The organism is Sphingomonas rosea (assembly GCF_039538065.1).
Classification (GTDB): Bacteria; Pseudomonadota; Alphaproteobacteria; order Sphingomonadales; family Sphingomonadaceae; genus Sphingomicrobium; species Sphingomicrobium rosea.
Genome location: NZ_BAABBR010000001.1, coordinates 1,389,356 through 1,443,378, shown reverse-complemented (window position 1 = coordinate 1,443,378; position 54,023 = coordinate 1,389,356). Strand labels below are relative to the sequence as shown.

General features: G+C 67.6%; 63 protein-coding genes and 1 tRNA gene (2 of these 64 running past the window's edge). 29 read left to right on the top strand and 35 right to left on the bottom strand.

The features are described 5' to 3' along the window. A protein-coding gene (locus tag ABD693_RS07260; protein ID WP_344696354.1) for a DUF5691 domain-containing protein crosses the window boundary here: on the top strand, positions 1–640 show its 3' portion. 644 nt of this gene lie to the left of the window's left edge; only the last 640 of its 1,284 coding nucleotides appear in the window; its start codon lies off the left edge, out of view; it ends in the stop codon at positions 638–640. Between the two features lie 68 nt (positions 641–708). Here ABD693_RS07260 and ABD693_RS07255 read toward each other — a convergent pair whose 3' ends face one another. After that, the gene (locus tag ABD693_RS07255; RefSeq protein WP_344696353.1) at positions 709–846 is read right to left on the bottom strand and encodes a hypothetical protein; all 138 of its coding nucleotides are present in this window, start codon (positions 844–846) and stop codon (positions 709–711) included. A gap of 42 nt (positions 847–888) precedes the next feature. Then, complete coding sequence (locus ABD693_RS07250) at positions 889–1,014, bottom strand: entericidin EcnA/B family protein (RefSeq protein WP_344696352.1); 126 nt, start codon at positions 1,012–1,014, stop codon at positions 889–891. A gap of 143 nt (positions 1,015–1,157) precedes the next feature. Here ABD693_RS07250 and ABD693_RS07245 point away from each other — a divergent pair. From ABD693_RS07245 to ABD693_RS07235, 3 genes are all read left to right on the top strand, one after another. Continuing rightward, positions 1,158–1,243 (top strand) — tRNA-Leu (locus ABD693_RS07245). Between the two features lie 107 nt (positions 1,244–1,350). Continuing rightward, positions 1,351–2,928: a putative bifunctional diguanylate cyclase/phosphodiesterase gene (locus tag ABD693_RS07240; RefSeq protein WP_344696351.1), complete on the top strand. Its 1,578-nt coding sequence runs from the start codon at positions 1,351–1,353 to the stop codon at positions 2,926–2,928. Between the two features lie 112 nt (positions 2,929–3,040). Then, positions 3,041–3,238: a hypothetical protein gene (locus tag ABD693_RS07235; RefSeq protein WP_344696350.1), complete on the top strand. Its 198-nt coding sequence runs from the start codon at positions 3,041–3,043 to the stop codon at positions 3,236–3,238. A 4-nt stretch (positions 3,239–3,242) separates the two neighbouring features. Here ABD693_RS07235 and ABD693_RS07230 read toward each other — a convergent pair whose 3' ends face one another. After that, positions 3,243–4,580 (bottom strand): MFS transporter, encoded by a 1,338-nt coding sequence (locus ABD693_RS07230; RefSeq protein ID WP_344697591.1) that lies wholly within the window; start codon positions 4,578–4,580, stop codon positions 3,243–3,245. Positions 4,581–4,698: 118 nt separating this feature from the next. Between ABD693_RS07230 and pgsA the strand changes: the two genes are divergently transcribed. The 8 genes from pgsA (at position 4,699) to ABD693_RS07190 (ending at position 10,555) form a co-directional block, all read left to right on the top strand. Continuing rightward, positions 4,699–5,265 carry a CDP-diacylglycerol--glycerol-3-phosphate 3-phosphatidyltransferase gene (pgsA, locus tag ABD693_RS07225; RefSeq protein ID WP_344696348.1) on the top strand — a complete coding sequence of 189 codons (567 nt, stop codon included), beginning with the start codon at positions 4,699–4,701 and terminating at the stop codon, positions 5,263–5,265. 61 nt (positions 5,266–5,326) lie between these two features. Beyond that, positions 5,327–5,623 (top strand): SCP2 sterol-binding domain-containing protein, encoded by a 297-nt coding sequence (locus ABD693_RS07220; protein WP_344696347.1) that lies wholly within the window; start codon positions 5,327–5,329, stop codon positions 5,621–5,623. A 235-nt stretch (positions 5,624–5,858) separates the two neighbouring features. After that, positions 5,859–6,569, top strand: coding sequence for a CoA transferase subunit A (locus ABD693_RS07215; RefSeq protein WP_344696346.1), 711 nt, complete (start codon positions 5,859–5,861; stop codon positions 6,567–6,569). Further along, positions 6,566–7,090, top strand: a complete 525-nt coding sequence (locus ABD693_RS07210) for a Cif family virulence factor (protein WP_344696345.1) — start codon at positions 6,566–6,568, stop codon at positions 7,088–7,090. The genes ABD693_RS07215 and ABD693_RS07210 overlap by 4 nt, the downstream gene beginning before the upstream one ends. Then, a complete protein-coding gene (locus tag ABD693_RS07205) occupies positions 7,090–7,725 on the top strand; it encodes a 3-oxoacid CoA-transferase subunit B (protein WP_344696344.1) in 636 nt (211 codons plus the stop codon). Before ABD693_RS07210 ends, ABD693_RS07205 begins: the two co-directional genes overlap by 1 nt. A 20-nt stretch (positions 7,726–7,745) precedes the next feature. Further along, positions 7,746–9,257, top strand: a complete 1,512-nt coding sequence (locus tag ABD693_RS07200) for a S41 family peptidase (RefSeq protein ID WP_344696343.1) — start codon at positions 7,746–7,748, stop codon at positions 9,255–9,257. Then, positions 9,235–9,522, top strand: coding sequence for a hypothetical protein (locus ABD693_RS07195; RefSeq protein ID WP_344696342.1), 288 nt, complete (start codon positions 9,235–9,237; stop codon positions 9,520–9,522). The genes ABD693_RS07200 and ABD693_RS07195 overlap by 23 nt, the downstream gene beginning before the upstream one ends. A gap of 37 nt (positions 9,523–9,559) precedes the next feature. Then, a complete protein-coding gene (locus tag ABD693_RS07190) occupies positions 9,560–10,555 on the top strand; it encodes an NADPH:quinone oxidoreductase family protein (RefSeq protein ID WP_344696341.1) in 996 nt (331 codons plus the stop codon). 40 nt (positions 10,556–10,595) lie between these two features. Here ABD693_RS07190 and ABD693_RS07185 read toward each other — a convergent pair whose 3' ends face one another. Then, positions 10,596–10,934 (bottom strand): hypothetical protein, encoded by a 339-nt coding sequence (locus tag ABD693_RS07185; RefSeq protein ID WP_344696340.1) that lies wholly within the window; start codon positions 10,932–10,934, stop codon positions 10,596–10,598. A gap of 134 nt (positions 10,935–11,068) precedes the next feature. Here ABD693_RS07185 and ABD693_RS07180 point away from each other — a divergent pair, with 134 nt between their 5' ends. The 9 genes from ABD693_RS07180 (at position 11,069) to nadA (ending at position 17,487) form a co-directional block, all read left to right on the top strand. Further along, on the top strand, positions 11,069–11,395 hold the full coding sequence (locus ABD693_RS07180; protein ID WP_344696339.1) for a DUF1476 domain-containing protein: 327 nt from the start codon (positions 11,069–11,071) through the stop codon (positions 11,393–11,395). Between the two features lie 4 nt (positions 11,396–11,399). Next, positions 11,400–11,636 carry a BolA family protein gene (locus ABD693_RS07175; RefSeq protein ID WP_344696338.1) on the top strand — a complete coding sequence of 79 codons (237 nt, stop codon included), beginning with the start codon at positions 11,400–11,402 and terminating at the stop codon, positions 11,634–11,636. Positions 11,637–11,640: 4 nt separating this feature from the next. After that, a complete protein-coding gene (grxD, locus tag ABD693_RS07170; protein WP_344696337.1) occupies positions 11,641–11,955 on the top strand; it encodes a Grx4 family monothiol glutaredoxin in 315 nt (104 codons plus the stop codon). A 244-nt stretch (positions 11,956–12,199) separates the two neighbouring features. Next, positions 12,200–13,483 (top strand): glycosyltransferase, encoded by a 1,284-nt coding sequence (locus ABD693_RS07165; RefSeq protein ID WP_344696336.1) that lies wholly within the window; start codon positions 12,200–12,202, stop codon positions 13,481–13,483. A 73-nt stretch (positions 13,484–13,556) separates the two neighbouring features. Further along, positions 13,557–14,060 carry a hypothetical protein gene (locus ABD693_RS07160; RefSeq protein WP_344696335.1) on the top strand — a complete coding sequence of 168 codons (504 nt, stop codon included), beginning with the start codon at positions 13,557–13,559 and terminating at the stop codon, positions 14,058–14,060. Between the two features lie 54 nt (positions 14,061–14,114). Beyond that, the gene (locus tag ABD693_RS07155; protein ID WP_344696334.1) at positions 14,115–14,948 is read left to right on the top strand and encodes an MBL fold metallo-hydrolase; all 834 of its coding nucleotides are present in this window, start codon (positions 14,115–14,117) and stop codon (positions 14,946–14,948) included. Then, positions 14,936–15,643 (top strand): DUF4230 domain-containing protein, encoded by a 708-nt coding sequence (locus ABD693_RS07150; protein ID WP_344696333.1) that lies wholly within the window; start codon positions 14,936–14,938, stop codon positions 15,641–15,643. Before ABD693_RS07155 ends, ABD693_RS07150 begins: the two co-directional genes overlap by 13 nt. A gap of 65 nt (positions 15,644–15,708) precedes the next feature. After that, positions 15,709–16,446, top strand: a complete 738-nt coding sequence (locus ABD693_RS07145) for an adenylate cyclase (RefSeq protein ID WP_344696332.1) — start codon at positions 15,709–15,711, stop codon at positions 16,444–16,446. A gap of 21 nt (positions 16,447–16,467) precedes the next feature. Continuing rightward, complete coding sequence (nadA, locus tag ABD693_RS07140; RefSeq protein WP_344696331.1) at positions 16,468–17,487, top strand: quinolinate synthase NadA; 1,020 nt, start codon at positions 16,468–16,470, stop codon at positions 17,485–17,487. A gap of 10 nt (positions 17,488–17,497) precedes the next feature. Here nadA and ABD693_RS07135 read toward each other — a convergent pair whose 3' ends face one another. Genes ABD693_RS07135 through ABD693_RS07120 form a run of 4 tightly spaced genes read right to left on the bottom strand, consistent with a single transcriptional unit; the run spans position 17,498 to position 19,550 of the window. Next, positions 17,498–18,007 (bottom strand): hypothetical protein, encoded by a 510-nt coding sequence (locus tag ABD693_RS07135; RefSeq protein ID WP_344696330.1) that lies wholly within the window; start codon positions 18,005–18,007, stop codon positions 17,498–17,500. Between the two features lie 56 nt (positions 18,008–18,063). Then, entirely contained in the window at positions 18,064–18,330 is a 267-nt protein-coding gene (locus ABD693_RS07130) for a YdeI/OmpD-associated family protein (RefSeq protein WP_344696329.1), read from the bottom strand. Positions 18,331–18,388: 58 nt separating this feature from the next. Next, positions 18,389–18,799, bottom strand: coding sequence for an alternative ribosome rescue aminoacyl-tRNA hydrolase ArfB (gene arfB / locus ABD693_RS07125; RefSeq protein ID WP_344696328.1), 411 nt, complete (start codon positions 18,797–18,799; stop codon positions 18,389–18,391). Further along, positions 18,789–19,550 carry an RluA family pseudouridine synthase gene (locus ABD693_RS07120; RefSeq protein ID WP_344696327.1) on the bottom strand — a complete coding sequence of 254 codons (762 nt, stop codon included), beginning with the start codon at positions 19,548–19,550 and terminating at the stop codon, positions 18,789–18,791. The genes arfB and ABD693_RS07120 overlap by 11 nt, the downstream gene beginning before the upstream one ends. A gap of 328 nt (positions 19,551–19,878) precedes the next feature. On the opposite strand from ABD693_RS07120, the gene ctrA reads away from it, so the two are divergent. The 3 genes from ctrA to ABD693_RS07105 are packed head-to-tail and all read left to right on the top strand — an operon-like array spanning position 19,879 to position 21,975. Then, entirely contained in the window at positions 19,879–20,592 is a 714-nt protein-coding gene (gene ctrA, locus ABD693_RS07115) for a response regulator transcription factor CtrA (protein WP_344696326.1), read from the top strand. Then, positions 20,589–21,269 carry a hypothetical protein gene (locus tag ABD693_RS07110; RefSeq protein WP_344696325.1) on the top strand — a complete coding sequence of 227 codons (681 nt, stop codon included), beginning with the start codon at positions 20,589–20,591 and terminating at the stop codon, positions 21,267–21,269. Before ctrA ends, ABD693_RS07110 begins: the two co-directional genes overlap by 4 nt. Position 21,270: 1 nt before the next feature. Further along, on the top strand, positions 21,271–21,975 hold the full coding sequence (locus ABD693_RS07105; protein ID WP_344696324.1) for a VIT1/CCC1 transporter family protein: 705 nt from the start codon (positions 21,271–21,273) through the stop codon (positions 21,973–21,975). A gap of 3 nt (positions 21,976–21,978) precedes the next feature. On the opposite strand, the gene ABD693_RS07100 is transcribed toward ABD693_RS07105, so the two are convergent. From ABD693_RS07100 to mdh, 12 genes are all read right to left on the bottom strand, one after another. Next, on the bottom strand, positions 21,979–22,764 hold the full coding sequence (locus tag ABD693_RS07100) for an arginyltransferase (RefSeq protein ID WP_344696323.1): 786 nt from the start codon (positions 22,762–22,764) through the stop codon (positions 21,979–21,981). 122 nt (positions 22,765–22,886) lie between these two features. Beyond that, complete coding sequence (locus ABD693_RS07095; RefSeq protein WP_344696322.1) at positions 22,887–23,921, bottom strand: LLM class flavin-dependent oxidoreductase; 1,035 nt, start codon at positions 23,919–23,921, stop codon at positions 22,887–22,889. Beyond that, positions 23,918–24,832: an ATP-grasp domain-containing protein gene (locus ABD693_RS07090; protein WP_344696321.1), complete on the bottom strand. Its 915-nt coding sequence runs from the start codon at positions 24,830–24,832 to the stop codon at positions 23,918–23,920. The genes ABD693_RS07095 and ABD693_RS07090 overlap by 4 nt, the downstream gene beginning before the upstream one ends. Positions 24,833–24,894: 62 nt before the next feature. Further along, positions 24,895–25,254, bottom strand: a complete 360-nt coding sequence (locus tag ABD693_RS07085) for a DUF423 domain-containing protein (protein WP_344696320.1) — start codon at positions 25,252–25,254, stop codon at positions 24,895–24,897. Further along, the gene (locus tag ABD693_RS07080; RefSeq protein WP_344696319.1) at positions 25,251–26,675 is read right to left on the bottom strand and encodes an NAD-dependent succinate-semialdehyde dehydrogenase; all 1,425 of its coding nucleotides are present in this window, start codon (positions 26,673–26,675) and stop codon (positions 25,251–25,253) included. The genes ABD693_RS07085 and ABD693_RS07080 overlap by 4 nt, the downstream gene beginning before the upstream one ends. Before the next feature lie 9 nt (positions 26,676–26,684). Then, the gene (locus tag ABD693_RS07075) at positions 26,685–27,395 is read right to left on the bottom strand and encodes a PepSY domain-containing protein (protein WP_344696318.1); all 711 of its coding nucleotides are present in this window, start codon (positions 27,393–27,395) and stop codon (positions 26,685–26,687) included. A gap of 48 nt (positions 27,396–27,443) precedes the next feature. Continuing rightward, positions 27,444–28,835, bottom strand: a complete 1,392-nt coding sequence (lpdA, locus tag ABD693_RS07070) for a dihydrolipoyl dehydrogenase (protein ID WP_344696317.1) — start codon at positions 28,833–28,835, stop codon at positions 27,444–27,446. A gap of 9 nt (positions 28,836–28,844) precedes the next feature. Beyond that, positions 28,845–30,086 (bottom strand): 2-oxoglutarate dehydrogenase complex dihydrolipoyllysine-residue succinyltransferase, encoded by a 1,242-nt coding sequence (gene odhB, locus ABD693_RS07065; protein ID WP_344696316.1) that lies wholly within the window; start codon positions 30,084–30,086, stop codon positions 28,845–28,847. Between the two features lie 9 nt (positions 30,087–30,095). Continuing rightward, positions 30,096–32,921 carry a 2-oxoglutarate dehydrogenase E1 component gene (locus tag ABD693_RS07060; RefSeq protein ID WP_344696315.1) on the bottom strand — a complete coding sequence of 942 codons (2,826 nt, stop codon included), beginning with the start codon at positions 32,919–32,921 and terminating at the stop codon, positions 30,096–30,098. A gap of 89 nt (positions 32,922–33,010) precedes the next feature. Continuing rightward, positions 33,011–33,895, bottom strand: a complete 885-nt coding sequence (gene sucD / locus ABD693_RS07055) for a succinate--CoA ligase subunit alpha (protein WP_344696314.1) — start codon at positions 33,893–33,895, stop codon at positions 33,011–33,013. Next, a complete protein-coding gene (locus ABD693_RS07050) occupies positions 33,895–34,407 on the bottom strand; it encodes a hypothetical protein (RefSeq protein ID WP_344696313.1) in 513 nt (170 codons plus the stop codon). Before ABD693_RS07050 ends, sucD begins: the two co-directional genes overlap by 1 nt. Further along, a complete protein-coding gene (gene mdh, locus ABD693_RS07045; RefSeq protein WP_344696312.1) occupies positions 34,400–35,362 on the bottom strand; it encodes a malate dehydrogenase in 963 nt (320 codons plus the stop codon). Before mdh ends, ABD693_RS07050 begins: the two co-directional genes overlap by 8 nt. 166 nt (positions 35,363–35,528) lie before the next feature. On the opposite strand from mdh, the gene ABD693_RS07040 reads away from it, so the two are divergent. Further along, complete coding sequence (locus tag ABD693_RS07040) at positions 35,529–35,939, top strand: hypothetical protein (RefSeq protein ID WP_344696311.1); 411 nt, start codon at positions 35,529–35,531, stop codon at positions 35,937–35,939. Positions 35,940–36,074: 135 nt separating this feature from the next. Continuing rightward, positions 36,075–36,614, top strand: coding sequence for a phosphatase PAP2 family protein (locus ABD693_RS07035; RefSeq protein WP_344696310.1), 540 nt, complete (start codon positions 36,075–36,077; stop codon positions 36,612–36,614). A gap of 3 nt (positions 36,615–36,617) precedes the next feature. Here ABD693_RS07035 and ABD693_RS07030 read toward each other — a convergent pair whose 3' ends face one another. The 4 genes from ABD693_RS07030 to ABD693_RS07015 all read right to left on the bottom strand — a co-directional run bounded on the left by ABD693_RS07030 (position 36,618) and on the right by ABD693_RS07015 (position 40,887). Next, a complete protein-coding gene (locus tag ABD693_RS07030) occupies positions 36,618–38,402 on the bottom strand; it encodes a methyl-accepting chemotaxis protein (protein ID WP_344696309.1) in 1,785 nt (594 codons plus the stop codon). 74 nt (positions 38,403–38,476) lie between these two features. Then, a complete protein-coding gene (gene zapE, locus ABD693_RS07025; RefSeq protein WP_344696308.1) occupies positions 38,477–39,580 on the bottom strand; it encodes a cell division protein ZapE in 1,104 nt (367 codons plus the stop codon). Continuing rightward, complete coding sequence (locus tag ABD693_RS07020) at positions 39,577–40,044, bottom strand: PaaI family thioesterase (protein WP_344696307.1); 468 nt, start codon at positions 40,042–40,044, stop codon at positions 39,577–39,579. The genes zapE and ABD693_RS07020 overlap by 4 nt, the downstream gene beginning before the upstream one ends. Before the next feature lie 57 nt (positions 40,045–40,101). Next, entirely contained in the window at positions 40,102–40,887 is a 786-nt protein-coding gene (locus ABD693_RS07015) for a succinate dehydrogenase iron-sulfur subunit (protein ID WP_344696306.1), read from the bottom strand. Between the two features lie 120 nt (positions 40,888–41,007). On the opposite strand from ABD693_RS07015, the gene ABD693_RS07010 reads away from it, so the two are divergent. Then, positions 41,008–41,544, top strand: coding sequence for a biliverdin-producing heme oxygenase (locus tag ABD693_RS07010; RefSeq protein WP_344696305.1), 537 nt, complete (start codon positions 41,008–41,010; stop codon positions 41,542–41,544). Positions 41,545–41,553: 9 nt separating this feature from the next. Here the strand turns inward: ABD693_RS07010 and ABD693_RS07005 are convergent, their stop codons facing one another. The 6 genes from ABD693_RS07005 to ABD693_RS06980 form a co-directional block, all read right to left on the bottom strand. Beyond that, the gene (locus tag ABD693_RS07005; protein WP_344696304.1) at positions 41,554–44,136 is read right to left on the bottom strand and encodes an HWE histidine kinase domain-containing protein; all 2,583 of its coding nucleotides are present in this window, start codon (positions 44,134–44,136) and stop codon (positions 41,554–41,556) included. 139 nt (positions 44,137–44,275) lie between these two features. Then, complete coding sequence (locus tag ABD693_RS07000) at positions 44,276–44,731, bottom strand: peroxiredoxin (RefSeq protein ID WP_344696302.1); 456 nt, start codon at positions 44,729–44,731, stop codon at positions 44,276–44,278. Next, positions 44,728–47,409, bottom strand: coding sequence for a bifunctional [glutamate--ammonia ligase]-adenylyl-L-tyrosine phosphorylase/[glutamate--ammonia-ligase] adenylyltransferase (glnE, locus tag ABD693_RS06995; protein ID WP_344696300.1), 2,682 nt, complete (start codon positions 47,407–47,409; stop codon positions 44,728–44,730). The genes ABD693_RS07000 and glnE overlap by 4 nt, the downstream gene beginning before the upstream one ends. Positions 47,410–47,739: 330 nt before the next feature. Beyond that, entirely contained in the window at positions 47,740–48,378 is a 639-nt protein-coding gene (locus ABD693_RS06990; protein WP_344696299.1) for a sigma-70 family RNA polymerase sigma factor, read from the bottom strand. 66 nt (positions 48,379–48,444) lie between these two features. After that, positions 48,445–48,585, bottom strand: a complete 141-nt coding sequence (locus tag ABD693_RS06985) for a hypothetical protein (protein WP_344696298.1) — start codon at positions 48,583–48,585, stop codon at positions 48,445–48,447. Positions 48,586–48,658: 73 nt separating this feature from the next. Then, a complete protein-coding gene (locus ABD693_RS06980) occupies positions 48,659–49,462 on the bottom strand; it encodes a response regulator (protein ID WP_344696297.1) in 804 nt (267 codons plus the stop codon). Between the two features lie 232 nt (positions 49,463–49,694). Here ABD693_RS06980 and ABD693_RS06975 point away from each other — a divergent pair, with 232 nt between their 5' ends. Both ABD693_RS06975 and ABD693_RS06970 read left to right on the top strand, forming a co-directional pair. After that, on the top strand, positions 49,695–49,919 hold the full coding sequence (locus tag ABD693_RS06975) for a NepR family anti-sigma factor (protein ID WP_344696296.1): 225 nt from the start codon (positions 49,695–49,697) through the stop codon (positions 49,917–49,919). Between the two features lie 29 nt (positions 49,920–49,948). Then, complete coding sequence (locus tag ABD693_RS06970) at positions 49,949–51,502, top strand: sensor histidine kinase (protein ID WP_344696295.1); 1,554 nt, start codon at positions 49,949–49,951, stop codon at positions 51,500–51,502. Between the two features lie 111 nt (positions 51,503–51,613). On the opposite strand, the gene tatC is transcribed toward ABD693_RS06970, so the two are convergent. The 5 genes in view from tatC to ABD693_RS06945 are tightly spaced (at most 29 nt apart) and all read right to left on the bottom strand, a layout consistent with a single transcriptional unit that may run on beyond the window. Continuing rightward, positions 51,614–52,417, bottom strand: a complete 804-nt coding sequence (tatC, locus tag ABD693_RS06965; RefSeq protein ID WP_344696294.1) for a twin-arginine translocase subunit TatC — start codon at positions 52,415–52,417, stop codon at positions 51,614–51,616. Then, complete coding sequence (locus tag ABD693_RS06960; RefSeq protein WP_344696293.1) at positions 52,414–52,863, bottom strand: Sec-independent protein translocase subunit TatA/TatB; 450 nt, start codon at positions 52,861–52,863, stop codon at positions 52,414–52,416. Before ABD693_RS06960 ends, tatC begins: the two co-directional genes overlap by 4 nt. A gap of 15 nt (positions 52,864–52,878) precedes the next feature. Beyond that, positions 52,879–53,148 carry a twin-arginine translocase TatA/TatE family subunit gene (locus ABD693_RS06955; protein ID WP_344696292.1) on the bottom strand — a complete coding sequence of 90 codons (270 nt, stop codon included), beginning with the start codon at positions 53,146–53,148 and terminating at the stop codon, positions 52,879–52,881. A gap of 29 nt (positions 53,149–53,177) precedes the next feature. Further along, entirely contained in the window at positions 53,178–53,747 is a 570-nt protein-coding gene (scpB, locus tag ABD693_RS06950; RefSeq protein ID WP_344696291.1) for an SMC-Scp complex subunit ScpB, read from the bottom strand. Beyond that, positions 53,744–54,023: the final stretch of a segregation and condensation protein A gene (locus ABD693_RS06945; RefSeq protein ID WP_344696290.1), read on the bottom strand. The gene runs 464 nt beyond the window's last position; 280 of the gene's 744 nt are visible here — the last part of the coding sequence; the start codon falls outside the window, past its right edge — the gene reads right to left on this strand; it ends in the stop codon at positions 53,744–53,746. The genes scpB and ABD693_RS06945 overlap by 4 nt, the downstream gene beginning before the upstream one ends.

The following is a 54,023-nucleotide window of genomic DNA, read 5'->3' as shown; positions in this document are numbered from 1 at the left end:
GGCCGACCACGCCGCGATCCTCGCCCGGCACCTCGCGGTGGAACATGGTCGCGTCCGCTACGCCGAGCGTCCCGAGGCGAACACCTTCCCCTTCTGGGAGCACTGGAAGAGCACCAGTTTTGCGGCGTTGGCGGCGGCGCTCAGACTGACTCCGATCCAGCTCGCGCATGGTGCCGAACTCGACCTCCTCGACCAGAATTTTGTGATGCTCGCGATCCAGAGCGGCGATCGCGAGGTGCGCCACATCCTCGCGAAGCGCGAACTCGCCGGGGAGCGACCGGACGAGGTGCACCTCGCCTTGCTGCATGATGCCGAGCCAGGCCTCAGGCGCCGCGTCCTCGAGACGCTGTTCCAGGCGGCCTACTGGAACAGCATGCAGGATTTTCTCGCCCCCGACCTCGGCAGCTTGCCCCCCGCCGACATGCGCAGGATGTCGGCCTTTGCGGCGTTGGAGCCGTCGGTCGTCCTTGAGCGCAAACAGCGCAAGCTGCCCGTCAACACCAGCTACGATCCGCTCTGTGCGCTAGCCTGGTCGGTGAATAAGGAGGCCGCGCAGGAGGCAGTAGACCTTGCGCTCGCAGCGGGCATGAAGCCCGACAACTGGCGCCTCGCGCCGCTCCGCTTCAACCTCGCGCTCTGAAGCAAAAGAAAAACCCCGCCGGCGCTGAGCCGACGGGGTTTTTCTTTGTAACGATGAAAACGGAAGCCTTAGCAGCGCCCGCCCTTCATCGTGTTCTCGGTGCAGTTGGCGGCCGAGTTGACGTCAGTCGCAACGCCGCGAACGGTGTTGCAGGCTGTCATCGCGAGCGAGCCGCCGATCAGAACCAAGGTCACGAACTTCCGCATGGGTACACTCCGTTAAAGAACCGGAATGACCCATGCCTCAGATCAGATCGCGTTGTCGACCGTGTTGGCTGCCGAGTTCACGTCCTTTGCCGCACCGCGAACGGTGTTGCAGGCCGCGATCGTCAGCGAGCTGCCGATCAAAGCGAGGGTCATTACCTTGCGAAGCATGGTGTTCTCTCCTGTCTTGCGGCTGAACGAACGCCGAAACGACCGGCAGGGTCCATGACGGGAGCGTTATTTCTTCAGCGGTGTGGCCGCAGGCCCCAGATCGCTTGACCCCGCCCTTGCCGAGCGGGCAAGCCGCCGCATGCGCGGACGTGGCGGAATGGTAGACGCTGCCGACTTAAAATCGGCTTTCGGGAACGAAGTGCGGGTTCAAGTCCCGCCGTCCGCACCAGCCGCAATGGCAGTTCGGTTGCGAACTCAGACCGAAACGGAGCAAATTGTTAAAGGCTTTCGGTCTAATCGAGATCAATGCTTGGTTTTTCTCCGGCCGCATCGACCATGCTCCGGCGCTCCGTCCTCGGGCGCGCCGAGGCGGTCATCATCCTGTTCCTGCTCGCGGCGGTCGGGGCGTTCATCTGGAACGGCAGCAGCCTTCTCCACCTCATCGCGAGCCAGAAGGTCAGCGGCCTCGACGCCGGCGTCCAGGTCGCCGCCGCGGCGCTCGTCCTCAACGTCGCGCTGATCCTGTTCGGCTGGCGCCGCTACGTCGACCTCCAGCACGAGGCCGAACTGCGCGCCGACGGCGAGCGCCGCGCTGCCCGCCAGGCCGCGACCGACAGCATCACCGGCCTCGCCAACCGCAAGGGGTTCGCCGAGGGCGTCGAGCAACTCTGCCAGACCGCGATCGACGCCGATCATTGCCTCGTCATCATCTCGCTCCAGATGCAGCGCTTCAAGCGGATCAACGACCGCTTTGGCTACGACATGGGCGACGCGCTGCTGCGCGAGATTACCGCCGCGATGAGCGCCGACGTGCCGGAGAATTCGGTCGTCGCCCGCCTGTCGGGCGATGAATTCGCAATCGCCGCCTGTGTCCGCACCGCCGACCTCGCCAGCGCTGAGACCCTTGCCGAAACCCTGCTGCGCGACGTCAGCCGGACCTACGACATTGCCGGGACCTTCGCGCAGGTCGGCGCCATCGCCGGCATCGCCAGCGCCGCGCCCGGCGCCCATTGCCGCGCCGCCGAGCTGCTGCGCCGCGCCGACATCGCGCTTGACCACGCCCGCAGCGCCCGCGCCGCGCGTCCGACATGGTTCGACAGCGGCATGGAGCGTGCCCTCATCGAGCGCAGCGAACTCGAGCAGGCGATCCGCGTCGGCATCGACAACGGCCAGTTCATCCCCCTGTTCGAGCCGCAGGTTGATCTCGCGACCGGGCGGCTGACTGGCTTCGAGGCGCTCGCCCGCTGGCAGCACCCCAATCGCGGCCTCCTCAGCCCCGAGATCTTCATTCCCGTCGCCGAGGAGATGGGGCTGATCGGACCATTGTCCGAAAGCGTCATCGCCTGCGCGCTCGACGATGCCCGCGACTGGGATCCCGAGCTCAGTCTCTCGATCAACATCTCGCCGGCGCAATTGTCGGACCTGTGGCTCGCCCAGCGCCTCATCCGCCTGCTGACCGAGCGCAATTTCCCCGCCGAGCGGCTGGTCGTCGAGCTGACCGAAAGCTCGCTGTTCGCCGACATCGACCTTGCCCGCAATCTCATCGTCAGCCTTAAGAACCAGGGCATCCGCATCGCGCTCGACGATTTCGGCACGGGCTTCTCGAGCCTGTCGCACTTGCGCCTTCTTCCCCTCGACATGATCAAGATCGACCGCAGCTTCATGGCCTCGGTCCATGTCGACCGCGAGAGCGCGGCGATCGTGAAGGCCGTCACCACCCTCGCCCAGGCGCTCGACATTCCCGTGACCGCCGAAGGCCTCGAGGACGCCCAGACCTTCGACATGGCCCTCACGCTCGGCGCGCAGACCGGGCAGGGCTGGTTCATCGGCAAGCCGATGGATGCCGAAGCCGTGACCGATCTCCTCGCCCGTCGCCGCAGCCAGACCGAGCCCGCCGCCCGCCGCATCGGCTGAGAAGACTTCCAAAAAAGTATCGAAAGACCACGGAATCCCGCTCTGGGACGCCCGCAACCGCCGTCGCCGATCTGCCGTTTGAGCATGGTAAAAACCGCGTTAAGGTTCGCCCATGCATCGCCCGCAGGCAGCAATGCTGCCCTTCTCGGTCCGCTTCGGCGGCAAGCATCCCCTGAGGTTCGGCACCGGCCGTCGCTGGCTGCTGGACTGGGCGCAAAAGCAGGTGAGTTCGGGCCTCAGCCCCGACGTCCGGTTGTTCGCCGGCGCCTATGCCGCGGGCTTCCTCGTCGTCAGCCTGTTCATCGCCTGAGCGATCAGGGGCAACCCGCCTCGAGGCAGGCACGGTGGAGCTTCTTCCCGAGCCACGCCGACACCAATGTCCCCGCCGCGACCAGTAGCAGGGTCTGCTCAACCGATACGCCCGCCTGCACCATCACGAACAGCAGGACGGTCGCCCCGACCATCGCGCCGGCGTTGACGATGTTGTTCGCCGCCACCGTGCGCGCGGTCTCGGACTTGGGCACCGTGGTCGTGAGGAAGGCATAGAGCGGCACGACGAACATGCCGCCGAAGGTTGCCACCCCGAACAGCGCGAGCACCACCGGCCAGCCGGCCGGCTCTTCAAGGAACACCTTCATCCCGACCAGCTCGGGATAGGGCGTCCAGCCAAGGCTCAGCACGTAGAGCGCGATGACGCAGGCCCCCATCAGCAGTGCCGACATGGGCGCGAAGCGGGCCGACACCTCGCCCTTCAGCAGCCGGTTGATGATCACCGATCCGACCGCCACCCCGATCGAGAAGATCGCGAGGAACAGGGTCGCGACGCTCTGGTCGCCGCCGAAGACGTTCTTCACCAGCGGCGGGAATTGCGCCGCCAGCACCGCGCCGATCGCCCAGAAGAAGCTGATCGCCATGATGGCTACGAACAGCCGCGGCACGTGCATCGTCGCCTTGACGAGGTTGATCGAGGCCCGAACGACGTGCCAGTCGAGCTCCGCCTTGGGCAGGTCGGGATCGTTCACCGTCCCGCTGTCCTCGGTCGACGGCGGCGCGGCAGGAATGAACTGCCCCGCGACCCGCCCGGCAAGCGCCACCAGCAGCACGCAGAGCGCTGCATATTCGGCATGATAGGTGCCATCCGCGTCCTGCACGACGAGCAGCCCGCCGAGGATCGTGCCGCCGAGGATCGCGATATAGGTGCCCGCCTCGACGAGCCCCGTCCCGCCGAGCACTTCGTCGCGCTCGAGGTGCTGCGGCAGGATCGCATATTTGATCGGCCCGAAGAAAGTCGAATGGATCCCCATGGCGGTCAGCGCGACCAGCAGCGAGGGGATGTTCTGGTAATAGAGCCCGGCCGCACCGAAGATCATGATCAGGATCTCGGCGGTCTTCACCGCGCGTGCGATCCGCGCCTTGTCATAGGCGTCGGCCAGTTGCCCCGACAGCGCCGAAAGAAGGAAGAAGGGCAGGATGAACAGCCCGCCCGCCAGCGCCGAAAAGGCCGCCTCCTGCGCCGCCGACCGGTAGATGCCGTAGATGACCAGCAGCACCATCGCGGTGCGGAACAGATTGTCGTTGAAGGCGCCCAGGAACTGCGTGACGAACAGGGGCACGAAGCGCCGGGTCTTCAGCAGGTGCGTGACATTCTGGATCAAGTGGAAACCTGCCGAGACGCGAACGAAGGGACGAGCCTTAGCCCTCCTTTCGGGACACGCCAACACAAGCGGCTTTTGCAAACGCCGCCGGCCTCGCTAGACACTCTCTCCTGCAATGCTGTCGCTGCCCAACATCCTCACGCTGTCGCGCATCTTCGCGGTGCCGATCCTGGTTTTCCTGCTGTGGACTCCGGCGCCGCTCGACTATGCGATCACCTTCGTCCTCTACTGCATCGTCGGGATCACCGATTATTTCGACGGCTATCTCGCCCGCGCGCAGGGTCAGATCAGCCGCCTCGGCCAGTTCCTCGATCCGATCGCCGACAAGATCATGGTCGCCGCGGTCATCATCATGCTGGTCTCGACCCGCAAGGCGGTCGACGACCCGATCATCCACGGCCTCCACATCATCCCCGCGCTCGTCATCCTGCTGCGCGAGATCATCGTCTCGGGCCTGCGCGAATTCCTCGCGCCCCTGCATATCTCGATGCCGGTCTCGCAGCTCGCCAAGTGGAAGACCACGCTCCAGCTCGTGGCATTGGGCGCATTGATCCTCGCCGGCTCGGTGCCTCAGGCCCAGTGGGTGCACTGGACCGGCCTCGCCAGCCTGTGGGCCGCCGCGACCCTCACCGTCGTCACCGGCTGGGATTATCTTCGGATCGGCCTCCGCCACATGGATTGACGGCGCTTGGAGGCTGCCGCTACCCGTCACTGACAATGATGTTCACAAGGGAGCTCAAGGGATGACCAAGCAGGAACTGGTGCAGAAGATGCAGGAGGCGCAGGCCTTCATTCCGGGCAAGAAGGTCAAGCTCCACTTCGGCGATCAGGGCGCGATCATGCTCGATGGCCAGAGCAACCAGGTGACCGAGGACGATGGCGACGCCGACACCACGATCAAGGTCGCCTGGGACGACTGGCAGTCGATGGCGGCGGGTCAGCTCGACGGCATGACCGCCTTCATGACCGGCAAGCTCAAGGTCGAAGGCGACATGTCGAACGCGATGCAGCTCCAGGGCGTGCTCGCCAAGCTGCGCTAAGCGACGACATTCGAACGCGAACGGGCCGCGTCGCCTCTCCGGAAGGAGGGCGGCGCGGCCTTTTTCATGACAAACGCGACCCTCGCCATGCCGATAAGCTCCGCACGTGCGGCACCCATCCCCTTGCCCTCCTCGCCCCCGCGGACCATCAATCGACCCAAGAAGCTTGCCGCCGTCCACGAAGTTGAAAAGTGATTCAACTTTGCCTAGGCGGGCGGCAAATCAGGAGGGTTGATTGGCCAGGAAGATCTATTCCGATGCGGCAAGCGCGCTCGACGGGCTGCTCTACGACGGCATGACCATCGCCGCGGGCGGGTTCGGATTGTGCGGCATTCCGGAGCGCCTGATCGACGCGATCGTCGCCAGCGGGGTCAAGGACCTGACTGTCGCCTCCAACAATGCGGGCATCGACAACGAAGGCCTCGGCAAGCTGCTGCGCACCCGCCAGATCAGGAAGATGATCTCGTCCTACGTCGGCGAGAACAAGGAATTCGAGCGCCAGTATCTCGCGGGCGAGCTCGAGGTCGAATTCTGCCCGCAGGGCACGCTCGCCGAGAGGCTCCGCGCGGGCGGCGCGGGCATTCCCGGTTTCTACACCAAGACCGGCGTCGGAACGAAGGTCGCCGAGGGCAAGGAAGTGAAGAACTTCGATGGTGAGGACTATATCCTCGAGCGCGGCATCCGCGCCGACCTCGCCATCATCAAGGGCTGGAAGGCCGACGAGAGCGGCAACCTCCTGTTCCGCAAGACCGCGCGCAACTTCAATGCGCCCGCCGCCACCTCGGGCAAAATCTGCGTCGCCGAGGTCGAGGAGATCGTCCCCGTCGGAAGCCTCGACCCCGACACGATCCACCTGCCCGGCATCTACGTGAAGCGCCTTATCCTCGGCGCGCCCTACGACAAGAAGATCGAGTTCCGCACCGTCCGCCAAAGGGAGGCCGCATGACCATGATCCTCGCCGCCATCGCGCTCGCCGTCGCCCAGCCCGCGTCTCCGCCGGCCGCCACCTCGGTCTCGAAGCCGCTCGGCACACCGGCGGCCGAAGAAGCCGCGGTCCGCCGCGCCGTCGCCGACGTCTATGCGGTCATCTCCGGTCCCGCCGGCAGCAAGCGCGACTGGGCACGGATGCGCACCCTCTTCACCCCCGACGCCCGACTCTACGCGGTCGGACGCAATGGCCTCTCGGGCGGTTCGCTCGAGGATTACATCGCCAAGGGCGGCCCGATGCTCGAAAAGGTCGGCTTCACCGAGCGCGAGCTCACCGGCCGCGTCCAGATGTACGGCAATGTCGCGCAGGTCTGGTCGTCCTACCACGGCACCAGCACCGACGGCACGGTCAACGTCCGCGGCATCAACAGCTTCCAGCTCGCCCGCGATCCCATGGGCACGTGGCGCGTTCATTCCATCCTCTGGCAGCAGGAGCGGCCAGACTTGAAAATCCCCACCGACATGAAAGGCCGCCGCTAGTGCCCTGGACGCGTGATGAAATGGCAGCCCGCGCCGCCCGCGAGCTGCGCGACGGCTTCTACGTCAACCTCGGCATCGGCATCCCGACGCTCGTTGCCAACCACATCCCGAACGGGCTCGAGGTCACGCTCCAGTCCGAGAACGGCATGCTCGGCATCGGCCCCTTCCCCTATGACGACGAGGTCGATCCCGATCTCATCAACGCGGGCAAGCAGACGATCAGCGAGCTTCCCTCGTCGAGCTATTTCAGCTCGGCCGACAGCTTCGCGATGATCCGCGGCGGACACATCGACCTGACCGTGCTCGGCGCGATGGAGGTCAGCCAGGACGGCGACATCGCCAACTGGATGATCCCGGGCAAGATGATCAAGGGCATGGGCGGCGCGATGGACCTCGTCGCGGGCGTTAAGAAGATCATCGTGGTGATGGAGCACACAGCCAAGAACGGCGATCCCAAGTTCATCCCGTCCTGCACGCTTCCGCTGACCGGAAAGAACGTCGTCGACATGATCATCACGGATCTCGCGGTCTTTCAGCGGCCCGATCACCAGAGCCCGTTCAAGCTCCTGGAAATGGCACCGGGCGTCACCGCCGAGGAAGTCGCGGCCAAGACCACGGCGCATTACGAGCACTAGGGATCGCTTCGGGGGAAGGCATGACAACAGGGGTGATGGGGGCATCGCTGCTCGTTCTCGCGGCGTCGGTCGCGGTGGCGGCACCTCCGGCGGAGCGCAACTGGTCCGAGGCCCTCGCGCGCGATGCGCAGGCGCTGCACGACGACCTCGCCGCCAATCACCCCGGCCCGGTCAACAGCCTCGACCCGACCTTCTCCGCCAACAACGACCGCCAGCTCCGGATCGCGCTCGAGCGCGCCAGGACCGCCCGCACCTACGCCGATTATTTTTTCCCGCTGCGGATCTACACGTCCTCGTTCAACGACGGGCATCTCGGCTTCGGCGCGCTCGGCGACACGCCGAACGACCTCAGCTGGCCGGGCTTCGCGACCCGTTTCGACGGGCGCGGCAGGATCGTCGTCGACACCGAGGAGCCCGGCAGCCCCGTTCCCAGGGGCGCCGAACTCCTCTCCTGCGACGGGATGAGCGCGGCGCGCTACGCCGAGGCGACGCTCGGCACCATGTGGGGCCGCTGGAACCTCGAGGCGCAGCAGCAGCGATGGGGCGCGATGCTGTTCCTCGACGAGGGCAGCAAGCTCATCCCCAGGGCCCAGCGCTGCACCTTCGCGGTTGCCGGCAAGCGCCGCGACATCGCCCTTGCCTGGCGCCCGCTCGCGCCCGAGCGCATGGGCACGCTGATGCGCGAACTGCGCGGCGCCATTCGCCGCGACTTTGGCGCGCGGACGCTGTCCAACGGCCTTCGCTGGATTGCCATGCCCTCGTTCAGCGGTTCGTCGAGCTCGGACGCCGCCAAGGCGCTCCCCGGCCTCATCGCCGGCATCCGGAAAGACCGCGCCGGCCTGCTCGCTGCCCCCGCCATCGTCCTTGACCTGCGCGGCAACGGCGGCGGCTCGTCCGACTGGTCGCGCCAGATTGCCGAGGCGATCTGGGGTGAGGGCGCCCCCGACCGGCTTCCACCCGGACCCGAGGTGAAGGTCGACTGGCGCGCCTCGCCCGCCAACCTCGCCGAAATCGCCAACGGCTATGCCGATCGCCGCGACAGCGAGGGCTTTTCCCCCGAAGCCGATGGCTGGTTCCGTTCGGTCATCGCCGGGCTCGGCACCGCCATCGCCCGCAAGCAGCCGCTCTGGCGCCACGTCGAATTCGACCCGCCCGCCAGGAGCGCCCCGTCCGCCGCAACTACCAAGGCTCTCGCCCCGGCGCCGGCCCCGATCCGCCTCGCCCACCCGGTCTATGTCCTGACCGATTCCTCCTGCGCCTCGGCCTGCCTCGACGCGGTCGACCTGTGGACGAAGGTCGGCGCGGTCCAGGTCGGGCGACCGACCAGCGCCGACACCCTCTACATGGAGATCCGCGAGCGGATCCTGCCAACACGCCTCACCAGCGTCAGCGTACCGATGAAGGTCTACCGCGGTCGCGCCCGCGGATCGAACCAGCCCGCCATGCCGGCGCATCGCTTCGACGGCGACATCGCCGACACCGCCGCGCTTGAGCATTGGATCGCCGGCCTTGCCGCCAAGACCCGGCCTTAGTCTCGCGCTCGCGGCGGCACTCGCCGCCTGCTCGCCCGCCGCGCCGACCGTCATCGACGGCTCCTCGCCGCAACGCTTCGAGGAAACGGTGGCGCAGGCCCGCGCCGATCTTCCGGCCGCCGACCGCCTCGACTTCGACCGTGCGCTCGCCGGCGTGCCCGCCCGCCGTTACGCCGACCGCGATCCCGACGCCCGCCGCCGAACCACCTTCGGCGGCCAGACCGCCGCGCAGGTGGTCGAGGATTATCGCCGCCGCGCACGCTGAACTGGACCCCGGCCCGCGCCCGCGTACAAGGGTCGCCATGAAAGCCCTGCTCTCCACCGCGCCTGGCGGCCCCGACACCCTCCAGCTCACCGACCTCCCCTCGCCGGTCGCCGGCCCGGGCGAGCTCCTCGTCCGGGTGCACGCCGCCGCGATCAACTACCCCGACGTCCTCATCATCGAGGACAAGTACCAGATGCGCCCGCCCCGGCCCTTCGCGCCCGGCGGCGAAATCGCGGGCGAGGTCATCGGTCTCGGCGAGGGCGTCACCGGCTGGGGCATCGGCGACCGCCTGATCGCCGTTCCGGGCTTCGGCGGACTGGTCGAGGAAATGGCGATCCCCGCCGCAAGCGCCTTCCGCCTCCCAGAAAGCCGCAGCTTCGCCCAGGGCGCCGCGCTTCTCCTCACCTACGCGACCTCGATCCACGCGCTCTGGGATCGCGGCCAGTTGAAGGCCGGCGAGACCCTGCTCGTGCTTGGCGCGGCCGGGGGCGTGGGCCTCGCGGCGGTCGAGCTCGGCAAGGCGCGCGGCGCCCGCGTGATCGCCGCCGTCTCGAGCGAGGAAAAGGCAGAGGCAGCCCGCAAGTCCGGTGCCGACGAAGCAATCGTCTACCCGCGCGGGCCCTTCGACAAGGAGGCGTCCAAGGCGCTCGCCGACCAGTTCAAGGCAGCGGTCGGGCCCAAGGGCGCGGACGTCATCTACGATCCGGTCGGCGGCGACTATTGCGAGCCCGCGCTTCGCGCCATCGCCTGGGAAGGCCGCTACCTCGTGGTCGGTTTCCCCGCCGGAATTCCGCGCCTGCCGCTCAACCTGACCCTGCTCAAGAGCTGCAACGTCTGCGGCGTCTTCTGGGGTGCCTTCGCCGCGCGCGACCCCGCCGCCAACCAGGCGCATGTCGAGGAATTGTTCGCGCTATGGGACGCGGGCAAGATCAGCCCGGTCGTTTCCGCCACCTATCCGCTCGCCGAAGCCGGCAAGGCGATCGCCGCCATGGCCGCGCGTCAGGTCATCGGCAAGCTGGTGGTCGAGATCTGAGGAAGGGCGCCCGGGGCACGGCGCCCCGGGCGACCAACGCTTACTTGGCGGGCGCCTTGCCAGCCCGGGCGCTCTTGATCCCGTCGATCAGGCCCTGCCGGCCCTGCGCCATGCCCTGCTTGTACTGTTCGCGGGCAAAGGCCTGCTGGTCGGCGGGCGCCGCGGCGATCATGCCCTCGAAGATGGTGTCGAGCTTGTCGTTCTCGGCCTTGCACTGCGCGATCAGCGCGTCGGCGCCAGCCTCGGGGGTAACGGTCGCCGGAACGGTCGAGAATTTGGCTTCGATGCAGCCCTTGAACGCCTGCGCGGCCTCGGCGATCGGGGGCTGGGCGGCGGGAGCGGCCTGGACGAGGGCGGCGGCGGCGAACAGGAACAGCATCGGAGAAACATCCTTTTGACGCAAAAAATTGCGCGCCGCTTGTGGAGCAGCGCCCGTCGCCCTGCAAGCCTTGCTCCATTGAGGTTTCGCGCCCGCCCGCCTATCTCGGCGTCAACCATCAAGCGGGAGCAAGCATGACCACCTTCGACGATCGCGAACGCGCCTTCGAGACCAAGTTCGCGCATGACGAGGAGATGAAGTTCCGGGTCATCGCCCGCCGCAACAAGCTGCTCGGCCACTGGGCCGCCGGCCTGATGAAATTGTCGCCGGTCGAGGCCGAGGCCTATGCCAAGGACGTGGTCCGCGCCGACTTCGAGGAAGCGGGCGACGAGGACGTGATCCGCAAGCTGCTCGGCGACCTCACCGGCGCGCAGATCGACATCGACGAGGCCGCCATCCGCCAGGCCCTGCAGGATCAGACGATCGAGGCCCGTCGCCAGCTCATGGAAGCGCAGGGCTGATCCGATGCCGATGCAGGCCCAGGAGATCGAAGAGCTGATCCGCGCCGCCATTCCCGATGCGCGGGTCGAGATTCGCGATCTTGCCGGCGACGGCGACCATTATGCCGCGACGGTGACCAGCAGCGCGTTTGCCGGCCTCCCCCGCGTTCGCCAGCACCAGCTGGTCTACAAGGCGCTCGGTCACCGGATGGGCGGCGAACTGCACGCCCTCCAGCTGACCACCGCCATCCCCCAGGAGTAAGAATATGAGCGACGCCAACGCGCGCATCGACGCCCTCGTCAAGGGCAACGACGTGGTCCTCTTCATGAAGGGCACCGCGCTCTTCCCGCAATGCGGCTTCTCGAGCCGCGCGATCGCCATCCTCGACCATCTCGGCGTGTCCTACGAGACCGTCGACGTCCTTCAGGATCAGGAGATCCGTCAGGGCATCAAGGAATATAGCGACTGGCCGACCATCCCGCAGCTTTACGTGAAGGGTGAATTCGTCGGCGGCTCGGACATCATGATGGAAATGTTCGAAAGCGGCGAGCTCAAGACCCTCGTCGGAGCCGACGCCTGAGCGTCATCGGCATCGCCGGAAACAAGAAGGGGCGGCGAGGCGGGACCAGAAACCGCCTTGCCGCCCCTCTGTTTGGCGTGGAACCAAAGTGGACGCCATTCAAGAAGCAGTGGCCGTGCCAGTTTTTCGCCAATGGCGGAAAACCGGTGTTTTCTTCGTCCTTGTTGTCGAAGCGCCCTGCCCGGCTGTCAAGCAATCCGACACATTGCCAAAGCTTCATCGTCGGTGGACTTGGCACTTTCCCTTGTTCGGCGCATTGGCGCTTCGCGTGAATGCCGTCTCGCCTTCCTCCGCCATCGAGCGCCCGATGCTGTTCGCCGACCTGACCCAGAGCTGGTCTGACGTCGGCGGCGGGGTTGGCACCTATTTGCGGGCCAAGCGCGCGCACATCATCGCGAACACGCCGCACCGGCATCTGATGATCCTGCCCGGGCCGCATGATGCGATCGAGGAAAGCGACGAGGGCCGCGCGATCACCGTCTGGCTCAAGAGCCCGAAAGTCCCGTTCAGCCCGCACTACCGCCTGCTCCTGCGCAACGGCGCGGTGAAAAAGGCGCTGGCGAGCTTCCAGCCCGACGTCATCGAGTGCCAGGACGCCTACAACCTGCCGTGGGCCGCCATTCAGCATCGCAAGGCCTACCCCGACACCGCACTCGTCGCCGCCTACATGACCGATTTTCCCACGGTCTATGTGCAGCGTCCCTTCTCCAAGGTCATGCCGGACTCGCTCGCCGATGCCGCAAGCCGCCTGTGCTATAACTATTGCAGCCGACTCTACGGCCAGTTCGACGCGGTCTACGCCTTGTCGGAAAATGGCGGCGGCCGCCTGCTCCGCTCGCTCGGGATCGAGGACGTCCGCATCCTTCCGCTCGGGATCGACCTCGACCATTTCGGCCCGGACCGCCGTGACATGGAGCTTCGGCGCTCGATCGGCGCCGGCGACACGGATCCGCTGCTCATCTACGTCGGCCGCCTCGACGTCGAGAAACGCCCCGACATCGTGGTGGAGGCCTTCCGCAGCCTGCCCGAGCATCTCGGCGCACGCCTCGTCCTCCTCGGCCAGGGCCCGCAGAAGGAGCAGTTCGAGGCGCTCGGCGATCCGCGCATCGTCACCCCCGGCTTCGTCACCGACCGCGACGTGCTCGCCAGGTGGCTCGCCAGCAGCGACCTCTACGTCTCGGCCATGCCCAACGAGACCTTCGGCATCTCGGTGATCGAGGCGCAGGCCTCGGGCCTCCCGGTCGTCGGGGTCGACGGCGGCGCCATGCCCGACCGTATCCTTCCCGGCATGGGCCTCCTCGGTCCCGTCGGCGACAGCGCGGCCATGGCCGCCAACATTCTCGAGGTCCTGCGCGGCGACTGGCGAGCGATGGGCGAGAAGGGTCGCGCCTATGTCTCGAGCGAATATAGCTGGGCGCACAGCATGGACCAATTGTTCGGGACCATCGTTCCCGCCGCCCTCGCCCGCCGCGGCTCCGCCCTCACCCGTCCGTCCGCCGTCCCTGCGGGATCGCTCGCAGAAGCCTGAACCCTCGTTCATCCGCCGTTTATCGAACGCGCCGTTACCCTGGCGTCTCGATGCAATGACGAGGGGAACGATCATGCTCACCACCCTGCTGCTTTCGGCCGCCATCGCGCAGGCCGCCCCGCCCGCGCCGCCGCCGCCACCCGAAAAGAAGATCGTCCGCGAGATCATCGTCCTCGACGGCAAGGACGGCAAATCGGTCACCACTCCCGACGGCAAAAGCGAGACCCGCAGGATCGTCATCCGCGAGGGCGGTCCCAAGGGCAGCACGACCGAGGACGTCCGGATCGTCCGCGTCGACCGCGACGGCGCCGCGCAGGGCGAGCACCGCATCGCCATGACCGATTGCGACACCGGCTCGGCGGTCAGCACCGACCAGAGCGTCACCGACAAGGACGGCAAGAAGGTCCAGACGCGGATCATGATCTGCGCCAAGGGCGATCCCGCCAAGCGGGTCGAGGCGCTCCAGAACGCGCAAAAGCGGATCGCTGAAAACAAGGACCTTCCCGCCGAGACCCGCGACCGGATCACCGCCTCGCTCGAAAGCCAGATCGCCAGGATCAAGGCCGGCGGCCGCTAGTCGCCACTTGCGGAGGAGTTGCTCCCCGGCGACTCCTCTGCTTTGTGCCATGTCGTGACGCATGAGCCCGGCCGCCTCTACGCCCTCGGGCCCGACCTCGCCCGGCTGCTCGCGCCCAATCCCTCGCCCTTCACCGGCGAAGGCACCTGGGTCCACCTGATCGGCACCGATCGCCTGCTCGTCCTCGACCCCGGTCCGGTCGACGACGCCCACCTCGACGCAATCGTCGCGGCGGTGGCGGGGCGCCCGGTGGACGCCATCCTCGTCACCCATACCCACCGCGACCACAGCCCGGGCGCCGCGCCGCTCGCCGCGCGCCTCGGGGCGCCCGTCTGGGGCTGCGCGCCGCTCGCCATCCCCGGTAACCAGGAAGCGGGCTTCGACCCCGACTACGCGCCAGACCGCATCCTCGCCGACGGGGAGACCTTCGCCCACGAAGGTAGGCCGCTCGAAGCCGTCCACACTCCCGGCCACACCTCGAACCACCTCTGCTTCGCTTGGGGCGAGCGGCTGTTCAGCGGCGATCATGTGATGGGCTGGTCGACCACCGTGGTGATCCCGCCCGACGGCCACATGGGCGACTATATGGCGAGCCTCCAGAAGCTGCAGGGCCGGCCCGAGACCATCTACCACCCCGCGCACGGCGAGCCGGTCGAGGACCCCCAGCGCCTGCTGCGCGGCCTGCTCGGTCACCGCCTGCAGCGCGAGCGCCAGCTCCAGCGCCTTGCCGCCGAACAGCCCGGCACGCTCGAGGCGCTCACCGCCCGCGCCTATCCCGGCCTCGACGCCCGCCTCGTCCGCGCGGCGCAGGCGACCGCGCTCGCCCACCTCGTCACCCTCGAGGAGCAGGGACGCGTGACCCGCGTTGGAGCGACATGGAAGGCTTGAAACGTCACTGGCCGTTGCTGCTGGTCGCCCTGCTGGTCCTCGGCGGCCTTGGCTTCTGGATGCAGCAAAAGGCCGAGAAAAAGCGCGTCGACGAGGAGCTCGCGCAGGCGCAGGGCATCGTCCGGGTCCTCTCCGCCACCTTCTCGAACAAGGCCGCGCTCAAGGTCGGCGAGGTGAAGGGCACGCTCGACGTCACCACGGTCGACAATGGCGCGCTTCCGATCCTCCGCTCCTCGCAGAAGGCGACCATCCCCTACAGCGTCGGATATACGCTCGACCTCTCGGGCCTCGGCGCCGACGATTATCGCTGGGATCAGCAGAACCGCATCCTCACCATCCGCGTTCCCATCGTCACGCCCGAAGCGCCCAATGTCGACGAGGCCAATCGCTCGGTCGCGGGCACCAGCGGGGTCTTCGTTACCCGGAATGCCTCGGTGAACCTCCAGCGCCGCGCCTCGCAGCTCGCCACCGCCAAGGCCGGCGAAGTCGCCGCCGAGCCCGCCAACCTCGCCCGCGCGCAGGCCAATGCCGAGAAGGTCGTCGCCGGCCTCGCCCGCGCGCCGCTCGATGCCGCGGGTCTCGGCCCGCTCACCGTCCGGGTCGTCACGCCGGCGAGCGGCACGCCCAGCACGGAGCGCTGGGACGTCAGCCGTTCGATCGAGCAGGTCCTCGCCGAACGCCAACAGGCCCGCTGACAAAAGCGCCGTTTTCCGCTATCGAGTCGCCGTAGCCGCAGGGGAGCGGCGACAGGGGATTTCGCATGGCTAGCAACGCTGCAACCACCGCCACGCCCGTGCGCGGGTTCATGGCCGATCAGGCCTTCTTCACCCGCTTCGCCATCGCCATGGCCGCCTTCATACTGTTCGGCTTCATCCAGTTCGAGCTGCGCGGCTTCGTCAATATCATCGAGGCCCCCTGGTTCCTCCACGTCCACGGCGCGCTGATGGTGAGTTGGCTCGGCGTCTACGTCCTCCAGAGCACCCTCATCTCGAGCGGCCAGGTCGCGATCCACCGCAAGACCGGTTGGCTCGCCGTCCTGCTCGCGGTCGCGGTGGTCGGCTTCGGCAGCTTCACCGGCGTCCACGCCATCGCCATGGGCACCGTCCCGCCCTTCTTCACCAACGGCTTCTTCCTCGCGCTGAACCAGTTCGGGATGCTCGGCTTCGCGCTCGTGGTCGGCCTTGCCATCGTCAAGCGCCGCCAGATCGAATGGCATCGGCGGCTGATGGTCGGCACCGGCATCATGGTCATGGAGCCCGCGCTCGGCCGCCTCCTCCCCATGCCGCTCATGGGCCAGACCGTCGGCGGGCTCGTCGCCACCGGCATCCAGCTTGGCGCGGTTGCGATCCTCGCCCGCCACGACCGAAAGGTCCTCGGCCGGGTCCATCCCGCGACCCTCGTGATCGCGCTGCTGCTGGTCGTCTCGCGCCTCGCGATCGAGCTCCTCTCGCGCACGCCCGCGTGGAATGCCCTCGCCCAGAGCATTGCCGCGGGCTGAGGCCCCGCCTATCTCGGGCGCATGTCCGCACCCGCAACCAGCCTCAAGGGCGTCGACCTGCTCGGCGAGATCCAGCGCCTCAAGGAGGAGCGGAACGCCGTCATCCTCGCGCACTATTACCAGAAGCCCGAGCTTCAGGACTTGGCGGACTTCGTCGGCGACAGTCTCGACCTTTCCCGCAAGGCCGCCGCGACCGACGCCGACGTCATCGCCTTCTGCGGCGTCCGCTTCATGGCCGAGACCGCCAAGATCCTGTCACCGCAGAAGATCGTGATCCTGCCCGACATGGACGCCGGCTGCAGCCTCGAGGACAGCTGCCCGCCCGACCAGTTCGCCGCCTTCCGCGCCGCGCACCCCGACCATATCGCGCTGACCTACATCAACTGCTCGGCGGCGGTGAAGGCGCAGAGCGACATCATCGTCACCAGCTCCTCGGCCGACGTGATCCTCAGCCAGATCCCCAAGGAGCAGAAGATCATCTTCGGCCCCGACCGTCACCTCGGCGGCTACCTCGCCCGCAAGACCGGCCGCGAGATGCTGCTGTGGCCGGGCATCTGCATCGTCCACCAGGCCTTCAGCGAGACCGAGCTGCTCAAGCTCAAGGCGCAATATCCCGGCGCGCCGGTCGCCGCGCATCCCGAGTGCCCGCCGCACATCGTCGACCATGCCGACCATGTCGGCTCGACCCGCGCCATCCTCGACTTCGCGATCAATTCGCCGAGCGACGTCATCCTCGTCGCGACCGAGCCGCACATCATCCACCAGATGGAGAAGGCCGCCCCGCACAAGACGTTCATCGGGGTGCCCGGCGGCGACGGCAACTGCAACTGCAACATGTGCCCGTACATGGCATTGAACACGCTCGAGAAGCTCTACGTGGCCTTGCGCGACCTCGAGCCGCGGATCGAACTCGAGCCCGAGCTCATGGACAAGGCCCGCGTGCCGCTCGAGCGGATGCTTGAAATGGCCGGCCGCACCGTCGGCCAAGGCGACGTCGGCCGCCCCGTCGTCCCCTTCCGCAGCGAAGGCGAGCAGGACTAGAGCCGGAGCTTCAGTCCCCCTCGCTGTCCCTCGGTCCCCAATAATATTCGGTGATCAGCAGCCGGTCCCCGGTGTCGGACCCGAGCGTGCGCAGGATGAAGCGGTCGTGCAGGATGAAGGGTTCGATGAAGCGGACCCGCTCGGAAACCGAGCCGATCAGCTTTGTCTCGGTCCCGTCGATGCGCGTCGCCACGAAGGAACTGCGCCCGTCGTGCTCGACCCGGCAGCCGATCCGCCAGCCGAGCCCCGCGTCCCGGACCACCGCCGCATCGCAGGGGATCGACTTGTACCGGTGCGTTGCAAGCGGTGCGCACGGCGCGGCGTCGGCCGACAGGATCGTGCCGGCGGTCGACATCGCGAGGCAGCGCTCCCCCGACTTGATCAGCCCGAGGCCGAACAGTTCCGCATCGTCCATCCCGCGAATGAAGCTCGCCGGAACCGCAAGGGCATGCGCATTCAGCCGGATCATGTGCGGCCCGACCCGCTCGTCCTTGCCGACCGGAATCGCGGTGCTGGTCACCCTTACCGATGCATCCGTCGGTGCCGTGGCCACGAGCATGGCCAACCCCAACCCGATCACTGTCCCGCCTCCCGATGCTTGCACCCCGGCCAGCAGCACGGCCGCCGCTTGCCTTCGCCGAGGCTCTCGAGCCCCCAAGCGATCCGCTTCGCCCGCGTCTCTGGCTTCTTCGGGCTCGTCACCCAGCAGATCCACTCGTTGCGCGCGAGCGGGGTGATGTCGCGCCACGTCGCCGCCGCCTCGGCCGAGCCTCGAAGCGCCGCTGCGAGATCGTCAGGCAGATCATGCACCGTGCCGCCGTCGAGTTCCCGCTTCGCCACCATCGCCGGATGATCGTGCCTCGGGCCGATTTCCGCAATGGGTTGGTTCCGAACCCTCGACTCAGTCGAGGCTGACGCGGCCCCGCATCGCCTTCACCGCCCCGCGGCCCTTCTTGCTGTCGAGCCTTTTGGCCTTGGCGGCCCGGCTGGGCTTGGTGGGGCGGCGCTTGGGGTCGCGGTGGAGGGCGTCGGCGATCAGCCCCGCGAGTCGCCGCCGCGCTTCCTCGCGATTGGCCTCACGCGTCCGGTGGGTGCGCGCGGTGATGACCAGTTCGCCGCCAATCGTCAGCTTCGAGCCCGCCAGCGCCTTTAGTTGCTCGTAGGCGTAAGGCGGCAGGCCCAGCGCGTAGACGTTGCACCGCAGCTGGCAGGCGGTCGCGACCTTGTTGACGTTCTGCCCGCCGGGCCCCGTGCTCGCGAGAAAGGTCTCGCTCAGCGCCTCCTCGGGAATGCGGACGTCCTCAGGACGCATCGGCTTCCGTGGGCCCGCCGTCTTCCGTCATCCCGCCGACGGCGGGGACCTCAACCGGCGAAGGCGCCGCCTCGTCATCCGAAGCCTCGCCCACCGCCGGCGCCAACAGTTCCGCCCACGCCCCCCAATGTTCCGGCAGCGGCGCGGTCACGTCGACCGCCGGCCGCTTGGGCCGCGGCACGACCAGCCGGCTCGCGTGGAGCAGCATCGGCCCGCCCGGCACGCCATAGACACGGTCGCCGAGGATCCCCGCGCCCAGCCCCTCGCGCGCATGGACTCGGATTTGGTGCGTGCGCCCCGTCAGCGGCTTGAACTCGACCAGGGTCCGGCCGTCCCGGCTACCGAGCTTGCGCCACCGCGTCACCGCGCGCTGTCCCTTGGGGTCGCCCACCATCTTCCAGCCCGCCTCGGCGCTGCTCTTCTTGGCGAGCGGCAGGTCGATCTCGCCCTCCTCGCCCGCGATCTCGCCGGCGATCACCGCCAGATAGGTCTTCTCGACCGAGCCGCCTTCGAACGCCTGCTGGAACACCGCGCGCGCGCTCGGATGGCGCCCGAACAGCAGGCACCCCGACGTGTCCTGGTCGAGCCGGTGCATCGCCGTCGGCGGCCGCTTGAAGCCGGCCTTGAGCTCATCGATCCGCCCCTCGATGCTGTCGCCGCCGCGCTTGGGCGTGTCGACCGGCAGCCCCGCGGGCTTGTCGAGCACGATGGCTTCGGCGTCGATGTAGAGGATGCGTTCGGACAGGATCATGGGCTCCGCCCTAGCGCAAGGGCGTCGCTCCCGCACCCCTCTTCCCTGGCAGGATTTGGCGTGATCCGCTTTCCAGCGGTCCGAGGGACCGGACCGGGGTCGGGGACCGCAAATTCGACTCGCCGACCCTGCGACCTTCGGGACCTTTGCGCGAGAATTACTCCGGCCGGCCTGTGGAAAACTGATGCCGATCCGCAACGATTCCACTGGAATCCCGCTATTTAGGTCATGTTAACCTTTTCAGGCGAGACCGCTAATGGTTAATGCACGCTTCAGGGCCGTTAAGCCGTCGTAACGCTTGGCAGCTCCTTGAACGGGGGATTTGATAATGCGCGTTCTGCTGATCGAGGATGAGCCCACCACCGCCAAGTCGATCGAGCTGATGCTCGGGACCGAGGGGTTCAACGTCTACACGACCGACCTCGGGGAAGAGGGCCTCGATCTCGGCAAGCTCTACGATTATGACATCATCCTCCTCGACCTGAACCTGCCGGACATGCACGGCTACGACGTGCTCAAGAAGCTCCGCACCGCCAAGGTCGCGACTCCGGTCCTGATCCTGTCGGGCATCGGCGAGATGGACTCGAAGGTCCGCGCCTTGGGCTTCGGCGCCGACGATTACGTCACCAAGCCCTTCCACCGCGATGAGCTCGTCGCCCGTATCCACGCCATCGTTCGCCGCTCGAAGGGCCACAGCCAGTCGGTCATCCGCACCGGCAAGCTCGCGGTCAATCTCGACGCCAAGACGGTCGAGGTCGACGGCGCCCGCGTGCACCTGACCGGCAAGGAATATGCGATGCTGGAGCTGCTCTCGCTCCGCAAGGGCACCACGCTGACCAAGGAAATGTTCCTCAACCATCTCTACGGCGGGATGGACGAGCCCGAACTCAAGATCATCGACGTCTTCATCTGCAAGCTCCGCAAGAAGCTCAGCCTCGCCTGCGGCGGCGACAATTACATCGAAACCGTCTGGGGCCGCGGCTACGTCCTGCGCGACGCGGGCGAGATCGGCATCGAAGTACCGGAAGCCGCGGTCGCTTGATCCGGCCCGGGCCGAGGGGCGGCAAGCGCCGACGCTGGATCAACCGGATCCTCGGCGCCGCCCTCCTGCTCCTCGCCTCGCCGCTCGTCGCTCCGCAGCTTCTCGCCTTCCCCTACCAGGCGAAGGTCGGCGCGCACCGCGTCTATTCCGAACAGCCGATCCACCCGCGCGTCGAGTCGATCGTCGCGGGCGCCGACGCCAAGGTCCTGGCCGATCCGCTCGGCAAGGCGCCGCCACTCGACCAGGCGATCTTCCTGACCGACGGCGGCTGGCGCTGGCGCTGGCTGGCCGTTTCGGCCGCCGACGCCTTCGCGCTCAGCCGACCGATCGGCGAGCCGGTGATCATCAACCACGCCGATCCTGCCCGTGACACGATGACCAACGCCTATGGCGCGCGTCGCCGGCTGACCGACATCGTCGCCCATGAGCTGACCCATGGCGCCATCCGTGCCGAATTCGGCACGCTCCGTTCGCTCTTCATGTCCAAGGAACTGGTCGAGGGCTATGCCGATCACGTCGCGGGAAGCAGCGCGCTGACCGATGCCGAGGCGCGTCAGCTGATCGCCACCCGCATGACCCGCCCCGCCCTCGCCTACTGGACCGGCCGCAAGAAGGTCGAGGCGCGGCTTGCCGCCAATGGCGGCGACGTCCACAAGCTCTTCGAGGAGTGGCGCTGAAATGAGCAGCCAACGCGCACACGGCGAACGCCATGCCATGGGCCGCATCGGCTGGCTCCGTGCCGCGGTCCTCGGCGCCAATGACGGGATCGTCTCGACCGGCAGCCTGATCGTCGGCGTCGCCGCCTCGGCTGCAGGGCGGAACGAAGTGCTGATCGCCGGCATCGCCGCGCTGGTCGCGGGCGCGATGTCGATGGCCGCGGGCGAATATGTCTCGGTCAGCTCGCAGTCCGACACCGAACAGGCCGACCTCGCGCGCGAACGGGTCGAGCTCGCCACCATTCCCGAGGCCGAGACGCTCGAGCTGGCGAAGATCTACGAGGAGCGCGGGGTCGAAAAGTCGCTCGCGCTCCAGGTGGCCGGCCAGATGATGGCGCATGATGCGCTCGGCGCGCACGCTCGCGACGAACTCGGCATCTCCGAAATCACCACCGCGCGTCCGCTCCAGGCCGCGATCACCTCGGCGCTGACCTTTACCGCCGGCGCCGGGGCGCCGCTGCTGGCAGTGCTGCTCGTCCCGGTGGCGCAGCTGATCCCGGCGGTCGTGATCGTGTCACTGCTTTGCCTCGTCATCCTCGGCGCGGTCGGGGCGAAGCTCGGCGGCGCACCGATCGGGCGCTCGGTGTTGCGGGTCGGGTTCTGGGGCGCGATGGCGATGCTCGTCACCGCCGGGGTCGGTCGCCTCTTCGGGACCGCGGTCGGCTGAAGCTCAGACCTTGAGGAGGCCCGGCGTCCGAACCTTGGCGGTCGGCACCGCCGGACCGGGCTCGAACCGCTTCCACCCGTCACGGCCGAGCTTCTCGATCGGCCGGAAGCTCGCTTTGTAGGCCATCCGCTCCGAACCCTCGACCCAATAGCCGAGGTAGACGTAAGGCAGCCCGGCCCGTGCGGCGCGGTTGATGTGGTCGAGGATGATGAAGGTGCCGAGCCCCTTCCGGTCGGTCAGACTTGGATCGTAGAAGGAATAGATCATGCTCAGCCCGTCGCTCTGCTGGTCGCTGAGGCAGGCGCCGACCAACCGGCCCGGGCGCTCGTCGACCGACGGCTCGCGATATTCGACGACATAGGTGCGGACCGGGGTCTGCTCGACCATGTCAGCAAAGTCGTTCTCGTCCATCTCGGCCATCCCGCCGCCGGGGTGCCGGACCGACAGATAGCGTCGCAGGAGTTCGAACTGCTCTTCGGTGGTCCACGGCTTGCAGGCCGTCACCTCAAGGTCCGAATGCCGGCGGATCAGTTTCTTCTGGGTGGTCGAGGGCACGAATTCGTTGGCGGCGACCCGGACCGAGACGCAGGCCTGGCACTCGATGCAGCTCGGCCGGTAGGCCACCGACTGCGAGCGGCGGAAGCCGATCCGGCCCAGCGCCTCGTTCAGCTCACCGGCGTGGTGACCCGACAATTCCGTGAACACCTTCCGTTCGATCTTGCCCGGAAGGTACGGGCAAGGGGCCGGCGAGGTGACGAAGAATTTCGGGAAACGGAACGGAGCGCTCAACTGGGGGCCTTCGTCGCAAGATGGTTACGAAAGTGTTTATGCGCTCCACCAACGCGCATGGAAAGGCCCCGCTCCCTACCGAAATTGGTTAAGCCCAAAGACTGTACCGCTTCGGGTCAGCACTACAGCTTTCCGGCCTTCATCGGCGCCATGACGGTGTCGGCGAAACGGTCCATTTCCTCCGCCTGCGGGCTCATCTGGAGGAGCAGCAGGTCGAGCCCCACGGCCTCATAGGCCCGGATTCGATCGGCGATCTGCTCGGGAGTGCCGACGAGGTTGGGACGAAGCCCGCGGTTCGAGACGCTATATTCCTGCAGCTTGAGCGTGCGCTCGAGCTCGGTCCCGCTCAGCCACTGGTCGAAATTGGCGAAGCCGGGCGGCGGCTCGCTGGGCATGGCGGTGATCCGCTCGAGCTCGGCCTGCGCCGCCGCCTCGGTTTCGCGGACGATGACGTAAGCGGCCATGCCGAACGGCATCGGCGGCCCGCCCGCCTTTTCGCGCCGCGCGCGCATGTCGGCGATCTTGGGCGCGATCGCCTCGACCGGATCGCCGTGCATCACATAAGCGTCGCACTGGGTGGCGATCAGCGTCTTGGCCGCCTCGCTCTCGCCGCCGGCATAGACCACCGGCCGCCGCACCGGCTTGGGCGCGACGATGGCGTCCTTCAGCCGGTAGCGCTCGCCCTCATGGGTGAAGCGCTCATCGCGCCACAGCCCGTCGACCACGGTCAGCCACTCGGCGGTCCGCGCGTAACGGTCGTCATGCTGGTCGAAGGCGAGGCCATATTGCTCGGCCTCCGCCTTCCACCAGCTCGAGACGACATTGAGCGCGAGGCGCCCGCCCGAGATGCGGTCGATGTTGGCCGCCTGCTTGGCGAGCAGCGCCGGATGATGGAAATTGGGTCGGACCGCGACCATCAGCTCGATCGACCGTGTCACCGCCGCGAGCGCCGCGGCCGTGCTCCACGCATCCAGCGCGGGCTGCTCGATCCCCTTGATGTCGTTAAGGTAGAGCTCGGCGATGAGCGACAGGTCCCAGCCCTTTTCCTCCGAGCGAAGGGTCAGGTCGCGAACGGCCTCCCAGCTCGCCGCTGGCCCCTCGTCGGGATCGTTGCGAAGCCAGCCGCCGAACACGGGCATCCAGTAACCGAACCTCATTTGCCAGCCTCCGCGATCCGCGCCTTGAGCCATTCGACCAGCCGGTCGTGCGGGTCCCAGCCCAGCACCTCGACCGGCCGCGCGACGAAGTTCGACAGCGCGTTGATGTCATAGAATTTGGGCGTCCCGTCGCGGTCGTCGACCATCACCTCGACCCCGCCGACGTCCATGCCGATCGCCGCCGCGACCCGCTCGGCCCCGGCGACGATCTCCGGCGGCGGATCGAAGGCGGTCATGGCGATGGGGGTGCCACGCTCGTCGTCGCAGGCGTCGGCCGGGCAAAGGTCGAACTGTCCCGCGCCATCGACGGTGATCGCGTAGAGGAATTGGCCGCCGAGCGTCTCGATCCGCCAGATGACGCCGTCGCGCGCGGGAATCGCTTCCTGCACCAGCAGCACCCGATCGACCGAACTCGGTGCCTCGCCCGCCGCGACCACGGCGCTGAGTTCGGCGGCGCTGTCGAAGCGCATGATCCCGGCGCCCGAGCCGCCGACATTGGCCTTGACCAGCAGCGGGTAGCCGATCGCCTCGGCCTCGCGCTCGAGGTCGGCGGCGCGGTGGACGACACGGGTGCGCGGCGTCGCGAGCCCGAGCGTGGAAAGCAGCGACAATTGCCGCGCCTTGCTGCTGTCGATCGCCATCACCTCGGGCCCGTTGAGCACCGTCGCGCCCTGCCGCCGCCAATGGTCGAACAGCGCCATCGCATGGTAAAGCGGATGCTCGGGCTCGCGCAGGAAACTCGACATGGCGACACGGTTGAAGATGACGCGCGCGGGCGGGGGCGAGCCGGCGGGATCGAAGCCATGGTCGCCGATCGGGATCTTCACGAAGTCGATTCCCGCCCGGTCGAGCGCCGCGAAAAGCGGTTCGAACCACAGGGGATGCTCATAGACAATGGCAAGCTCGGGCATTCGCTTCCTCAGGCAAGAGTGCGTTCGCCCGAGCACATGGGCGGCGCCGGATTAGCGGGGCCTCAATCCTCCTTCAAGGCCCGCCAGCCGAGCAGCAGCCAGCCCGCAATCATGGCGGTGCCGCCGAGCGGCGTGATCGCGCCGAACCAGCGCGGCGCCCCCAGCGCCATGGCGAACAGGGTCGCGGCGAAGAGCGCCGCCCCGCCCGCGAGCAACCACGCGGCAAGCGCCAGCCGCGGCCGCTTCGCCAGACCGATCGCGACCACCGCGACGGCATGCGGCAGGAGATAGGCCACCGCCGTCTGCCACCAGCCGAGCGCTTCGGCATCGAACTGCCCCTTCAACGCATGCGCGCCGAACGCGCCGAACCCCACCGCGAGCGCGGCGAGCACGGCGCCGGTGGCGGTCAGCCGCCCGCTCACGCCTGGTGGATGGCCTTGGTCACCTGATAGCTCGCGAGGCCCTCGACCCCGCCCTCGGAGCCCGAGCCCGATTCCTTGACCCCGCCAAACGGCGCGTCCGCGCTCGAGATGGCGAAGGTATTGATCCCCACCATGCCGCTCTCGATCCCGTCGCCGAGGCGGTTGGCGCGGCGGCCGTTCTCGGTGAAGACGAAGGCGGCGAGACCGAAGGGTAGCCGGTTCGCCTCGTCGAGCGCTTCGTCCTCGGTCTTGAAGGAGCGCATAAGCGCCACCGGACCGAACGGCTCGACGTTCATCGCCTGCGCGTCGTTGGGGACGTCGGCGAGGACGGTCGGCTGGAAGAAGAAGCCGCCGTCACCGGCCTCGCCGCCCGCAAGCACGCGCGCGCCCTTGGCCCGGGCGTCCTCGACCAGCCCCGCGATTGCCGGAAGCCGCCGCTCGTTCGCGAGCGGGCCCATGGCGATGCCGTCCTCGAGCCCGTTGCCGACCTTCACCTTCGCAGTGCGCTCGGCGAAGCCCTTGGCGAAGGCGTCGTAAATGCCTTCCTGGACGTAGAAGCGGGTGGGCGACACGCACACCTGGCCGGCGTTCCGGAACTTCTGCGGGACGAGCATGTCGAGTGTCTTGTCGAGGTCGCAGTCGTCGAACACCAGCACGGGTGCGTGGCCACCGAGTTCCATGGTGATGCGCTTCATGCCGTCGGCGGCGAGCTTCATCAGGTGCTTGCCGACCCCGGTCGAGCCGGTGAAGCTGATCTTGCGGATGACCGGGCTGCCGATGAGGTGGCGCGAGACGGTGTCGGGCACGCCGTGAACCAGCTGGAACACACCCTTGGGAATGCCCGCGTCGTCGAGCGCCTTGGCCATGGCACCGGTGCAGCCGGGGGTTTCCTCAGGCGGCTTGGAGATGACGGTGCAGCCCGCCGCCAGCGCCGCGGCGACCTTCTTGGCGAGGAGATAGATGGGGAAATTCCAGGGCGTGAAGGTCGCGGTCGGACCCACGGGTTGCGGAATGACGATCGAGCGCTGTCCCGCAGGACGGACCAGAACGCGCCCGCCCTGCCGCTTCGCCTCCTCGGCGAAATAGTCGAACATCTGCGCGGCGCCATAGACTTCGCCGACGGCCTCCTGGAGCGGCTTGCCCTGCTCCTGCGTCAGCATCATTCCGATCGCCGGCGCGCGCTCGCGCATCAGGGCGGCGGCCTTGTGCAGGATCGCGCCGCGGGTCTCGACGTCGGTCGCCCGCCACGCGGGCCAGGCCCGGTTGGCGGCCTCGAGCGCCTCGTCGAGTTCGGCCGTACTGGCGAGCGGCAGTTCGGCGATGGTGCCGCCCGTCGCCGGATTGATCACGGGCGCGCGGTCGCCCTCCCCCTGGCGCCAGGCGCCGTCGATGAAGAGCTTGAGCTCGGCTTCATATCCCATGACCGTTATCTAGGAGCGGCGGCGGCGGCTTACCAGCGGCAGCAGGACCAGCGCCATGATGACACTCAGCAGCGACACCGCAGCAAAGCCGATCAGCAGCGGGTGATGCGTGTCCTCGCGTTCTTGGAGGTCCATGATGTGAAGCCCCCACATCCAGTCGTAGAAGCGCCACCAGCCGGTGCGCGTCGCCACCACCCCGCCGGTCGCGGCGTCGACGTAGAAACGGGTGCCGTCGCTCATCGTCACCGCCCAGGCGTCGATCGGCCGCCTCAATTCGAGCGGCGGCGCGTCGGCGCTGGTGCGCGTGACCGAAGCGATGCGGGCCGTGCCCGTATAGCGATGCGTGACCTCGGCCGCCGCATCGGCGGCGCTCGCCGGGCCGAGCAATGTGCCGGTAAGCGGATCGGCCAGCCGCGTCGGCCCCTTGCGCACCTCGATCACCCAGCGCGGGCCGGCGGCGCGTTGCTCGAGCGCGACCTTCGCCAGGGGCAGGCCGGCGACCGCACCCGGAAGCACCGCCGGCCGGGTCAGCGTCACCGGATCGGCGGGCCGCAGCAGGTTGCTCCCGCGCGTTTCCTCGATCGGCTTCCACACCATCACGAGGCCCGACAGGGTCCAGAACAGAAGCGGTAGCCCGACGATCCAGCCTAGCCAGACGTGCCAGCGGCGAAGGGTCGCGCGAAACGAACGTCGTCCCCGCGCAGGCGGGGACCTCGGCATCCTGTCGCCTGAGGTCCCCGCCTCAACGGGGACGACGTCAGTCATGGTTCAGACGTGGATCGGCTTGCCCTGCACCGCCATCGCCGCTTCCTTGAAGGCTTCGGCATGCGTCGGGTGGGCGTGGCAGGTGTAGGCGATGTCCTCGCTCGTGGCGCCGAATTCCATTGCCTGCGCGGCCTGCGCGATCATCGTGCCGGCAAGGTTGTTGATCATCCACACGCCGAGCACGCGGTCGGTCTTGGCGTCGGCGATCACCTTGACGAGGCCGTCGGGCTCGCCGTTGGTCTTGGCGCGGCTGTTGGCCATCATCGGGAACTTGCCGACCTTGACCTCGCCGCCGGCGCGCGCCTGCTCCTCGGTCAGGCCGACACCTGCGATTTCCGGCGTGGTGTAGACCACCGACGGGATGATCGCATGGTTCACGATGCCGGTCAGACCGGCGATATTCTCGGCCACCGCAATGCCCTCGTCCTCGGCCTTGTGCGCGAGCATCGGGCCGGGGATGACGTCGCCGATCGCCCAGATGCCGGGCACGCTCGTGCGGAAGCTGTGGTCGGTCTCGATCTGTCCCTTGGCGTTGAGCTGAAGGCCCGCCGCCTCAAGCCCGAGGCCATCGGTGTTCGGGCGCCGCCCGATCGACACCAGAACGTGGCTCGCCTCGATGGTCTCGGCCGCACCGCCCTTGGCCGGCTCGACCGTCACGCGGACGCCGTCCCCGACCACTTCGGCGCCGGTGACCTTGGTGCCGAGCTTGTATTCGAAGCCCTGCTTCTTGAAGATCTTGTTCGATTCCTTGCGGATTTCCTCGTCCATGCCCGGCAGGATCTGGTCGAGATACTCAACCACCGTGACCTTCGCCCCGAGCCGCCGCCAGACGCTTCCCAGCTCGAGCCCGATCACGCCGCCGCCGATGACGACCAAGTGGCTCGGCACTTCCGGAAGCTCGAGCGCGCCGGTCGAATCGACGATGCGCTGCTGGTCCACGGTGACGCCCGGAAGCGGGGTGACCGACGAGCCGGTGGCGACCACGATGTTCTTCGCGCGCACCTGCTGGCCGGCGACCTCGACGCTGTCGGTGCCGGTGAACTTGGCGAGGCCCTTGAGCCAGGTCACCTTGTTCTTCTTGAAGAGGAACTCGACGCCCTTGGTGAGGCCGCCGACAGCCTCGCGACGGCCGTCGTGCATCTTGGCGAGGTCGAACTTGAACTCGCCGGTGATGCCCCACTTGGCCATGTGGCCGTGCGCGGCTTCCTCGAACAGCTCGCTCGCGTGCAGCAGCGCCTTGGAGGGAATGCAGCCGACGTTGAGGCAGGTCCCGCCCAGCGTCTCGCGGCTTTCGGCGCAGGCGGTCTTGAGCCCGAGCTGCGCGGCGCGGATCGCGGCCACGTAGCCACCGGGACCGGCGCCAATGACGAGGACGTCGTAATCGTAATCAGCCATGTTCAAATCCTAGAGATCGATGAGGAGCCGGGTCGGGTCCTCGATCGCTTCCTTGATGCGCACCAGGAAGGTGACCGCCTCGCGGCCGTCGACCAGACGGTGGTCATAGGAAAGCGCGAGATACATCATCGGGCGGGCGACGATCTGCCCGTCCTTCACCACCGGCCGTTCCTCGATCCGGTGAAGGCCGAGCACCGCCGACTGGGGCGGGTTGATGATCGGGGTGCTCATCAGGCTCCCAAAGACGCCGCCGTTGGAGATGGTGAAGGTGCCGCCCTTCATGTCGTCGGCGGTCAGCGTGCCGGCCTTGGCGCGAGCGCCGAAGTCCGCGATCGTCCGCTCGATCTCGGCGAAGCTCATCTGGTCGGCCGAGCGGATCACCGGCACCACCAGCCCCTTGGGAGCCGACACCGCGACCGAGACGTCGAGGTAATTGTGGTAGACGATCTCATCGCCCTCGATCCGGGCATTGACCGACGGCACGTCCCGCGCGGCGAGCGCGGCGGCCTTGGTGAAGAAGCCCATGAAGCCGAGGCGGATGCCGTGCTTCTTCTCGAACAGATCCTTGTAGCGGGCGCGCGCGGCGATCACCTCGGTCATGTCGACGTCGTTGAACGTCGTCAGCAGCGCCGCAGTGTTCTGGGCGTCCTTGAGGCGGGTCGCGATGGTCTGGCGGAGGCGGGTCATCTTGACCCGCTCCTCGCCGCGTTCGCCCTTGGGCGAGGCCGGAACCGACGCCGTGGCCGGGGCCGAGGAGGGCGCAGCGGCGGGCGCCGGCGAAGCCTTGGCCTTGGCGACGTCTTCCTTGGTCAGGCGACCGTCGCGGCCCGAGCCGGTCAGGCTCGCGGCGTCGACACCGCTCTCTTGCACGGCGCGGCGGACCGACGGCGACAGGCGCAGCGCTTGGGCCTGCTCATCGGTGACTTCATGGCCCGAGGAAGCGGCTGCAGCCGTAGCAGGAGCGGAGCTCGGCTCGGCGGCCTTGGCGGCCGGCGCCGCGGCGGCGGCGGCGGCGCCTTCGCCGATCGTCGCGATCACCGCGCCGACGTTGACCGTATCGCCCTCGGCGACCAGCGCCTCGCCGAACACGCCCGCGACCGGGCTCGGCACGTCGACCGACACCTTGTCGGTCTCGAGGCTCGCCACCGGTTCGTCGACCGCGACCGCGTCACCCGGCTTCTTGAGCCAGGCGCCAAGCGTCGCTTCGGTGATGCTTTCGCCCAGTGCCGGGACTTTGACTTCGATGCCCATGGCTCTTCCTTATGCGTTCGCTTTGCCGGCAATGCGGACCGTGTCGGTCGCCGCATTCGCCGCTTCATCCTTGGCCGCTCCCGTGCCGAGCGCCGCCGCAATGAGCGCGCTTTGTTCGGCGACATGCCGCTTGGCAAGTCCGGTCGCCGGCGAAGCCGAGGCCGAGCGCCCGGCATAGACCGGACGGAAGCCCTTGCCCGCTGCCTTGAGGCATTCCTCGAGATACTCCTCGACGAAGAACCAGCTGCCGTTGTTGCGCGGCTCTTCCTGGCACCAGACGACTTCCTCCAGCCCCGGCATCGCCTGGAGGCGCTTGACCAAAGGCTCGGACGGGAACGGGTACAATTGCTCGATCCGCAGAATTTCGACGTCGGTCAGGCCGGCCGCGTCGCGCGCCTCGATCAGCTCGTAGGCGATCTTGCCCGAGCAGAGGACGAGGCGGCGGGTCTCGCCCTCCGCCGGCGGGGCGAGGTCCGACAGGATCCGCTTGAAGTGCGATTCGCCGGTGAAGTCCGCGACGCTCGACACCGCCAGCTTGTGGCGGAGCAGCGACTTGGGCGTCATCACCACCAACGGCTTGCGGAAATCGCGCAGCAGCTGGCGACGGAGCAGGTGGAAATAGTTCGCCGGCGTGGTGCAGTTGGCGACCTGAAGATTGTCCTCGGCGCAAAGCTGCAGGTAGCGCTCGAGGCGCGCCGAACTATGCTCCGGCCCCTGCCCCTCGAACCCGTGCGGGAGCAGCAGCACCAGCCCGCTCGCGCGCAGCCATTTGGCCTCGCCGCTGGCGATGAACTGGTCGATGATCACCTGCGCGCCATTGGCGAAGTCACCGAACTGCGCTTCCCACAGCACCAGCGTGCGCGGGTCGGCGAGACTGTAGCCATACTCGAAGCCGAGCACGCCGAACTCGCTGAGCGGGCTGTCGCGGACCTCGAAGCGGCCGCCCTCGACGGTCGTCAGCGGCACGAACTTGTGGCCGTCCTTCTGGTCGGTCCAGACCGCGTGACGCTGGCTGAAGGTGCCGCGGCCGCTGTCCTGGCCCGACAGGCGGACGTTGTGCCCCTCGGCGATCAGCCCGCCGAAGGCGAGCGCCTCGGCGGTGGCCCAGTCGAAGCCCGCCCCACTCTCGAACATCGCCTTCTTGGCGTCGAGGATGCGCTGCAGCGTCTTGTGGACGTTGAGGTCGGCGGGGACGGTGGTCAGCACCTGGCCGAGCTTCGCCACCTCGTCTTCGCTGATTGCGGTGCCGGTGTTGCGGCGCCCCTCGACCGGCTCGGCCGGACGGTTGAGGCCGGCCCAGCGGCCCTCGAACCAGTCGGCCTTGTTCGGCAGATAATTGGCGCCGGCCTCGAACTCGCTCTCGAGATGCGCGACGAATTCGTTGGTCTTGGCGTCTAGCCAGCCTTGGTCGATCACGCCCTCGGCCACCAGACGGTCGCCGTAGAGCTTGCTCACCGCCGCATGGCGACGGATCTCGTCGTACATCAGCGGCTGGGTGAAGCTCGGCTCGTCGCCTTCGTTATGACCGAAGCGGCGGTAGCACCACATGTCGATCACGATGTCGCGGTTGAACTCCTGGCGGAATTCGGTCGCGAGCTTACAGGCGAAGGTGACCGCCTCGGGATCGTCGCCGTTGACGTGGAGGATCGGCGCCTGGATGCCCTTGGCGACGTCGCTCGGATAGGGCGAGCTACGCGCGAACTGCGGCGAGGTGGTGAAGCCCACCTGGTTGTTGATGACGAAATGGATGCAGCCGCCGGTGCCGTAGCCCGGGAGCCCCGAGAAGCTCAGGCACTCCCAGACGATGCCTTGGCCGGCGAAGGCCGCATCGCCGTGGAGCAGGATCGGCAAGACCTTGTCGCCCTCGCCATCGGCCTTGATGACCTGCACCGCCCGCGCCTTGCCGAGCACCACCGGATTGACCGCCTCGAGGTGCGACGGATTGGCCTGGAGCGATAGGTGGACCTTGACCCCGTCAAACTCACGGTCGCTCGACGTGCCGAGGTGATATTTGACGTCGCCCGACCCGCCCACGTCCTTGGGGTTGGCGCTGCCGCCGGCGAATTCGTTGAAGATCGCGCGGTAGGGCTTGCCCATGACGTTGGCGAGGACGTTCAAGCGGCCGCGGTGGGCCATGCCGACGACGATCTCCTCGACACCCGCGAGACCGGCATATTTGATCACCGCCTCGAGCGCGGGGATCATGCTTTCGCCGCCGTCGAGCCCGAAACGCTTGGTCCCGACATATTTGCGGGCGAGAAACTTCTCCCACTGCTCGCCGTGGATCACCTTCTCGAGGATCGCCTGCTTGCCTTCGGGGGTGAAGTTCACGCCCTTGTCGCGGCCTTCCATCCGTTCCTGGAGGAAGCGGCGCTCCCCCAGGTCGTTGATGTGCATATATTCGAGGCCGATCTTGCCGCAGTAGTTCTTGCGCAGGATCCCGACGATCTCGCGGACGGTCGCGGTCTCGAGCCCGAGATTGCCGCCGATGAAGATCGGGCGGTCCATGTCGGCGGCGGTGAAGCCGTGATATTCGGGCGTGAGGTCGGCCGGCAGCTCGCGCTGGCTGAGATGCAGCGGATCGAGGTCGGCGGCGAGATGCCCGCGCACCCGGTAGGTGCGGATCAGCATCATCGCGCGGATCGAATCCTCGGCCGCACGGCGGACCTCGGCGTCCGACGCCCCGCCGGCCGCGGCCTTGTCCTTCGCGCCCTTGGCGACCTTCTCGATCGCGGCCTGGGTGGGATCGAGCCCGCCGTTGAGATCGTCGAGGCTCTCCAGCGGCCAATTCGCCCGCTGCCAGCTCGGTCCTTGCTCGATCTCGTAGTCGTCCATCAGTGCCTCTCGTGCTCCGGCGAAGGCCGGAGCCCAGTACCTCTTGTAGCAGCAGAACCTGACTGGGCTCCGGCCGTGGCCGGAGTGCGTCAGCCCTGAAGCAGCTCCTTCAACGTCTTGCCAAGCTCAGATGGGCTCGGCGACACGCGGATTCCAGCGGCTTCCATCGCGGCGATCTTGGATTCCGCGTCACCCTTGCCGCCCGAGACGATCGCCCCGGCATGGCCCATGCGGCGGCCCGGAGGTGCGGTGCGGCCGGCGATGAAGCCGACGGTCGGCTTGGAACGCCCGCGCTTCGCCTCGTCGGCGAGGAACTGCGCAGCCTCTTCCTCGGCGCTGCCGCCGATCTCGCCGATCATGATGATCGACTTGGTCTCGTCGTCGGCGAGGAACATCTCGAGCATGTCGATGAACTCGGTGCCCTTGACCGGGTCGCCGCCGATGCCGACCGCAGTGGTCTGGCCGAGACCCTCGTTCGAGGTCTGGAACACCGCCTCATAGGTCAGCGTGCCCGAGCGCGAGACGACGCCGACGCTGCCCTTCTTGAAGATGTTGCCCGGCATGATGCCGATCTTGCACTCGTCCGGGGTCAGGACGCCCGGGCAGTTCGGCCCGATCAGCCGCGACTTCGATCCGTCGAGCGCGCGCTTGACCTTGACCATGTCGAGCACCGGAATGCCCTCGGTGATGCAGACGATCAGCGGCACTTGCGCATCGATCGCCTCGAGGATCGAATCGGCCGCGAAGGGCGGCGGGACGTAGATGACCGAGGCGTCGGCGCCGGTCTTGGCGACCGCTTCCTCGACCGTGTCGAAGACCGGCAGCCCGATATGGGTCGTGCCGCCCTTCCCCGGCGTCACGCCGCCGACCATCTGCGTGCCGTAGGCCAGCGCCTGCTCGGTGTGGAAGGTGCCGGTCTCACCGGTCATGCCCTGGGTGATGACCTTGGTGTTCTTGTTGACGAGGATGCTCATTATTTCTTCTCCGTCGGCGTCATCACCGACATGGTCAGCGCGGGCTGTTGATCGGAACCAGTTTGCTGGAGCACGACCAGACGGCCTTCATCGCTGAAGATGATACGACCTTCGGCATCGGGTGCCGGCAGCTTGCCGCCCCATGCCTTCAGGAATTCCGGAAAGGTTGCCCGCGACTGGATGCGGGCCATGACGATGCATATGCCCTCGCCCGACTTTGCAGACAGGATGATCAGCGGCTTGCGGTCTGCCTTGCCGAAGATCAACGGCTGTTCGACCGCCTTGCTCTTGCCGTCGCTCATCGTCGCCTGCTGCCAGCCAAGCTCGCCGAGTTTGGCGGTGCTCAGACCGGCAGGTTGCGCGACTTCCAGGCAGTCGTTGTAGGACAGGTAGATGTCCTTGAGCGGCGACACCGGAATTTCCGCCGTAGCCGACACGCTCGCGCTCGATGCCACGACTGCAGCCAAGACCAGGATTGCGGGCCGCGTCATCCTGTCCCAGCGGTCAGGCAAGGCTCGGGTCGATCTGCTTGCAGGCATCAAGCAGTTCCTTGACCGCGTCGACGCTGACCTTGAGGTTCTGCTTGGCCTCGTCGTCGAGCGCGATCTCGATGATCTCCTCCGCGCCGCCGGCACTGATCACCACCGGCACGCCGACATAGAGGCCGTCGAGGCCATACTTGCCCTCGACATAGACCGCGCACGGAAGGATCCGCTTCTGGTCGCCGAGATAGGCTTCGGCCATCGCGATCGCGCTGGTCGCCGGAGCGTAATAGGCCGAGCCGGTCTTGAGGAGTGCGACGATCTCGCCGCCGCCGCCGCGCGTGCGCTTGACGATCTCGGCGATCTTTTCCTTGCTCGACTTGCCCATGGCGACGAGGTCGTCGACCGGGATGCCGCTGATGGTGGTGTAGCTGGTCACCGGGACCATCGTGTCGCCGTGGCCGCCGAGCACGAACGCGTTCACGTCCTTGACCGAGACGCCGAATTCCTCGGCGAGGAAGTGGGCGAAGCGGGCCGAGTCGAGCACGCCGGCCATGCCGACGACCTTGTTGTGCGGAAGGCCCGAGAACTCGCGCAGCGCCCAGACCATCGCGTCGAGCGGGTTGGTGATGCAGATGACGAAGGCGTCGGGCGCGTTGTCGCGGATGCCCTCGCCGACCGCCTTCATCACCTTGAGGTTGATGCCGAGCAGGTCGTCGCGGCTCATGCCGGGCTTACGCGCGACACCGGCGGTGACGATGATCACGTCGGCGCCCTTGATGTCGGCATAGTCGTTCGAGCCGGTGACCTTGGCGTCGAAGCCCTCGATCGGCCCGCACTGGCTGAGGTCGAGCGCCTTGCCCTGCGGCACGCCTTCGACCACGTCGAACAGGACGATGTCGCCCAATTCCTTCTGCGCTGCGAGATGGGCAAGGGTGCCGCCGATGTTGCCGGCGCCAATGAGGGCGATCTTCTTGCGGGCCATGAGTCTCCGTCGGGTCTGACTTGGGGGGCCGCCGGGAGACGGCCGGGTCGCCCGCGCCTCTAGCCCCATGAGGCGCGAGGGGCAACCGCAAGGGCGGATGCGAGTTGGACAATCATGAACGGGACCGTCACGACCGGTTCAGCGCCGCTTCCCTAGGAGTATGGGCATGAAACACGCATTGATCCTCGCGGGCGCAGCGCTCGCCTTCGCCGCGGCCCCTGCCGCCGCCGACCCCGGCAAGGGGCACGGCAAGCACGGTCGCTACAGCCAGGACTATCGCGGCGGCTACGGCTACCAGGAGGCGCGCGGCTGCCCGCCGGGCCTCGCCAAGAAGAACAACGGCTGCCTGCCGCCGGGCCAGGCGAAGAAGCTGCGCATCGGCCAGCGCTACGCCAACAGCTACGGCTATCGCCAGTATAGCTGGAACGAGCTGCCCTACGACATCCGCAGCCGCTACTATGGCGACCGCCCGAGCTACTATGACAACTACAATTACTATTATGACGGCGGTTCGCTCTACCGGGTCGATCCGACCACCCAGGTGGTCCAGCAGATCATCCAGGCGCTGATCCGCTAAGCCGACGGCATGACGAAGCGGCGGTGCTCCGACAGGGAGGATCGCCGCTTTTTCTTATCCTGTTCAAAGGGCGGCATTTCCGCTGGCCCGATCGAGGCCTAGGCCGGACGAGTTCCGATTCGAAAGGCCAGCCACATGCGCCGTTTCCTCCTCGCCACCACCGCCGCGACCATGGTCCTCACCGCCACGCCGGCCGAGGCGAGCAAGCGCGGCTGGGAGCGGGCCAGCAACATCAGCCGGACGATCGTGGTCGGCGCGAGCCTCGCCCTTCCCGCCTATCACGGCGACTGGCGCGGGCTCGGGGGCACCGCACTGGCGCTCGGCCTCACCGGCGCGGCCACCGCAGGCCTCAAATATGCCATTCCCGAGACCCGCCCCGACGGCAGCGACAACAAGAGCTTTCCCTCGGGCCACACCTCGCTGAGCTTCGCCGCCGCCGCCTCCCTCCACAAGCGCTATGGCTGGCAGGCGGGCCTGCCCGCTTACGCGCTGGCAAGCTTCACCGGCCTCGCCCGGGTCAAGGCGGACAAGCATTATGTCCAGGACGTGGTTGCCGGCGCGGCCTTGGGGACCGCCGGCGGCTGGCTTCTCAACAGCCGCCGCAACGACCGCGTCGAGTGGCTGCCCTGGGCCGACCGGCACGGCGCCGGCCTCGCGCTCACCACCCGCTTCTGACCCTCAGGCGGCGTCGCGCAGCGACTCGCCGTCGCCCGTACCTGCCCGCCGGTCGACCACCACCGCGACATTGCGCTCGCGACGGTTCCATTTGAACGTCTCGGCCCGCTCGACGAGATCTTCGGCGTCGCGCAGCAGCATCGCCGCTGCCGCGCTCGTCTCCTCGACCATCGCGGCATTCTGCTGGGTCGAGATGTCCATCTGCCGCATCGCCGAGGAGATTTCGGCGATCGCTTCCGACTGGGCCCTGGCATCGCTCGTCAGTCCCTCGATGAGATCGGCGACCTTGACGACGTCGGTGACGATGGCGGCGAACTGATCCTCGACTTCGCCGACACTCGCCGCAGCGACCGCGATCCGGTCGGTGGTCGTGGTCAACTGCTCGCGGGCATTACGCGCTTCCTGCTCGGCACGCGTGGCAAGCTGCGAGACGAGGTCGGCAACCACCGCAAAGCCCTTGCCCGCCTCCCCGGCATGGCCGGCTTCGACCGCCGCGTTCATCGCCAGCACGCGGGTCTGGAACGCGATCCGGTCGAGCGCCTCCATCACGCCATCGACGCTGGCCGCCGCCTCGCGCACTTCCTCCATCGTGGTTGCTGCCGAACGCGCCTTGTCACGGCCCAGTTCGACCGCGGTCCTGGCGCTGCCAGCGGATTGCGCGGTGCTCTGTGCCGCGTCGCGGGTCGAGGCGACGCGCTTGTCGACGTCGGTTAGGGCCGCGGTCGTCTGCTCGATCGCCGCGGCATTGGACTGGGTCCGGCTCGACAGGTCCGAGGACGCATCGGCGATCTCGCGCGCGGCGACGCGGATCGACCCCGCATTGCCGACCACGTGCTGGACCATGTCACGCAATGACAGGATCGCGCGATTGAGATTGTCGCCAATCGACCCGAATTCGCCTTCCAGCTCATTCTCGAGCACCTGCCGCAGGTCTCCATCGGACATCCGCCGGAGATGGCCGGCGAGCGCATCGATCATCTGCGCCTTCTCGGCCGCGTCGCGGCGATCGGCGGCCGCCCGTTCGTCCGCAGCGATAACGAAGTGATCGAACGCCTTGGCGAGCCCGCCGAGCTCGTCGTCGCGCTCGAGGTGCGGGATGTCGGCGCGCTGGCCGCCTGACAGCACGGTGGCGACCTCGGTCAGTTCGGACAATGGCTGAACCACGCGGCGGCGCAACAGCCGCCAATAGACGAGGACGCCGCCGAGCAAGGCGAGCCCGAGCCCGATGAGGACGGTGGTAGCGATCGTCAGGGCGCTGCCGGCCGTGTCGCGCACCTCCGACTTGAACCGGTTTGTTGCAACCAGCAGCGTCGTGATCGCCATGCGCTGGCCGTTAGAATCCTTTGCCAATGCCTCGAGCGCGTCGTCGTAACGCGACGGGTCGCCGCTCATCATGACCGGAATCGCTTTGGCATCGAGTGTTCGCCAGAAGCCGTCGGCGTGCCGCGTCACTTCCTCGAGGCCGGCGCGCACGTCGGGCTCGAGCTCGCGGCTCGCCCAATAGTCCTTCCGCTCCTCGTAGATCCGACGCATCTCCTTCAGCCGGACGAGCGCCGCGGCGCGCTTTTCCTCGTGGAGATAGCCTTCCATCGTCACTGCATAGGGTTCGACGACGAATAACGGCGGCGGCAGGATGTCGGCCTCGAGTTCCGCCGACAGCTCGATCGCACTCTCATGCGTGCCGCCGATCCGGATCGCATTCACCGCGACCGCGAAGATGATCGCGGTGACGAGCACCAGGCCGAGCAGGGCGAGGGACGCGGTACGAACCAGGCGATTGATGGTCATGACCGAAGGCTCCCGATGAAGGGACGTTACTTCCATCATAGAGGGCGTCGCCCAAGTCGGGCCGTGCCGCCGGCTCAGTCGGTGCCGTGGCCCTGCGCGAGATAATCCTCGCTTCGCATCTCCTCGAGCCGGCTGACCGTTCGCTGGAACTCGAAGGCCCCGGTGCCCGACGGATAGAGTCCCGCCGGCTCGGCATCGGCTGCCGCGAGCAGCTTCACCCGATGCTCGTACAATTCATCGACCAGGGTCACGAAGCGCGCCGCCTCGTTGCGCTTCTCGGGGCCCATCACCGGGATGCCGACCAGGATCACCGTGTGGAAACGCCGCGCCACCGCCAGATAATCGGCCGCGCCCCGCGCCTCGCCGCACAAGCGCTTGAACGAGAAGACCGCGACGCCCTTGAGGCTCTTGGGCACGTGCAGCGTCCGCCCGCCGCCGACATCGAGCTCCTCGCTCGGCACATGGGCCCGGTCCTCGACTGGATAGTCGGTGAGCTGGAAGAAGGCGCGCGACAGCTCGGCGGTGGCGGCCGGCCCATTGGGCACGTGCCAGGTGTCGACTCCGTGCAGACGGTCGAGCCGGTAGTCGGTCGGCCCGTTGAGGCTCAGAACCTTGAGCCGCTCCTCGATAAGGTCGATGAAGGGCAGGAACAGCTCGCGGTTGAGCCCATCCTTGTAGAGCTCGGACGGCGCGCGGTTCGAGGTGGTGACCACCGCCACCCCTTCCTCCATCAGCGCGGTGAACAGCCGCGACAGGATCATCGCGTCGGCGGGATTGTTCACCACCATCTCGTCGAAGCAGAGCAGGGTCGCCCCTTCGGCGATCGCCTCGGCCACCGCGAGGACCGGGTCGCCAAGGCCCTTGGCCCGCTCGGCCCGGAGCCGCTCGTGCACCTCGATCATGAAGGCGTGGAAATGGACCCGCCGCTTGGGCTCGACCGCAATCTGCTCGAAGGCGAGGTCCATCAGCATCGACTTGCCGCGCCCGACCCCGCCCCACAGATAGACCCCGCAGACATCCTTCTTGCGCCCGAGCAGCCGCGCGAAGAAGCCGCGGCGGAGCGCCAGTTCCTCGCCCAGCCGGTCGAGCTCGGCGACGGCGCGGGCCTGGTCGGGATCAGCCTTGAGCTCCCCTGCGGCCAGCAGCCGGCCATAGGCCGCGGCGACCGGTCCGCTCACGTATTGTCGCGGAGCTTCTTCAGCGTGCCCGAGAAGCTGTAACAGGGCTCGCCGTCCTGGCGGACCACCCCCTGGAGGAAGGCAAGGCTGCGGGTCTGCCGGACCAGCTCGACATGCGCGTCGAGCGGCTTGCCGGCCTGGCCGCGACCCATGAACTTGGTCGTGAGGTCGAGCGTCACATAATGCGCACGCCGCATCCCCGCGCAGCGACCGCCGCCGAACAGCGCCATGTCGATGAAGCTCATGACCATGCCGCCGTGCAGGCTGCCGCCGAGGTTGAGGTGACGCTCTTCCGGAAACATCCGGACGACCGCCTTGCCGGGGCCGTCGGGGCGGAAGATCATCTTGCCGGTCTGCGCGGCGAAGCTGTCGGGATGAAGCTCGACCCAGCTGTACCAGCCTGGGTGGTCAGGATCCTCGCGCGCGCCCGACGGGCGGGTGTCCATGTCTTCTGGGGCGTCCATGCGCGCGGGGTTAGTCGCCGAGGGTGGCGGGCGCAACAACGCACCCGCCCGCCTCGATCAGGCCGCGCGCTCGGCGATCAGCTTCTTGGTCTCGGCGATCGCCTTGGCCGGGTTCAGCCCCTTCGGACACACGTTCGCGCAGTTCATGATCGTGTGGCAGCGATAGAGGCGGAACGGATCCTCGAGCTGGTCGAGCCGCTCGCCGGTCATCTCGTCGCGGCTATCGGCAAGCCAGCGATAGGCCTGCAGGAGGATCGCCGGGCCGAGGAAGCGGTCGCCGTTCCACCAGTAGCTCGGGCACGAGGTCGAGCAGCAGAAGCACAGGATGCACTCGTAGAGCCCGTTCAGATGCTCGCGGTCCTCGGGCGACTGCAGCCGCTCCTTGCCGCTCGGCGCCGGGGTCGCAGTCTTCAGCCACGGCTGGATCGAGGCATATTGCGCGTAAAGGTGGCTGAAGTCGGGGACGAGATCCTTGATCACGTCGCAGTGCGGCAGCGGCGTGATCCGCACTTCACCTTTCACGTCCTCGATCGCGGTGGTGCAGGCGAGGCCGTTCTTGCCGTCCATGTTCATCGAGCACGACCCGCAGATGCCCTCGCGGCACGAGCGGCGGAAGGTCAGCGTCGGATCGAGCTCGTTCTTGATCTTGATCAGCGCGTCGAGGACCATCGGCCCGCACTCGTCGAGGTTCACCTCATAGGTATCGTAGCGGGGGTTCTGCCCCGTCTCCGGATCATAGCGATAGACTTTGAAGGATTTGACGCGGTTCGCGCCGGCCTCCGCCTTGTAGTGGCGACCCTTCTTGCTGATGACGCTATTCTTCGGAAGCGCGAACTCGGCCATTCTTGATCCTCTTGAGCTGAGGGCGAAATAGGAGCGCGGCGCGCGAAAGGCCAGCCCTTACAAAGGGCCGTATGGCTTGATCATTGCCAGCCGTCCCGCGCTTGGCCTAGCAGTCGCCCGATGGCTCCGACCCCCCGCTTCCAGCTGCGCGACGCGACCGCCGAGTGGCACGACCGGGTCGACGGCCTGTTCGCCCGTCTCGACCTCGGGAATCGCGAGGACTACCGGCGCTTTCTCGCGTCGCAGGCCGCGGCCCTGCTGCCGGTCGAGGAGTGGCTCGACCATCACGAGGCCGCACGCGTCCTCCCCGACTGGAGCTCGCGCCGGCGCGGCCACCTGCTACGCGAGGATCTGGCCGACCTCGACACCCCCGTGCCGGCGGCGGAGCCCATCGAAATTCCCGGCGACGACTCCGCGATCCTCGGCGCGGCCTATGTCCTCGAAGGATCGCGGCTCGGCGGCGCGATGCTAGTTCGGCAGGTCCCGGACGATCTCCCGCGGCGCTTCCTGTCGGGCGAGGGCAAGGGCGACTGGCGTGGCTTCGTCGCGCAGATCGACCGCCAGCTCACCGACCCTGCCGATCTCGCGGCCGCCATTGCCACCGCGCGAAGCGTCTTCACCGCCTTCGAGCAGGCCGGCCGCCGAACGCTCGGCTAGCCGCTCGCCTCAGTCCATGATCTCGCGATAGGCAGCGATGACATTGGCGGCGCTGTAGGGCTTGGTCAGGATCGGCCGCTGGCGGAAGCGCTCGTCGATCATCGAGGTGTCGCCATAGCCCGTCGCAAAGACGAACGGCACGCCCATCTTGTCGAGCGCCTCGGCCACCGGCGCGCTCTGCTCGCGCCCGAGATTGTAGTCGAGCACCGCGAAGTCGGGCTTCTGCACGTCGAGGAAATCGAGGGCGCTCGCGACGCTCGAGGCGACCTGCACATCGCTTGCGCCCAGCGACTGGAGCATCGCCTCGGCCTCGAGCGCGATCAGCAGATTGTCCTCGACCAGCAGCACCGCGCCGGTGATCCGGTCGAGCGGCACCTTGGCCTTGCGCTGCCGGGGAGCGGGCATGTTGCTCTTCAGGCTCGTCTCGCTGACCGTCACCAGATGGGCGGGCAGCACGAAGTCCGCGCGGAGGCCGTCGGAATCGAAGTGGATGGCGGCCTCGCCTCCCAATTCGTGCGGAATGGCCCGCTCGATGATGGTCGAGCCGAACCCGCGCCGGGTCGGCGCCACCACGGGCGCCCCGCCCTGTTCTTTCCACTGGATCGCGAGCCGCCCGTCGGCCAGCCGCTCGAGCCGGATCGCGACCTTGCCCGACCCGTCCTTGAACGCGCCATATTTGGCGGCATTGGTAATGAGCTCGTGCATCACGAGCGCCACCGTCGCGAAGGCGTCGGGCTGGATCGCGGCATCCTCGCCGATGACCGTCACGCGGTCGGCGTTCGGTCCGAGATAGGCCCCCGCCTCCACCCTGATCATGTTGGTCAGCGAGCGCGCGCCCCAGCCGCTGCTGGTCAGCTGATCATGCGCCCGCGACAGCGCGTGGACACGGCTGTTCACGTCATGGGCGAAGTCCGCGACGTCGGTGGCTCCGTCGGCGCACTGGCGCACCAGCCCGACGATGAGGTTGAGGATGTTGCGGACCCGATGGTTGAGCTCGGCGATCAGCAGGTCCTGCTGGTCGTTCGACACCTTGCGGCGCTTCTCGGCCTGATCGGTCAACTGGAGCATGATCTCGAGCAGCGAGATGCGCAGGCTCTCGGCGAGCTCGAGGTCGATGTCGGACCAGTGCGCCGACTGCCCGCGCACGATCTCGGCCCACTCGGCGAAACTGTCGCGCGGGCTCAGGCGAAGCGTCCCGTCTTCCGCCTGACGGACCGACTTGGTTGGCTCGCCACCCCAGCGGACCGTCGACACCAGTTCGGGCCGGAAAAAGGCGACATAATCGCGCGGCCGGCGCGACACCGGAATGGCAAGCACGCCCGCGACGTTCGCCTCATAGTCGGCGGCGGGGGGATGCACCCGCGACAATGCGTTGGTGTGATAAACCTGGCTCGCCGCCGCGCCATTGAGGAAGCGCATAAGATCGAGCGTCTCGGTCTCGCTCGGCGTGTCGCCGCCGAGCCGGAGCCGGCCGTCGACATAGGTCGCGATCCCCGTCGCGCCCAGCTCCGCCCCAAGCTCGGTAAGCAGCCCGAACAGGTCGTCGATCGAACCGTTCTGCGTCGATACCTGCGACAGCATTCGCGTGTGCCGGTCGCGCGCGGCCCGCTGCCGCTCGACCACCCGGCCGCGAACCACCGTCTCAAGCGTAATCGACAGGATGTTGGCGTAGAAGGCGAGCGACTGCTGCACGGGCATCGGCAGCGAACGCGGCGACGTGTGGTGGCAGCTGAGCAGCCCCCAGAGCCGCCCCTCGACCACGATCGACAGCGACATCGACGCGGTCACGCCCATGTTCTTCAGATACTGGATATGGGTCGGCGATACCGCGCGCAGCGTGCTCATCGACAGATCGAGCCGCTCGCCCATCGCGCCCAGCCGCGGCAGGACCGGGCTGTTCACCGCATGGACGTCGGCGATCTGGCGGATCGGGTTGCGAAGGTAGAGCGCGCGCGCCTGCGCCGGGATGTCGGTCGCCGGATAGCGCAAGCCCAGGAACGGCTCGAGATCGCGGCGACGGACCTCCGCGATCACTTCGCCGCTTTCGTCGGCGTGGAAGCGGTAGAACATCACGCGGTCGAAGCCGGTCAGCGCCCGGACGTGCCGTACCGCGAGATTGGCGAGGGTCTCGATCGTGTCGAGCTCGCGGACCTGCGCCAGCATCGCCTGGATGTTGAGCTGGAGCCGGTCGTCGCGCGGCGCCGCCGGCTCGCCCTCGATGACGACGCTGTCGCCGATGATGTGGACGCTGAGGTCGAGCTTGTGGGCACAGCTATCGATGGCGACGCCGCTCAGCACGTGCGGGCTCGCCCCCTGGCTCACCTGGAGCTCGGAGCGGATGTCGTGGAGGCAGCGGCGACCGAGCAGGTCGGCGGCGCTCCGCCCCACCATGGCCTCGCTGCTCTCGCCGAAATAGTCGACCACGTTGGCCGACGCGCGGCGCACGAGCCAGTCCGAGGCGAGCTCGATCAGGAAGCCGTGCGGCTGGATCTCGCCGAGGAACTGGATCTGCTCGAGCGCGCACAGGGCCGCCGCGTCGATCGAGAGCGCGCCGCTTCCGTTAGGCTCACTGCCATTGTCCACGGCTGCCACGGCACCGCCTTCAGTCAAATTCATCGCGGTACGCGCCCTACCTCAACCGCCTTGATCACTGGCATCTTTATGGATGCTGACGGTCGCGCGGACAATATAATCGGAGTTGCTAATTGGTAATAAAGGGATTTTCGCTTTTTTACGCGTCCGACGCGGCCTTGAGGACGGCGGCGGCATGCCCCGGCACCTTCACCTTGCGCCACGCCTTGAGCACCGTTCCGTCGGCCCCGATCAGGAAGGTCGAGCGCTCCATTCCCATATATTTGCGCCCGTACATCGACTTCTCGACCCAGGTCCCGAATGCCCCGCTCAGCGCCCCGTCGTCGACCGCGAGCGGCACCTTGAGGTCGTATTTGGCGATGAACTTGTCGTGGCTCTTCGCATCGTCGCGCGAGACGCCGATCACCTTGACCCCCGCCGCTGCGTAATCGTCCGCGAGCGCGGTGAATTCCTGCGCTTCCTTGGTGCAGCCCGAGGTGTCGTCCTTGGGATAGAAATAGACCACGACCTTGCCGCCCGGCGCCGCGAGATCGACCGTCTCGCCGCTCGTGGTCGCGACCGCAATGCTGGGGGCCTTCTGTCCTTCGTCGATCATTCGCCTGTCCTCACCTTGTTCCAGCGCGCCGCGATCCGCGAACGCGCCGCATCGAGCGCCGCCAACAGCGCATCCCAGTCTTCCTGTCCACACAGCTTTGCAACCAGCGGCTGGCTCGCTTCCGACAGGGCCACGGCGCCCGGCGCGACCAGCCGCATCACCACGAGGAAGCCCGAAAGCAGCCGCAGGTCGTCGACCGCCACGGCGTCGATCAGCCCCGCCCCGGCCAGGGCAGCGATTGCCACCTCCAGCCGCGGATCGAGCCCGACGCCGGTGGTCAGCTGCAGCGTGTGGATAGCGAACTCGAGATCGACCAGCCCCCCTTCCCCCTGCTTGACGTCGAGCGGTCCGACCGACGGCTTGTGCCGCGCCATCTGGAGCCGCATCGCCGCCGCGTCCTCGCGGACCTTGGCCGCGTCGTGGCCCGTGCCGAGGATCGTCTCCAGCCGCGCCCGCACCCGCTCCTGGAAGGCGGCACTGCCGGTCATCGGCCGGGCCCGGCACAAGGCGAGATGTTCCCAGGTCCACGCCTCGGTCCGCTGATAGGCCTCGAAGGCATCGAGGCTGACCGCGAGCAGCCCCTTCTCGCCCTGCGGCCTCAGCCGCGTATCGACGTCGTAGAGCGGTCCGGCGGCCGTCGGCACCGACAGGGCCGCCACGATCCGGCTGGCGAGCCGATTGTAATAATCGGTGCCCGCAAGCGCGCGCCGGCCGTCCGAGCGGCTGCCCTCGGGGCAATCCCACAGGAAGATGATGTCGAGGTCGCTGGCGTCGGTCAGCGCCTGGCCGCCGAACCGGCCAAGCCCGAGGATCGCCATGTCCCCGCCCGCGATCCGCCCGTGGCTCTCGGCGAATTCGGCGGCGACACGGTCGGCGAGCACGCGTACGGCCGCTTCAGCGAGGTCGCTGTAGCCCTTGGCCATGGTCAGCGGGCCGCGATAGCCCGCGATCAATTGCACGCCGAGCGCGAAGCGCCGTTCGCCGACCAATCGCCGCACGCGGTCGAGCGCCTGGTCGAGCCCGTCCTCGGCGACCTCCGTCGCGAAACGGCCCGCCAGTGCGTCGGCGTCGGGCGGAACCGCGAAGCTGCTGTCGTCGATCAGCCCGTCGAGCAGGGTCGGGCGCCGCGCCAGCTGGTCGGCGAGCGCGGGCGCCTGCGCAAGGATCAGCGCCAGCGTGTCGGCGAGCGCCGGCCGCGCCTCGAGCAACCGGAAGAAATTGACCCCGCTCGACAGTCGCTCGACGATGTCGCTGAAGCGGTTGAGCGCGCGATCGGGATCGGGCGCGGCGGCAATGCGCGGCAGGAGGCCCGGGAGCATCGCCTCGAATGCGGCCCGCGCGGGAGGCGACCGAAGCGAGCGCGCCCGCCCGCTGCGCCACTCGGCGACCCGCCGCGCCGCGACGGCGGGATCCTTCCAGCCCATTGCCGCAAGCTCGGCCTGCAACGACTGGGCGTCGCTCGGCAGATGCTCCTCGTCCGTGCTGACCAGTTCGTCGAACAAGCGCCCGACCGCCTCGACATGCGGCGCGAGCGAAGCCAGCAGCGCCGACTCGTCGGCCATCCCCGCAAGCCCCGCCACCGCGGTCAGCCCTCCGCCGTCGGGCAAGCGGTGCTCCTGCCGGTCGTCGATCATCTGCACGCGGTGCTCCGCGGTGCGCAGCGCGCGATAGGCCTCTCCGACGTCGCGCCCGACCGCCACCGGCATCCGCCCGGCCGCGACCAGCGCCTCGAGCGCATCGAGCGTCGCGGGCGTTCGCAGCGCCGGTTCGCGTCCGCCGTGCACCAGTTGCTGGACCTGCGTGAAGAATTCGGCCTCGCGGATCCCGCCGCGCCCGCGCTTGAGGTCGAAGCCCGGCCCGAACTTCTGCCCGCTGGCATAATGATCGCGGATCCGCAGCGAAATGCCGCGGATCTCGTCGATCGCCCCGAAATCGAGCGCCCGCCGCCAGACGAACGGCCGGATCTCCTCGAGGAAGCGCTCGCCGAGCGCTCGGTCCCCGGCACAGCAACGCGCGCGGATGAACGCCGCCCGCTCCCACGGCAGCGCCTGGCTCTCGTAATAGGAAATGGCCGCGTCGACCGGGAGCGCGATCGGGGTCGCTTCGGGCGAGGGCCGGAGACGAAGGTCGACCCGCGCAACATAACCATGCTCGTCGCGCACCTGCAGCAGCTCGATGAGGCGCCGCCCGTAGCGCACCGCCGCCTCGGCCGGATCGTCCCGCGTCCGCCTCGCCAGCGTCCCGGGATCGAACAGCAGGATGAGGTCGACGTCCGAACTGTAATTGAGCTCGCGGCTCCCGAGCTTGCCCAGCGCCAGCACGGTCATGCCCTCGCTCGTCGCGCCCGGCACGCGCTCGGCGATGGCCATGCCCAATGCCTCGTCGATCGCCCGGTCGGCAAAGTCGGACAGCGCGGCGGTCACTTCCTCGAGGCTGAGTTCGTCCGCGAGGTCACCGAGCGCCGTGGCCAAGGCCAGCCGCTGCCGCTCCTTGCGCAATTTTTCGCCGCCCGCCGCGCCGGTATCGGCCACCAGTGCGAGCGCCGCGGCGCTGCCGTCGCGAACGAAGGTATCGGCGACATCCGCCTGCCGCTCGATCAGGCCCGCGAGGAACGGCGACCAGCGTCGCGCGCGCACAATGGCCTCCTCGCGCGCCAGTGTCCCACGATCAACACTCATGATCGGAGCAAGTCATCCAATGTCGTGGGGGCAACAATCCCAAGCTTCTTGCGTTGAGCAGCCGAATGAAACCCGCATCTTCCTCGAAGGCGGCGGCGCGTATGCAAGATGACCAAATGGATCGGCGTATCATTAGGGTCGAGCTACCGCCTGCACATGCCGGTGTCACCGCTGCTTTGCGGCGTGCCTTCGCGGGCGCGCCCTTGAGCAACGATGATCGTGCGTTCGACGACCTTCTCGCACGACTCGGGTAGACACCCTGAAACAAGAAAAGCGCGGCGCTCCTGAATTGGAGTGCCGCGCCTTTTTCTTCGTTCCGGACCGGAAAACTCAGCCTCGATTGCCGGCCAGCTCGTCGACTTCGCCCATGATCTGCGCCAGCGCGCTGTTGTTGGGATCGGTCTTGTGCTGGCGCCGGCTCGGAAGCTTGCCGCCGCTCAGCAATTGCTCGAGCGCGACCCGGCCGCGCGCCACGCGGCTCTTGATCGTGCCGACCGCGCAGCCGCAGATTTCCGCCGCTTCCTCATAAGCAAACCCACCCGCACCAACGAGGATCAGCGCCTCGCGCTGCGGCTGCGGCAGATGAAGCAGGGCGCGCTGCATGTCGCCGAGCTCGACGTGCCGGTCCTGGCTCGCCGGGGCGGCCAGAAGCTTCGACGCGGTGATCTCGTCCCATTCGCCCTTGAAGCGGGCACGCCGCATCTGGCTGAGGAACAGGTTGCGAAGGATGATGAAGGTCCAGGCACGCATGTTGGTGCCCGCCTGGAAGCGCTTGCGCGCCGCCCAGGCCTTGAGCAGCGTTTCCTGGACGAGGTCGTCGGCCAGATCGCGGCTGCCCGAGAGCGAACGGCCGAACGCGCGCAGGTGCGGAATGACCTGCGCAAGCTGCTGCTTGAATTCGGGATCCGACAGGGGAACCGGTTCGGCCCGCGCCGCTTCCGCGGGTTGCTGATCTAGTTCGTCGTTCAACGGTCCCCGCCCATCTTCAAATTCTTCAGCTGCCGCGCCGTCGATCGACGATGCCATGCTGTCCACTTAGGACGCTAGCAAATAGATGATCGCGAAAGCTAGGATGACAAGCCCCAGCCCGCCGAACAGGGCGACCCGAGCGACGCCCGGCGTGGTGCCGGCGCGCGCTTCGGTTCCGGTGAGATGCTCCGGACGATCTTGATTCATGGAAACTCGGCACTCCGATAAGATTTGAAGCGCCAACGCAACGATGGGAACCGCAGTTCCCTTTGTTGGTGCTTCAACCCGCCGGAACGGTCGCCGAATCGAAGAACAGCGCCTGCGCGATCGCCGCCTTCACCGTCGCGCGCTGGAACGGCTTGGTGATGAGGAAGGTCGGCTCCGGACGGGTGCCGGTCAGCAGTCGCTCGGGGAAAGCGGTGATGAAGATCACTGGCACCGCGAATTCGGCAAGGATGTCGCGCACCGCGTCGATCCCGCTCGAATCGTCGGCGAGCTGGATGTCGGCGAGGACCAGGCCCGGCGGGTGGGCGCGGGCCTGCGCCACCGCCTCGTCGCGGGTCACGGCGACGCCGGTGACATTATGGCCGAGGTCACGGACGATCGTCTCGATGTCCATCGCGATGATCGGTTCGTCCTCGATGATGAGAACGTCGGCGAGGGTCTGGCGCTCGATTTCGCTCAGCGCTTCCTGGACCAGATTGTCGACTTCGCCCGGCTGCGCGCCGATCAGATAGCCGGCGTCGGTCGCCGAAAAGCCCTCGAGCGCGGTCAGCAGCAGCGCCTGGCGCGACAGCGGGGTGATCCGACTGAGGCGGGCCTGCGCGATCGCCTCGGGATTGCCGGCGTCGTCCATGTCCGAGTCGGCGCCTTCCTCGATGTTGGCGGTCGACCAGATGGCGTGGAAGGTCTTGTAGAGGCCAAGACGCGGCTCGACGTCGCGCGGAAAGCTGTCGGGCGCGGCAACGATCGCTTCGAGGGCCGCACGCACGAAGGCGTCACCGTGGGTCTGGCTGCCGGTGAGCGCGCGCGCATAGCGCCGGAGGAATGGCAGATGGGGCGCAAGTTCCTGGCCTAGCGACATGGGTATGCGTTGCTCCTGGGTAAAAGAATTGGTGCCCCTATTGGAAGCGGGGGGCCGAAACTGCAACCCTCGCCACATTGGTGCCGCAATGGCAATCGGGCAGATTGTTACGGTTGACGGAACAAAGCTGTTTCGCTTTGGTTTCATCGCCGGGCAGCCTTCCAATTGACGCGGGGGCTGCCTGACTTTTAGGGGCGTATACGCGTTCTGCGCACAACCTGAGGAACATGCATTGCGCCAGGCAACGCAACTGCGGGAGGGGATTGAGGGCTTGAGTGCGGACAATGGCGATCGGCCTAAAAGCCCGAACGAAGCCTCGAACGTGAAGAAGACACCGCCCAAGCGTGGCGGGTCCGGCCCCGACGACGTCGGCCGGGCGCTTCGTAGCGCCTACGACGAAGCCCTTCGCGAAGACGTTCCCGACGACTTCCTCGATCTGCTCGGAAAGCTGAGTTGACCGCGCGCCGGCGCCCCTGACGAATTTTTATGTCTAGATTGAGAAACTGGTTCCAGCAGCTTCCTACTGCCAGCAAGCTGTTGCTTCTGCTGACGGCGGCGATTCTGCCGCTCGGGCTCGTGCTTGTTGCGGCCGCCACCAGCGGGATCAACCAGGCCAATGACGCCATGGGCGCGCGGGCGACCGACCAGGGCCGGCTCGCGGTCCGGGCGGTCGACAGCCTCATTGCCCGCAATATCCTCGCCCTCCGCATTGCGGCCAGTGGCGCGCTCGACGGTGGCGCGGAACCCTGCCGCCGGGTCGAGCGGGCGCTCAGCGTCGCCAACAATCCGCCCGAAAACTTCCTGCTCAGCGACAGCGTCGGCACCCAGATCTGCTCGCCCGGCGTGCCCGACGATGGCGAGCGGCCGAACCTGCTTGTCGCGCCGGGCCAGGTCCGGCTGTGGCTCTCGGTTCCCCGCAACCGCGTTTACTACAAGGTCGGTGTCTACGGCGGTTCGGCGACCGGTTCGATCAGCCGCGAGGAAATCCGCGACGCGCTTGAATCGTCGCGCACCGGTCCCGGCAATCTGCTCCTGTCGGACTATCAGAGCGAGATCCAGATCACGACCGGCGGCGAGACGCCGGCAAGCTTCGGCCGCACCGAACGCGCCATCTACTCGGTCGAGCAGCCGATTGCGGCCGGCCAGATCCGCGCGCATGTCGATATCGCGGTCGACAAGATCGCCGAGGTCGACCGGCTGATCATCCTTCTTCCGCTGCTGATGTGGATCGTCGCCGCGCTACTCAGCTGGATCGTGGTCCGCACCTTCCTGCTCCGGCCGCTTCGCCAGATCCAGCAGAGCATCGTCGCCCACGACCCCGCGTCGGGACCGCTTCACCTTCCCGAGAAGCTCGGTTCGGCGATCGAGATCCGCCAGCTCGGCGACAGCTTCGTCCGCGCGTTTGAGCGGATCGGCACCAGCGAGAAGACGATGGCCGAAGCGCTCGAAGGCCAGCGCAAGCTCGTTCGGGAAGTCCACCACCGGGTGAAGAACAACCTGCAGGTGGTCGCTTCGCTGCTCAACATCCACCGCCGCAGCGCGACCACCGAGGACGCCAAGGACGCCTATTCCTCGATCGGGCGCCGGGTCGATGCGCTCGCGGTGGTCCACCGCAACCACTATGCCGAGCTCGAGGAAAATCGCGGCATCGCGCTTCGCCCGCTGCTGAGCGAACTCGCCGCCAACCTCCGCGGCTCGGCCCCCGCGGGAGCGCACATGATCGACATCGGCCTTGACCTCGAGAGCCTCAACACGACGCAGGATGTCGCGGTCGCCACCGCTTTCTTCACGACCGAGATCGTCGAACATGCGATGCTCAAGGACCCGGAAGCGCCGGTGACGCTGACCCTGCGCCGGACGAGCGATCTCAGCGCCCGTTTCACCCTCGCCACCACTGCCCTCGCCGCCGAGGTCCAGTCGGCTCCCGAGCATCAGCAATTCGAGCGGATCATCGCCGGCCTCGCCAAGCAGCTGCGCTCGAATCTCGACCGTTCGCCGGGCAGCTACAGCGTCGATCTTCCGGTCTTTCCGCCGCGCTGAAATATTTTTGGGCCTAAGCGGGAACCCCCGCCATGCCCCACCGTTTTACACCTCGGATAGCGACCTTTTGCCCCCCCGCTCTCGCTGTCCGCTTACACGGGCCCGAAGTCGTCAACCCTCCCCCCCCCCGGTGACGATTTCGGGCCCGCTTTGCGTCTTGGCCGCTTCGGCCTTGCGCCGCGCCGCCCGCCAATGCGTGATCCGGATGGCCAGGATGGCAAATTCATAAAGCGCGTAGAGCGGCACCAGCAGCAACAGCATCGACACCGCGTCGGGTGGGGTCAGCACCGCCGACACCGCCGCGCAGGCGACGATCGCGTGGCGCCGCTTGGCCGCCAGCTGCTCGCGGGTGACGATCCCCGCGCGCTCGAGGATCATCAGCAGCACCGGGGTCAGGAAGGCGACCCCGAAGCCGAACAGGAAGCGCGTGACGAAGGACAGGTAGTTGCCGACCCCCGGCAAGGCTTCCTGCTCGACGCCCCCGACGTTGCCCTCGAAGCTCAGCAGGAACTTCAAGGCCCACGGCATGGCGACGAAATAAGCGAACAGCGCGCCGGCCGCGAAGAAGAAGGGCGTCATCACCAGGAAAGGCAGGAACGCCTTCTTCTCCTTCACATAGAGCCCGGGCGCGACGAACCGCCAAATCTGCGTCGCGAACACCGGGAAGCAGAGCATCAGCGCGGCGAACAGCGCCACCTTCACCTCAGTGAAGAAGGCCTCGAACACGTCGGTGTAGATGAGCTTGCCCTGCCCCGCCGCGAGCAGCGGCTGGACCAGCAGCCCGAAGATCGGCTTGGCGAAATAGAGGCACAGCATGAATGCCGCGACCAGCGCCGCGAGGCTGACAAGTAGGCGCCGTCGCAATTCGACCAGATGGTCGAACAACGGCTGCTTGGTCTCGTCAATGTCCTTCATGGCAGCTCGCGCCGGTGATGCTCGGGCTCGGGCAGCGGCAGCGGCGGCTCGTCGCTCGCCGCGATCTCGTTGGTGCCGAGCGACGTCGAAGCACGCTCGTCCGATCGCTCTCCGACGTCGCTCGGAGCTGCCGGATCCTGGGAAGGCGGCCGATCGAGCGGCATCATCACCGCGCCATGCTCCTCGCTCGCGCCGGCATAGGGCAGCGCCACGGGATGCTCGCGCATGATCCGCTCATTCTCCTCGCGCCAGCGCTTCTCCATTTCCTCGAGTTCGGCCTCGCGCATCATGTTCTCGATGCCCGAGGTGAAGTGCCGCGCATGCGCCTTGGCGCGACCGACCCAGCGGCCGACCAGCCGCATCGTCGAAGGAAGCTCCTTCGGACCGATGAAGATCAGCGCCAGCACGGCGACGATGAACAGTTCGCTGCTGTCGACGCCGAACATCGGCGTTTCCCCGGCTTAGCGGGGAGTCGTGTCGGACGGCGGCGGAGTGACCGGATCGGCGACGCGGGGATTGGGCGTCACGTCGATCGGCCGCTCGGGGCTACCGATCCGGCGCGCTTCCTCGGCCTTGCGCTTGGCTTCCTCATCGTCGTCGGAAAGCCCTTGCTTAAAGCTCTTCAGCCCCTTGGCGACGTCGCCCATCATGGCCGAGAAACGGTTGCCGCCGAACAGCAGCAGGATGAGGATGCCGAGAATGAGCCAGTGGAAGAGGCTGAAGCCGCCCATGGGTAAGAACTCCGTTGAAGATGGGCTACTTAGTCGTCTTGTTCGCCGCTTTCCAGTTGCAGCATGAGGCTCGTCTCGTCCACCGGATCGAGCAGCCCCGCCGCCTGGAGGTCGTCGATCCCCGGCAGGTCGCGGCGGGTGGCGAGCCCGAAGTGGGTCAGGAACTCCCCCGTCGTCGCATAAAGGAGCGGTCTTCCGGGACTTTCGCGCCGCCCCGCCGGCCGCACCCAGCCCGCTTCCATCAGCACGTCGAGCGTGCCCTTGGCGGTCTGCACCCCGCGGATCGCCTCGATCTCGGCGCGGCTGACCGGCTCGTGATAGGCGATGATGCTGAGCGTCTCGGTCGCCGCCCGGCTCAACCGCCGCGGCTCCTCGCGGGTCCGGCGAAGCAGGTGCGCGAGGTCGGCGGCGGTCTGGAAATGCCAGCGCCCGCCGCGCTCGACGAGGTTGATCCCCCGCCCCGCATAGCTGTCCGCCAGCCGCGCCAGCGCGCCCTTGAGGTCACCCTCGCCCGCATAGGCCTCGATGTCGGCAAGGGTCAGCGGCTCGGCGGCGGCGAACAGCACCGCTTCCACCGCCCGCTCGTAATCGCCGCTCACGCCCGTGCCACCCGAAGCTCGAGCGGCGCGAAGGGCGCTTCCTGCCGCAATTCGACCCGGCCCTGCTTGGCCAGCTCCAGCGCCGCGACGAACGACGAGGCGAGCGCCGAGCGCGCATAGACCGGATCCTGGCTCGGTTGGAGGAACCGCTCGAGCCGGGTCCACTCGATCGCGCTTCCGACCAGCGCCGACACCCGCTCGATCGCTTCCTCGAGCGTCAGCACCGCCCGCCGTGCGACCACGTGCATGACCGGCGCCGAGCGCGCCCGCACCTGA

What these genes read in the sequence shown, in the direction of transcription:
- ABD693_RS07185 (WP_344696340.1), bottom strand. Translation starts at nt 10,934, where the DNA reads ATGCTGTTCCTGTTCGCCGCCGCCGCCCTCGTCCAGGCCGCTCCCGCC.
- ABD693_RS06985 (WP_344696298.1), bottom strand. Translation starts at nt 48,585, where the DNA reads ATGAATCAAGATCGTCCGGAGCATCTCACCGGAACCGAAGCGCGCGCC.
- ABD693_RS07075 (WP_344696318.1), bottom strand. Translation starts at nt 27,395, where the DNA reads ATGCCGAGGTCCCCGCCTGCGCGGGGACGACGTTCGTTTCGCGCGACC.
- ABD693_RS07030 (WP_344696309.1), bottom strand. Translation starts at nt 38,402, where the DNA reads ATGACCATCAATCGCCTGGTTCGTACCGCGTCCCTCGCCCTGCTCGGC.
- ABD693_RS07220 (WP_344696347.1), top strand. Translation starts at nt 5,327, where the DNA reads ATGACCAAGCAGGAACTGGTGCAGAAGATGCAGGAGGCGCAGGCCTTC.
- ctrA (WP_344696326.1), top strand. Translation starts at nt 19,879, where the DNA reads ATGCGCGTTCTGCTGATCGAGGATGAGCCCACCACCGCCAAGTCGATC.
- ABD693_RS07160 (WP_344696335.1), top strand. Translation starts at nt 13,557, where the DNA reads ATGCTCACCACCCTGCTGCTTTCGGCCGCCATCGCGCAGGCCGCCCCG.
- mdh (WP_344696312.1), bottom strand. Translation starts at nt 35,362, where the DNA reads ATGGCCCGCAAGAAGATCGCCCTCATTGGCGCCGGCAACATCGGCGGC.
- odhB (WP_344696316.1), bottom strand. Translation starts at nt 30,086, where the DNA reads ATGGGCATCGAAGTCAAAGTCCCGGCACTGGGCGAAAGCATCACCGAA.
- ABD693_RS06955 (WP_344696292.1), bottom strand. Translation starts at nt 53,148, where the DNA reads ATGGGCGGCTTCAGCCTCTTCCACTGGCTCATTCTCGGCATCCTCATC.
- glnE (WP_344696300.1), bottom strand. Translation starts at nt 47,409, where the DNA reads ATGAGTGTTGATCGTGGGACACTGGCGCGCGAGGAGGCCATTGTGCGC.
- ABD693_RS07000 (WP_344696302.1), bottom strand. Translation starts at nt 44,731, where the DNA reads ATGATCGACGAAGGACAGAAGGCCCCCAGCATTGCGGTCGCGACCACG.
- ABD693_RS07040 (WP_344696311.1), top strand. Translation starts at nt 35,529, where the DNA reads ATGAAACACGCATTGATCCTCGCGGGCGCAGCGCTCGCCTTCGCCGCG.
- ABD693_RS07035 (WP_344696310.1), top strand. Translation starts at nt 36,075, where the DNA reads ATGCGCCGTTTCCTCCTCGCCACCACCGCCGCGACCATGGTCCTCACC.
- ABD693_RS07210 (WP_344696345.1), top strand. Translation starts at nt 6,566, where the DNA reads ATGACCATGATCCTCGCCGCCATCGCGCTCGCCGTCGCCCAGCCCGCG.
- grxD (WP_344696337.1), top strand. Translation starts at nt 11,641, where the DNA reads ATGAGCGACGCCAACGCGCGCATCGACGCCCTCGTCAAGGGCAACGAC.
- ABD693_RS07190 (WP_344696341.1), top strand. Translation starts at nt 9,560, where the DNA reads ATGAAAGCCCTGCTCTCCACCGCGCCTGGCGGCCCCGACACCCTCCAG.
- ABD693_RS07235 (WP_344696350.1), top strand. Translation starts at nt 3,041, where the DNA reads ATGCATCGCCCGCAGGCAGCAATGCTGCCCTTCTCGGTCCGCTTCGGC.
- ABD693_RS07175 (WP_344696338.1), top strand. Translation starts at nt 11,400, where the DNA reads ATGCCGATGCAGGCCCAGGAGATCGAAGAGCTGATCCGCGCCGCCATT.
- ABD693_RS07095 (WP_344696322.1), bottom strand. Translation starts at nt 23,921, where the DNA reads ATGAGGTTCGGTTACTGGATGCCCGTGTTCGGCGGCTGGCTTCGCAAC.
- ABD693_RS07255 (WP_344696353.1), bottom strand. Translation starts at nt 846, where the DNA reads ATGCGGAAGTTCGTGACCTTGGTTCTGATCGGCGGCTCGCTCGCGATG.
- ABD693_RS07015 (WP_344696306.1), bottom strand. Translation starts at nt 40,887, where the DNA reads ATGGCCGAGTTCGCGCTTCCGAAGAATAGCGTCATCAGCAAGAAGGGT.
- ABD693_RS07240 (WP_344696351.1), top strand. Translation starts at nt 1,351, where the DNA reads ATGCTCCGGCGCTCCGTCCTCGGGCGCGCCGAGGCGGTCATCATCCTG.
- ABD693_RS07130 (WP_344696329.1), bottom strand. Translation starts at nt 18,330, where the DNA reads ATGGTGGCGAAGCGGGAACTCGACGGCGGCACGGTGCATGATCTGCCT.
- ABD693_RS07150 (WP_344696333.1), top strand. Translation starts at nt 14,936, where the DNA reads ATGGAAGGCTTGAAACGTCACTGGCCGTTGCTGCTGGTCGCCCTGCTG.
- arfB (WP_344696328.1), bottom strand. Translation starts at nt 18,799, where the DNA reads ATGCGTCCTGAGGACGTCCGCATTCCCGAGGAGGCGCTGAGCGAGACC.
- ABD693_RS06970 (WP_344696295.1), top strand. Translation starts at nt 49,949, where the DNA reads ATGTCTAGATTGAGAAACTGGTTCCAGCAGCTTCCTACTGCCAGCAAG.
- sucD (WP_344696314.1), bottom strand. Translation starts at nt 33,895, where the DNA reads ATGAGCATCCTCGTCAACAAGAACACCAAGGTCATCACCCAGGGCATG.
- ABD693_RS07250 (WP_344696352.1), bottom strand. Translation starts at nt 1,014, where the DNA reads ATGCTTCGCAAGGTAATGACCCTCGCTTTGATCGGCAGCTCGCTGACG.
- ABD693_RS07105 (WP_344696324.1), top strand. Translation starts at nt 21,271, where the DNA reads ATGAGCAGCCAACGCGCACACGGCGAACGCCATGCCATGGGCCGCATC.
- ABD693_RS07080 (WP_344696319.1), bottom strand. Translation starts at nt 26,675, where the DNA reads ATGGGATATGAAGCCGAGCTCAAGCTCTTCATCGACGGCGCCTGGCGC.
- ABD693_RS07060 (WP_344696315.1), bottom strand. Translation starts at nt 32,921, where the DNA reads ATGGACGACTACGAGATCGAGCAAGGACCGAGCTGGCAGCGGGCGAAT.
- tatC (WP_344696294.1), bottom strand. Translation starts at nt 52,417, where the DNA reads ATGAAGGACATTGACGAGACCAAGCAGCCGTTGTTCGACCATCTGGTC.
- nadA (WP_344696331.1), top strand. Translation starts at nt 16,468, where the DNA reads ATGTCCGCACCCGCAACCAGCCTCAAGGGCGTCGACCTGCTCGGCGAG.
- ABD693_RS07200 (WP_344696343.1), top strand. Translation starts at nt 7,746, where the DNA reads ATGACAACAGGGGTGATGGGGGCATCGCTGCTCGTTCTCGCGGCGTCG.
- lpdA (WP_344696317.1), bottom strand. Translation starts at nt 28,835, where the DNA reads ATGGCTGATTACGATTACGACGTCCTCGTCATTGGCGCCGGTCCCGGT.
- ABD693_RS06980 (WP_344696297.1), bottom strand. Translation starts at nt 49,462, where the DNA reads ATGTCGCTAGGCCAGGAACTTGCGCCCCATCTGCCATTCCTCCGGCGC.
- ABD693_RS07120 (WP_344696327.1), bottom strand. Translation starts at nt 19,550, where the DNA reads ATGATCCTGTCCGAACGCATCCTCTACATCGACGCCGAAGCCATCGTG.
- ABD693_RS07145 (WP_344696332.1), top strand. Translation starts at nt 15,709, where the DNA reads ATGGCTAGCAACGCTGCAACCACCGCCACGCCCGTGCGCGGGTTCATG.
- ABD693_RS06960 (WP_344696293.1), bottom strand. Translation starts at nt 52,863, where the DNA reads ATGTTCGGCGTCGACAGCAGCGAACTGTTCATCGTCGCCGTGCTGGCG.
- ABD693_RS07020 (WP_344696307.1), bottom strand. Translation starts at nt 40,044, where the DNA reads ATGGACGCCCCAGAAGACATGGACACCCGCCCGTCGGGCGCGCGCGAG.
- pgsA (WP_344696348.1), top strand. Translation starts at nt 4,699, where the DNA reads ATGCTGTCGCTGCCCAACATCCTCACGCTGTCGCGCATCTTCGCGGTG.
- ABD693_RS07180 (WP_344696339.1), top strand. Translation starts at nt 11,069, where the DNA reads ATGACCACCTTCGACGATCGCGAACGCGCCTTCGAGACCAAGTTCGCG.
- ABD693_RS07010 (WP_344696305.1), top strand. Translation starts at nt 41,008, where the DNA reads ATGGCTCCGACCCCCCGCTTCCAGCTGCGCGACGCGACCGCCGAGTGG.
- ABD693_RS07090 (WP_344696321.1), bottom strand. Translation starts at nt 24,832, where the DNA reads ATGCCCGAGCTTGCCATTGTCTATGAGCATCCCCTGTGGTTCGAACCG.